Below are 57,671 nucleotides of genomic sequence, written 5' to 3'. Positions count from 1 at the left end.
CCATGCACTCTCCTGGGACAGCCCGGCCTCCTGCGAAGGCCAGGAGGATCGAGGAGAAGCCGCATTATCTCGGCCATCGCGACCGTTTGCGCGAACGCTTCGCCTCGGCAGGTCCGGACGCCCTGCCCGACTATGAGCTTCTGGAACTCCTGCTCTTCCGCTTGATCCCGCGCGCCGACACCAAGCCGGTCGCCAAGGCGCTGCTCTCCCGCTTCGGTACCCTGGCCGAGGTGCTTGGCGCGCCCGTCGGCCTCCTCCAGGAGGTCAAGGGCGTGGGCCCGGTGGTAGCGCTCGACCTGAAGGTCATTGCGGCGACGGCCCAGCGCATGGCGCGCAGCGAGGTCCATGGCCGCGAAATCCTCTCCTCTTGGCAGCAGCTTCTCGACTATTGCCGGTCAGCCATGGCCTTCGAGGCGCGCGAGCAGTTCCGCATCCTGTTCCTCGACAAGAAGAACACGCTGATTGCCGACGAGGTGCAGCAGACCGGCACTGTTGACCATACGCCCGTCTATCCGCGTGAGGTGGTCAAGCGCGCTCTCGAACTGTCGGCGACGGCAATCATCCTGGTGCACAACCATCCCACTCGTCTCTTTTCGATCACGCACGATCACGCATTATCACATTGATACATATCGTTATTTCGACTTGTCGTAGAGTCGGACATTGTGGCATACTGGGGTCGGTTTTAGGGGGATCGAAGCCCGTTTCGAACCCAACCGCAGACCCCTACTACCCGTCAGCCGATCCCACTCGAAAGCCTACGGGAGACCCCAGTGCCAAGCCTTGCCGATGGAGAAATTCGCCGCGCTTTGAAGCAGGTCGAGGAGACCGGAAAGCAGCAGAACCTTGTCGATGGCGAGGGCCACGGAACAGGCCGCCTCGTCCTCGTGATAAAGCCAATGCCGACCCGCGTAACGGCGGACTGGATGGCCCAGCAGTGGCGAGACCAAAAGCGTCTCAAGAAAAAGCTCGGCTCGTATCCGTCAATGGGCCTCAGCCAGGCCCGCGAGATTTTCAGACGCGACTTCGCCGACATGATCCAGAAGGGACGCAGCATCAAGATTGCGGGCGACACGCGACCCGGCACCGTCGCCGATCTGTTCGAGGCTTACGTCGCGTCGCTCAAGGCAGATGGAAAACCGTCCTGGAAGGAGACCGAAAAGGGATTGAACAAGATCGCCGATTCGCTCGGTCGCAACCGCCCTGCCCGCGACATCGAGCCTGATGAGATCAGGGACATCATTCGCCCGATCTATCAGCGAGGCAAACGGTCGATGGCCGATCATGTTCGCAGCTATATTCGATCGGCCTACAGTTGGGGGCTGAAATCCGAGCACGACTACCGCTCGACCTCGGTCCGTCGCTTTCGTCTCATCTACAATCCGGCGGCTGGTATTCCGACCGAACCGAAGAAGGTTGGAACGCGTTGGTTGGACGAGGAGGAATTTATCCGTCTCTATCGCTGGCTCGAATCTCCCGATGCGCCGGTCCATCCACCTTACACGCGTGCCGTCAGAATTCTCATGCTGACCGGCCAGCGGGTCGAGGAGATCGCTCGGCTTCACGTCGATCAATGGGATGCGGCCGAGCGCATCATCGATTGGTCCAAGACTAAGAATGGAAAGCCTCACGCCATCCCCGTGCCCAAGATCGCGGCCGAGCTTATCGGGTCGATCAGGCCGAATGAATTTGGCTGGTTTTTCCCATCCGCAACCGACCCTTCCAAGCCAGTCAGTCATGGAACGCTCTATTCGTTCATGTGGCGCCAACGCGATCGCGACGTCATCCCCGTAGTGACAAACCGCGATCTCCGCCGAACCTGGAAGACGCTTGCCGGCAAGGCAGGGCTCTCGAAAGAGATCCGAGACCGATTGCAAAACCACACTCTGCAGGACGTTAGTTCCAAGAGCTACGATCGCTGGAATTACATGCCGGAAAAGCGTGCTGCCATGGCGCGGTGGGACAAGTTTGTCCGCGAGCTCCTGATGAAGAAGAAGCGCAAAGCCGGACTCATGGAAGCTGCATGACCATCTGTGACCGCCGGCAGGGTAGAGCTTCACCTAGGGAACAGACTACGATTCTGGGGGCAGGAGTTCGAATCTCTTTGGGCGCGCCATCCTATCCAATTGAAATTCTGAGCGTTTTGGACGCTACCAACGCCACCGCAGCGGCTTGGATTTCAGAGTTCAGCCGGCTTTTCAGCCGGTTTTGGAAGAATGGACATTGCTTCATATCGCAGCTCGGCGAATGGCGGCTTCCTGTTTTCCTCTTGGTCGACACACGGCTCGATCGGATTCGCACGAACCGGGCTGGTGGTCGTCTCGGCTGTCAGGTGTAGGTTTGAGGCTGCAGGTGTTGATGTCGTCGGCTCCCTGACGCAAAACCTAGGGAATGACAGTCCTAAAAAGGCAAACCGTCTCCAACTGCCGCCGCTTGTTGCGGGCGAATGGCGTGGTGAGATCGTTGGCTCAGCCAAAAATACATCTAAAGCCCGAGATGCTTCATACTATCCACACTACGAAGGCTGTATAGTTGACGTGCGAGGGCGGCAGCATTAGCTGGGCGAAGCAATGTTCGCGCAACCACGGCAGGGCTTCGAGGGAGCCGCGGTTTTGGAGACCGAATAGCCTTTCCACATCATCTTGTTTACACAGCGATATTTGGCATTTTTTGGGTTGATGTGCAAGGATTTGTGTAACAAATAGAAGCCCCTTCCGCGACTTTTTCGGCGCACATCTGACCTCCATAGGGTCGAGCGTGCCTTGCGTCGCCCTCTCGAGTATGACCGGGAGGCAACGCCACTGGTACCCAACAGCGTTAACCGGAAGAAGAGTTGCGGCGGTCATATTGACAGCTGTGATAGAGTAAACCGACATGACCAAAAGCACCCTCGCCTATATCAATCCGGCCATCCTGCGATGGGCTCGGGATCAGGCCCGCCTCAGCCCCGAAGCGGCGGCCGAGGGTATTGGCATATCTGCTGACAAGTTGCAGGCCTGCGAGGCTGGCGACAAGCAACTGACATTCCCGCAGTTCCTGGCCGCGGCGAATTTCTACAAGCGCGCGCCCGCAATCTTCTACCTGAACGAACCTCCGGCGGGGTTCCAGCCGATTCAGGATTTCCGCCGCCTTCGTGAGACGCCCGAGGATGCCTTCAAGTCTGGCTTGGAGTGGGCCATCCGCCAGGCTCGCGAACGCCGCGAACTCGCCTTGGAGCTTCGCAAGGATTTGGGTGAGCCGGTGCGGACATTCGAGTTGCGGGCCAGCGTTAAAGACCAAATTGAGACCGTAGGCGCGGCGATCCGCACTTATCTGGGAGTGACGCAAGCCGATCAGCAGACCTGGCGCGCCAAGGCTTTCGACAACTGGCGCACGGCGATCGAGGCTAAGGACGTATTGGTCTTCATGGTGCCGCGCCTGGCGCTAACTGAAATGCGCGGCGTGGCGATCGCGGAAACCAAACTGCCGATCATCCTCATCAATTCCAAGGACCGCACCAACGGGCGGACGTTCACCTTGCTGCATGAGTTCTGCCATCTGGTCGTCAGGGCCAGCGGTATCAGCGGTCTCGACTTCGTCGCACCCGAACCGGCCAGCGCCGTGGTGGAGCAATTCTGTAATGCCGTCGCCGGCGCGGCCCTGGCTCCGAGCGATTGGTTGCTCAGCGAGCATCTGGTGCGCGCCAAGGGCCAAGTGAAAACATGGCACGACGACGAGCTCGCCGCTTTGGCCGGGCGCTTTGGGGTCAGCCGCGAAGTCATCCTGCGCCGGTTGCTGACTCTCGGCCGCACGACACAGGCATTCTATGAAAGCCGGCGCGCGAGCTTTCAGGCCGAGTATGACGCTCTTGGCGAGAAGAAGAGCAGCGGCGGCCCCGAGCGACACCTGGTGGTGCTCAGCCAACTTGGCCGGGGTTTCACCCGTCTGGTGTTCCAGGGCTACTATGATCGTCAGCTGACGCTGCGCGATGTTGCAAGCCACCTCAATATGCAGGTGACTGCCGTTCCGAACATCGAACGCGCCGCCTTCGGCCTGACAGGGTAGCGCTGCGTGGCAACCATCTATTGCATTGACACATCGGCCCTAATTTCGGCTTGGTACGAACGCTACAAGCCTAAACGCTTCCCGAAACTGTGGGACGAACTCGACAAGCTGATCGGACAGGGTCGCCTGGTGTCATCCCTCCTGGTGCAGGCTGAATGCGAGAAGCGCTCGCCGGAATTACACGAGTGGCTGAAAGAACGCGAGGCCATGTTCATTGCGCCTGACCAGGCAATCCAGCAGCGTGTCCAGCACGTGCTGAACACCTACAAGGGCTTGGTCGCTGCCGGCAAAGAGAAGTTTGCGGCCGACAGCTTCGTTATCGCCACGGCCGAGGTCCTACGCCACACCCTCATCACCGAGGAAACCGGAGCCGACAGCTTGCGGAAGATCCCTGGCGTTTGCAATGCCATGAAAATCCCTTGCATCAACCTGATGCAACTGTTCGACGCGGAAGACTGGACGATCGGCTAGGCGGTAAGTCCAGAGAGGACCTCGATCTTGTGGGCTTCAACGCTCTCTACCGAGCGGTTAGCACGGCCTTGCGCACCATTTGATGCTCATCTGGAAGATTTCGCCCGAGAATGAACTCATTGAGCACCTCTCTCGATATCCCTGAATGCAGCCGCCCAAAAGAATGATCCTGCCATTCCGGCGCGAACATGGCAGGGCGCAAACCGACTGCCACTTGTCGGTCCCGGTTGCCTACGACGAGGGGCACCGTAACGCCTTGAATGGTTCCTGGGCTCTCGCAGTGAAAGCCTTCTAGTTCGAGCAACCGTCGCAGGTTGCGCAGCAAACGGGCCTGCGCTTCCGGTGTCTTCTCCTTCGGCAACGTGCCATCGAGTGCATAGCGCAACAGTTCTGCGCCGAGATTCCGGTCAAGACGGTCCTTGATGTACTGGTTGTGGTAATGCCGCAGGCAGCTCTCGCACGATGCCTCGCAGTGCGAAGGGCAGTCCTCCAAGAGCAAAAGAGTCTGTTGGAGGATTTCCTCGATATTCCGTGCGGCGAGGTCGGCATAGCCGGCTCCGCCAGACAAAGTGTCATACAGGTAAACGTCGAGTAGTAGGGTTTGGTCGCCCCGGTTCGGTACGATGCGGAACCCCGCGCCGAACTCGGAAGGATCTAGGTCGATGTCACGGTGGCGGCTGGCCGCCAGCCGCAAGCCTTCAGCCACCGAGTACAGTGAATCTTCGAGTATTCTCAACTGCAACGGATCGCTCGTATCGGTGATGAGCGGCGGCTTCAAGCTGATGCGCAGCAGCAACAAATCCGTAGAGAAGACGTGCCCTAGAAACACATTCTCATACGTGCCCGAGCACGTCGGCCCTGGCTTGGGCTTTCCGTACGAATACTCAATCTTGTACGGCCGGGTATGTGACGTATGGGGTGGTTCATCGACGGACGCGCGGCCGCACTGATTGCAGATCCAGAAACCGCCGCGACCGTCCGAAGTCTCTTGACCTTTGTTGACGGTCACCAACTGGCGATCCGTGGTGACCACACAAGCCAGGTTAAGGCCGATCGTCCTTAGGCTGGGTAGGTCGTCCTTACCGACCGGGACGGGAAATTGTGCGGCCGTGGCGTAGGTGATGTCCTGCTCGCGATCATCCTCCTTAAGCGCCTTGCCCTCCTCTGGCAGAAAGACCTGCGGTACCACCATGCGGGTATGTCTCAGGTCGCCGCCGCAAACCGGACAGTGAGCCCCGCCTTGAGAAGGATCATCCAAGTCTGCGACAAAGCTGCAGTTTTCGCAGTGAACCAGCGTACGGCGCTTGTCGAAGATCGCTGCTGCACGATTTTCGACGTCCGGCAACGTATTCGCAACGACACCGCCCGAGCGATAGGTCTCCTTGTTGATGACAATCAGTCGGCCAGGCGCATATTCACTTAGTGCCTTGCCGATCGACTGCTGAGGCCGCTCTACGACCTCCATCTTCCACTCATTGTTGCGTTGGATCAAACGCTCCACGAGGAAACTCGATAGGTCGGTCGGGAAGGCATAGCTGGGAAGCAAACCCTTGGCGAACAAGAACTCAAGCAGTTCCTGGTCAGCGATGGCCTCGCGTTCGGAGCGTTCATCCTCGTCCTCGCTGCCTTCGGCAGTGTTCTCACCACCTTCACCGAGGCCTTTGCCGCTCCCAATTGCTGCCGCCAATTCAGCACGAAACTGAGCGAGCGTTGCCAATAGGTCTTCTGCCTCGTCTCCGATCCAGGCATCAATCGTCCGAGGGGCAACACGAAGGTCATCCGGCAACCAATTTCGGATGAGAGGGCGCAGTCGACCTGTTGGCGCAAGAAGATCCTGGCGGACCCAGGCGTCAAAACTGGCTAGGTCGAGCCCGGTCATGGGTTCGCCGAGGAAGAAATCCGTGGCCTTGCCTAGCGCGCGGAACAGGGCAGAAGACCCGGCGCCCACGCTAACCTTGTGGTGATCCATGTAGTTATGAAAAAAGGTCTGAAAGAGGTAGGCGGCAATGTGGCGGCGTGCGATCTTTGGGTTATCGATCTTGACGTCCGGCTTGCGGGGATCGCCTGCCACGATTTTTTGGGGGTGGTTGTAGTAGTAGCCGTCGTGAGGACCATTTTGCGCGTAGGTTAGCACGGTCGAAAGCGATGAGCCGCGCCGGCCTGCTCTGCCGGCTCGCTGCTGATAGTTTTCTCGCTGCGGCGGCACGTTTCGCAGACCAACGGCGACCAAGGAGCCAATATCCACGCCCACTTCCATAGTGGTGGTGCAGCTCAATACATCGATGGGCCGGTCAGTCTTGGCAATGCGGACATCCTTGAATCGCAGTTCAAACTGCTCTGTAGTCGCATGCACACGTGCATTGTCGCGGTTCGACAGCTGGGCTGTGTGCTCCTCAACAGAAATGCTGCGTAGCCGCGCGCTACCTGCCAGCACGCGTTCCACCGGCGCACGCCAAAAGCCCTTTCTGGCGCGTACATACTCGCTCTGAGAAGGCGTAACAGGCTCACAGGACCCTGAACCGCAGGCAGCGCAGTGGCCATGAACGGTCATGGGTAAAAGGGCGGTACAGGCCGTGCACTGATACCATGTCATGTTCAAATCGATGTTAACGACGACCTTTGCGGGATCGATGAAAATTGCCCCGGTAGAATCAGACAACCCGAGTTGGTCTGCGAGCTCTTTCTCGACCAGCCCGAGAGTGACCAGGTTGGTCTGCAGCGCAGCTGCGAGCGCAGGCCGAACTGCCTTTGGAAATGCGCCGTTGCTGCCCCAGGAACCTCTCCACCGGCCTGCTGCCTTTCCGCGCACATTGGGTTCGACGTTAGGATCAAAGGCATAGCTGTCCGCCACGCGCATCAACCAGGCGGCGGCCAGACCAGATATGTCTGCGTGCGGGAGGACCGGCAACAACGGAGAGATTGAAGCGACAAGCTTCGCCAGAGCACGCTGGGACGGAACAAGATAGCCGACCGTTGTACCGGACAGCGAATAGTAGCGGCCGCACAGCTGCTTGAGGAGAGCGATCGTGTAGCGGCTAGGCGGGGATCCAGGATCAAATTCCGTCAGCAATTCCTCGATCGGCTGATCGGCGTAGTCCTTCTGAAGGCGCCTTACCTGAGCTTCGATTGCTTGAGCGTCCTTACCGTCAAATATCGGCAGATTGCTCTCGCTTAACACTTTAAGCACCGCGATATAGAGACCGCGCTCCGGGCGTGGTTCACGACCAGCCTCGCGCAGCATCCTTGCCGCCAGCGCCAACACCTGACGGAAAATATCTTGCTCCACCTCGCGAGGAATATCGCGAGCCAACCGGGCCGCCTTCTGCCGACCGTCGGAAAACAGCAGTACCTTGCGGCCACCATTTGGATAGTCTGGCGTTTCCGGGCGCGACGCCGGCTGACCATCCAATTGGGTCTTTACCAGATTGGCAAATGGCGCCTCGCCTTTGGTGGCGTGGTCCATAATCGTAGAGGTTTCGCTGCGCAAAGTCGGTTCACCACAGGCGCAGCAATTAGTAAACTTGACGCCATTCTTGGTCCAATCGTGGCTCGGCGTCGGCAGATAGACCCGGGTAAAGCCTTGGGCTGGTTGGTCGACGCTGTAATCAAGACGGCCACTCCGCATGTCGAGCCATGCTTCAACACAATCGCCGAAGTGGGGGTTCGGCGGCTCCATCAGCATTTCTATCTCGACCAACGGCGGCTCATTGCCTTCGCGGAACGGTCCTGACGGAGTGCTCCAAAGAAAGTCGGGCTGGGGTCTATCGGCATAGCCCCGCAGATAGGCCGTGCCGCACTCGCGGTGCGTCAGAAGTTCGAAAATCCGTGCACCGCAGTCGCACTGCCGACGTTGGTGCGTATGGAGCCTGCCAAGAATTCGACCGGGGCCCTGATAGCGTGCCGCAGAACAGTTCGGATCGACGCACGCGTAAAGCCCCGGGAGGCCGCGGAAGAACATATGCAGACGGGTGGGCAACAGGACCCGGTCATCCACCTTGCGCCGGGCAAATGGAGCCAAGGCCAGGAGTGCTGCCAACGCCCGTGCCCCGCCCGGATGGTTTTCAAATAATTGCTGCTGGAGGTCGCCCAGTGCGATGGCCTTACCCGATACCAGTTCCACGAGCTTTTCGAAAACGGGAAAGCCGGTAAGGTTCACGAACAAATAGTCTGGCAGGTCTTCCGTCAACAGAGGTTCTGGCCAGCCCAACCCGGCGCCTAATGCCGCCACCGCCTTAAGCGCAGCTTCAGGATGAGTTGCGTGCTCATCGAAGGCTGCCAAATCAAATACCGCGAGGGCGTCGGTCGCGCGGCCGCTCGGAAGCCCGCTCCCATGCCGCGTCTCTCGCGTGCCGGTAATAACCGAGAAATTCCGGCTCGATGATTGCGCCAACCCCGTGAGATTGCGGGCGAACAGCTCAATAGCCGATTCCGCTGCAGCACCTTGACCCAAGCTGGCGCTGGTCAGGATAAAACGCACGCGCTCCCGAGGAACATCAAGGCGCGCAAGTAGGCGTCTGATCAGAAGAGCGACTTCCGCACCACCAGCCCCACGGTACATGTGCGCCTCATCTAAGACGAGGATCATTTGGTTGGCGCTGTCGCTATGCAGCCAATCTCTGGTCTGCTGAAAGATGGACCGTTCAATCGGCCGCATCAGCATATATTCCAGCATTGAGTAGTTTGTGATCAGAATGTCAGGGCAGGCCCGCTGTGTTTCATCGCGGGTCATCATTTCCCGGTCACCGGGCTGGGTGATGAGACGACGGTTCCAATGATGATAGTGCCGTGGGACCCCGGTTTTGGGATTCGGCCTCAGCTCTTCATGGTGTTTGCCGTAGAACTCGACCAAATCTTTTGATGGCCATTGGCCGATTTTCACAAGGCCTGAAACTGTCTCCGGCTGTCCCATGAGGGGCAAGTAAAACTCTTCGAAAAGCGGCTCTATGCGCTCACCGTCGCGTTTCGCTGACCGCAATCCCGGATAGGGTGATCGGCCGGTATAGCTACCAAATCGCACCGGCCGCCCTCGCCCGGCCGAAACGATTTCCGAGGCAGCTTCGTCACCAAACAACCGGCGAATGCGGCCCAACTGGTCGTTGACCAGGGCATTCATCGGATAGAGCAAGAGAGCACGGCAGCCAGGCAACGACGCGGTGGTCGGCCGATCCTGAGCCTCTTGGACCAGTTGGCCGATGATGGGCATCAAAAAGCTCTCGGTCTTGCCCGAACCGGTGCCTGTCGCGACGATAAGGTCGGAGCCGCCGAAATACCTCTCTAGTGCCTGAGCCTGATGCACATAAGGCTGGGGAAACAAGCCGACCTTTGCTGCTGCAAGATTCCGCAACGCAGCCGCCACAACCGGCGGAAGGTCAAGTTCGTCATAAGGCGCCCCGAGTTCATAAACAGGGGTGGACTCGACAAAAGGCAGTTGGGCGACGGTACCTGCCTCGTCTAACAAAAGGCGCCGTTCTTGGATTAGTGCCGGATTGCGCACATGGTACTGCGCTTCGATATAGGCTCGCAGGCTTTCGCCGAGCCGCCCAACCGTGGCGTGTACGCCGTGTTCCTGCTGCTCCGGCCCGTTGCTCATGACGTCGCCCCTTTCAGTGAAATCCCAAGCCGTCCCAGGGCATGCGCTACGAATGGTACTGCTTGGACCGGAAAAACCATGCGATAAACTGACGGCGGGCTAACGCCTTCATGCTGCCAACCCAGTGCTAGAACGCGCCCCTCCTCAACCGGCAGATCCCTGGCCAGAGTAACCTGCACCATGTCATCGGCATGCTTAAACTCCAGCGTCCGCGAAGCACCCAAGGCTTCGTCATAGGCGAAACGGAATCGGCGGGCATGTTCATGCTCGACGGCAACCGCCCGCCGCAGCGATAACTCGTTGCCTGTGCGCTCAAACTCCCCGAGATAATAGGGGCGGTCGTAAAGCGATGTTGGCTTCGCTTGAGCACGGCACAGCCTCAAAGCGACGCCACTTAACTCGAGCTCCTGAGGATTTATCCAGCGCGATCGAAACTGCCGTGAAGCTTGGTCCGGAGCGTATATTTCGAGGTGATCTGCTGAGATACCCGCGGGCTGAAGACCGGGACGATATTTCTTGAGCGCCTTGGCCATCCAGGCGCCAATCGGTTCGGTGCGTCCAAGCCAATCGTCAAAACCGTGGACGACGGTCTGATTCAGCCGGCCTGTCGCATATCGGAAGGCCCCCGCCGCAACAAAGCCGCCATGTGGAATCACGCCAAGCAGAAAAGACAACCCACCTGGCAGCGACACAGCGCGCGCGGGTGTCGAATGCCAGTAACCTCCGGGCGAGCGCCAAAGGTCACCGGCTTTCTCAAGCGCCTCTAACACCTGCTTGGCCAGCGGGCGTGCCTCGGCAGATCCCAACAAACCTCCGAGGTCTCCTTCAATCATATCCGTGAGGCGTCCAGTAAAAACACCTTGGCCGTTTCGCGTTCCCTCTCCTTCGCACGCAGCCCGCAGGTGAGCAGCAATCAACGCGCGACGAACCGACGCGGAGGATCCCAGTATTGCCAAGCTGGCGGTCACATCGGCCAGTACCTCAGAAGTGGAAAGAGCGTGGAGTGAGAGGGGCATCTCGGTGCTACTCTCTCCTGATGCCGGCTAGGTCGAGGAGAAGTCGCAGCCGTGAGTCGACATGGCTTTCGCTATCAACCCGCCCACCGTCCAGTTCCCCCTCGATGTCCTCAGACGCAAGGCCCGTCATTCGCCATAGCGGCCACAACCAGCCGAAGGCCGCGGATTGGAGTGAGGTCGGTGCATCTGAAGTACGGAATCCCTCAAGGGCATTCATGAATGCTGTGGCGGTTCGTTCGACGTGCGGATTTCGAAATGAACCCCCGAGCCGCAAAAGCCGCACCAATTCTTCGCTTTGTGCTTTGCCGTTGGAGAGCTGCATCGACAACGCTTTGAGATCAAGCGCTGTCAGTGCTCCGGTAGATACAGCCGTATTGGCTTTCGGAAAAACGCTCCAATCCAAAACGTCCGTGTCGAACACAGGCCCTAATTGGAGATAGAGCAACTGCTCTGGGAACGTGGTGACTCCGTCTGCGAGCGTTGCCACCACCATGACGTTTCCGATCCGGACTACGTCCGCGATTGCGTCTGCCAAAAGTTCGAACGGAACGTTGTTGACCCGCTCCACAACCAGTGCTCCGACTGCTCCCTTCCGATCGCCCAGTGCCTCCGCCACTTCGGTGTCCAGTGCAATCGCGTCGACGAAGCCCACCGGTACCCGCGCCCGCAAGACGTGCTTTCCTGCCAGAGCTACTGCCGTCACGCGCGCCAGGTCTGTCGAAAATGAACCTTTTAAAAACAGAACCTTACAGGTGACAGCGGCGGTGAGCACTTCCTCGACAAAGGTTGACACACCAGGCGACTTGAGCCCCAGCGTGGCATAGTTGGACTTAAGTAGATCTGCAGCTTCCAAGCCCGTATTCAGCGCTTTGATCGAACCGGCATCTGCCCCCAGCGGGACGACGCGCAGGGACGGAGTCGACGCCACAATCGGTATGCCGCTTTGCGAGCTCCCCGAACCACCAGGTTGGCCCAATTGCGCGACACGCTGGGCGATGTCAGCAAGCTGTTCTTGAAGCTCAGAAACGTGCTTGCCTATTCGGTCTTCGGTGTCGCTCCAAAGCCCCTCAAGGTCAACGACCCCTTGCTCAACCACCTTAAAGCGAGCCTCGGTTGCAGCGATGACGCGCGTTGCAGTCTGGCCTTGGTGTTCCAGGTCTTTCCGCAGACCCGCCATATCGGCAAGTACGGTCTCCAAAGCGCGTGTTGATGCGCTTTCGTCGACCACCGGCGCTGGTCGGGCGGCAATCGTGGCTATGGTGTCTGCTATGCGCGCCACCTCACGCGCCAAGCCCTGAACGTCTCCCTGCAGACTACGCAGCCGTTCCTCTTGGCCCTGAATGCGGTTTGGTAAGATCGATAGCTCCCGGTCCTTCTCTACTGCCACCTTGGGTTTTGCGCTGCTCGCCAAGAGTTGAAGGGAATCCGTGATCTCAAACGGACTAAACTGAAGCAGTCGCCCGATCGTCTCAGCGTCACAACGGTTGAGAAAGGACTGCTCTTGCAAGCTGCGGAACAGCGCTTCGATCTCCGCATCCGGCTGAACCGCAGCCGCTTGGGGATGCTCTTTTGCGACGGCGCTTTCAATCCCGTCCAACAGCGCGGCAAGGCCTTCAACGTGCTCTAGATGCTGCTCCGCCCATGCCCGCCAGAGATAATAATAAGCGCTTTCGGCACGCGCCTTGTTGGCTTTGGCACCGCCCTTCTTGAACAAGTGATGGAGGAGCGCCTGCTTACGTTTCGGCAGGCTCGCGACACTGTCCGCGCGGAATCCGTCAACGCTTGGCAGTACCTTCAGCAGCGACCGATTGGTCTTCGTGGTGACTTCGTTAAAAAAGGCCAGAAGCTCGCGGTCACCGATCGCGCGCAGCCGTTCAACAGCCTGGGGAGTGGGCGCCGGCTGTGTCATTTCGCGTCCCCAATACCACATGCAATTCGGGTCAGAGCCAGACGGCGGTGGGACTCGAGCCAACGTGGTGCATTTAAAGCGCGCAATGCTGCCGATAGGTCGTAGTCTGAGCGAGATCTAGAAGGAATGCCTACGCCCGCAAGAACCCATTCGGCGTGCGCGCGAGTGGCGGGAGCCATCACCTTGGCCGGCATTTTCGTGGCCACGCTTCCTGTAAACCACCATCCCCCGAATGGACCCAGGTCCAAATGAATGTCGCACGCAGCGTCTCGTAGCAGATCTTGTAACTTTGCCACGGCTTCCACCGTCACTGTTTCATTTGACGAGGAATCGGCGCGGGCAGTCGCCAATGTATGCTCATCCCAATCGATTGCGTCCGCTGGGCGCGACCGAACTCGTGGCACGAGACCACCGGGAACCTGAAGACCGGTAACGGTGAGCAGGCACGCCCGCACCTGGTCCAGTAGTGGCCCCACCTCCGCCGAGCTTGCCGAGATCGAGCGTGTGCCCAAGGTCAGTAGGGCCGCCCGCGCGATCCGCGCGACAGGCCTTGCAACGAGTTCTGGTAGTAGCCGGCCGTCGATATCGAGGACTGGCGGCTGTGCCACCGAAAAGCCACTGACTCGTACAAACTGCCATTCCCCGTATGCCAGTTGCAGGCTGGCAATGTCGTCACCACTGCGGCCATTCAAAACTGGCTCATCTTCACCATCGCCGGCATGCATCCCCAGAATGAGTTCGCTCTTGGCGTCCAGCACCACTCGTGCTGACACATCAACAAAGTGCATCGCTGGCGCCACGACGCCCCAGCGGCGCTTCGCAGGCTGCACTTGCAAGCCGGTCGCCTGACGGATCCACTCGGCTAACTGCTCGTCGGCCACCTGCGGTAGCGTAACCAGCAAACAGCCCCATTGCTTAAGGTCGGCGAGGCGGGTGACGGCGAGTTGCGACGGCACACTCGAAATCAGATCCGCACGCTGGACGAAATAGTAGGTTGCGCCCCAGTCAAGCGCGGCTGCTAACGATTGACGGCCGCCTCTACCCGCTGAAAAGACCGTGGTTCGATCGGCGTCCAAACCGGGAATCCGCTCCTGCACGGCATCGCCATAAGCAGGATCGACATCCGGGCTAACCCACGCAACACGGAATGCTGGGGAGTCGGGGTTCACGACGTATGTCTGCGTTCCACCGTACAGGCGGTTGCAAGCCACCTGGACCCGGAACCCGTTGCCGCCGCCATCGAAGGTCAGCATGCCCTTTGGCGTCGGTGCGCGCGGAATCTGGACTTCCACACCCCAAAAGGCAGGCGCCTTGCCGGCCGGCGGCTGGACATGCAGGTGAAGCGAAAGTGGAGCATGTGAGACCGCAGGCTGTGGCCGCTGTTGCAGGTCCGATTCTGCGGACGGGCCCTGCCATCCATCAGACGAGTGATAAAGATAGCATTCCGGTCGGGCTGCGCCCGAGACATGAGCGAAATGCGCTTCGCGATAGGTGCCCTGCCGCGGGCTAACAGGCGCACCACACACCGGACAAATGTAGCGGCGGTACCGCTGCGCCAGCGAGGCCTCTACCCGCTGTCCGCTCGCAACGTCGATGGCGAAATACATCCCCTCAGCCCGTTCGACTGGCAGGTTGCGCAGACTGTTCTTTCAACTCGGCAAGGCTGCCGGCAACGGCGCCGCTAACCAACTGCGGCACGCGGTCTTTACGCCAATTGCGATAAGCCGGCTCACGGACGCCGCGCGGCGCCATCCAGCGGCTTACGGCCAGCGCCGATACCTCGGCGACGTTCAATAGGTTGCTGTAGTCAGGATCGGCCGCGCTCCCGCCGAGGATGTCGACCGCGTTGGTTGCCAGGCTGCACAGGAACACTTGCCTCTGAATGCCGTGTTTTAGAAGCGAGTCTTTGAAGCCCAACCGCGTCAGCGCCGCCTTGATGGTGCGCAGCCGCCAGTTCGGTCCCTTGCCATACGCGTGGTGGTCGGCATAATCGTGGCTGAGTTCCCGGAGATAGGCCCTCAGTTTCTCGAACAGGGCGTCTGTAATATGGAAGTGCCCCCATCCGATGGTATAGCCCACCGGCTGGAAGTACCGCGTGCCGCCAAGGGCCAATCGATTATAGACCGACGAACGGCCCATCGATGAGCTAGTTGTGACCATCAGCAGGCTGGCGTGCTTGGCGGCTCCCGAAATGATGCCGATGGACTCACCGTAGGTGTCCTTGAAATCCCGCACTACTTCCTGCGTCCGCACCAGCGCAGCCACAGCTTTGCCGCCCAGCAGGAACGAGTACGGCGGTACCGCACCCAGCACATAAGCGTCCAACAGGTGTACCAGCCGCAAAGAACGGTCAGCCGAGTTCCAGCCGATCAACTTGTCGCGTACCGACAGATTGAAAACAGGGTCGCCCAAAGCGATGATCCCCGCCAGACGGTCGTGACCCTCGTCCCACACCAGGTAGCGCAAGCGGCGGCCAAACCCCGCTGATACGGGTACGGACCAGGTCAGCGTGGCCAATCGGAAAAGGTCGGCGTCTTTGGTATCGCTGCGCACTCGCCGAAGCGCCAACCTGATGTTGGCAGGCTCAATCTCGTCGCCGTCCGCAAAATGCGGGAGAAGTTCCTCTCCACATCGGGAAAGGAAGGCTGTATTAGCCTCAAGCTTGTCCCTACGTTGCTCGCCATGGAGCAGCCGCACCGCCTGCTTGTCTTGCCCTGGCGGCAATAGCAAGCCGTTCTTACCCTTTTTGAACCCAAGGCGCTTGAGATGCTGGCGGACCGCGCGTTTCAGTTGCGCTTCCGGAGTCGGAAACTTAACTAATACGCCCCTGGCCATTGCCACTTTCCCCCAATCCCTCTGGTTATTCCAGATTGTTGTTTGCATTCGACAATCAATCAACAGTCTAAGCACAACAGCTGCCTAGAAGGCAGGCAGTCGCATAAGGCTGGGATTCGCGAGCGCTGTCGACCCTTCAATCCCAATCGCCCTCGACAACACCCCGGATTCTTCACAAAGAACATTCGCGAGGCTTTGGGTGGCGTGGATTGGCGTTCCGGATGTTGATAACGACGAAATACGGGCAGCATGAGACTGTGGCTATGGATGCGGTCGCTTAAAGTCTTGAGGCCGATCGCCTTCTCCAAAACCGGCGCCAATTGACCTATCGTACCTCCGACCAAGGCAAACGCTCGACGCGAGAGCCGCCGCTTCCCTTGGAGACCCTATATCGGCTCCATCCGTACCACGGTTCCAAAGTTTTTGGCTCCCAGTTGTCGCCAACTGTCAGCAATACCTGGCAGGGTTGCTGTGAGAGAAAGGCGCCGCACGCATCCATATTCCGATGATCGAATGGCCATTCGGTCCCCTCTAACATCAGTACGGTCGGGCCGCGCCTGGCTCTTTCCCTCGCCAAGGCGCATGCAAACTCAAGCAGAACGCGGACCTTCTCGCTTCCGGATAAGGCTCCTAACGCCACTCCATTTGGCCCGCCCAGCCGGAGAGTTACCTCGGTTTCACTGTCAGAATGCAAATCCTCACCTTCTTCGTCTTCACCAAGATATTTCGGTTCGTCGTAGAAGGCCAAATCGCGTCCCCACGTGGTGCCATTCCGTTGAATATCCGGGACAAGGCCTCTCAAAACCGCGCGGGAGAGGCCGAGGTTGGCGGCAATTCTCTCATCATCTTCACCGCCGCGCCTATGGAGCAACGCCCCGGCACTTTCTCGAAGATAAACCACTGAAATCATTTTCGGGACTTCGACGACAGGAACGCCGTCGATAACCAACTTCGTCACGCCATGATCGAATGTCCCGTCGAGCCGCCTCTTCTCGGGTACGAAGGCAACAACCGATGTAAGGATTGGAGAGGAAGGGATTGCCCAACGGTGCGGGAGTTCTTCGCCCAAGACGGCAGAGAGCCAATCACAAATCGCTGTCTTTCCGTAGGATGCTCCTTCGAGCAGCGTAAACTGCCCGAGTTCGAGTCTGGTATCCTTCTCGAATAGGAAGCTCTTTTGGACAACGATTTCACCCAGCCATCCGACAGTGGTAAGCTGGCCGTCCTGCTCCCGCCGTAGTTGGGCCTCCTGCAACTGCTTCCAGCCTTTGAGGAGATCAGCCGGATAAGCGGCGCCGGCGTTGGTGTCGATTAGGCGACCGTGCGTCGCACACGCCCAAACTCCATTCTCAGGACAGGACAGCTGTTCAACTGATAGACCGCCGCGGCCCCGGGGGCCAGCAACTCCGGCGCTGTAGATATGGCAGGCCGTCCCAGTCAGGGCGACTTGTTGCGGAGTGGCGCCAGGGCCAGAAGTCGGAGTTGGACAACCTGGCACGACACAGCGGAGGTTCGCACGTTCAGCGATCGTCCGCACGGTCGATGGTTTGAAGTCCGCGCCTTTGCGCCCGCTGATAACTGCCATTCTATGGTCTCTTTGACACTAGATCGTTAGTCGCATTGATGGGCAAACGTCGCAAGGTTGGCCCTCTAATAGTTTGTTCCGGTGCGAGGGGTTCGGGATGTGCCCGCTGCCGGTTACACGAAAGTTACATAAACATGCTTGGCATGGCTTAGTCTCATGCAAATAGTTGAAAAACATGGTGCCGGCGGAGAGGATTGAACTCCCGACCTTCGGTTTACAAACCCGCTTACATTCGGCCGAGTTATGAAGAGAGCGGCTCAAGTGGCCGGCGATTTGCCCTGCATTCTGCTACAGCAGAGATGCCCCGTCCGGGCATCGATCAAATCGGGCCGTTCGTTCGAGATTGCTTCGTGAATCGCGCACCGGCACGAAATAGATCGGCCTAGCTTTACGTCTTAAGCCGGCGTTCAGTGACGCACAGCCGCCTTCAACGCATGAGTTTATTCTGGTCCATGTTGTCCCAACGCAGGCCCCTGCCCCAAACGCAGGTTAGCGCCCTGCATTTGCAGACCGACGAAGTCGGCCGCCATCGCCTGATAATGCCTGCAGTCCGCGTGAACGACAGATCGCTGAGGCTGTTCGAATGGCAAGCTCCCGGCTATTTCCTTCAGGTCATCAAGGACCGACGCAATATGCGGCCAGGGAAAGTCTGTGGGGTCGTCGATGTCGCGATCTGCGCCGGCAATGATTTCAAGCTTGGCGACGATGCCAAAAAGCGACCGCGCCCGTATTTGCGGTAGCTTGTCTTGAAGCTTCAAAGCTGCGGTTGTGGCCTCGACCTCCGCCTGGCAGGCGATCGAATAGTCGACCTGCTTATCCACCGCTTCTGAGCCTCCAGCGTTGAGAAGACGCCGCTCTAGACGCTGTTGAAGTCGGCAAAGGACCTGAGAAACTTGCTGCGCCCGCGACCAATCTCGCAGCAGTAGAATTACGGGGTCTGCATCCCGCAACCGGTTCAACGCATTGGCAGTCTTGCCATTCGTGACGGGAGGCATAGTCGTGCTATGGTCGGAATCAGCCATGATCCGAGCTCCGCAAAGTTTAGGCGTGGTTAGGCTGTTGGAAGCGGACGCACCACTTCCAACGGCTGGTTCCTAAAACAAGCATATTTGCACTTTTTGTGCAACAGGGCATTTGAACAATGAAGGTAAGTGCGGCCCAAGTTCGCGCGGCCCGTGGGCTTCTCGACATTTCTCAACAGGATCTGGCGGATTTATCCAAGGTAAGTGTGAGGACAATCGTGCAGTTCGAACGTGGTTCGAAATCCGCGTCGGAATCCATCCTGCAGGCGCTGAAGCTATCACTCGAAGCCGCGGGGATAGAGTTCATTCCAGAAAATGGCGGCGGCCGTGGCGTTCGTTTGTCTCGCAATCAGACCTGACGCTCTGCTCGCCATGCAACTGGATCGTCGACCCACCGACTGACATCGGATTCCCGCCAACCCGCCCCGTTTATGCTAATCTTGATCTGAGCTGGGAACGTCCCTTCGGCAATCTTGCGATAGAGGGTCGAGCGGGACAGGCCGGTCCGGTCAAGGACCGTTCTGAGACGTATAATGCGATCCGGCTCTTGCATAGCTCGCCCGCTTCTCACTGGTTGTTGCCGGTATCTGCTGGGACTACAGGGCGAACCAATGCTGGACGCAATCAAACTTCCCCCTGACCCGCCTGTGGCGTGGAAACGGCGGCAAATCGGCATGCCTTAGATCCCAATGCCCCGCCCCTTGCCGATGCCATGGCTGAAGGCGAGTTCCGCGCCCAAGCGACGACCCGAATCCACGTTGATGCCAAGCTCGCGTTTGCGGTTTGCCAGTAGGGATTCAAGCTGCGGATCGCGTTCGAGGCTCTTGGCCATGTCGGACATGGCCGAGCGCGTTGACTTGTAACCGGACATGTCGCCGGCCTGGTATTGGTCCTGGCTTGTCCGGTGTAGCTTCTGCCAGCGTTCCACGAAACGGTCCGCCCGACGAATTGGATCGGCGTCCAGTCCGGTGCGGAGTTCCGTCTCAAGCTGGAGAGCAAGCACGATGCGGTTTACGCGGCCGGCCCCCGCCTCGCGGACAAGCTCGGGATTCTTGACATAGGCCGCTTCGGCATCGCGCCAGCCATACGGCCGCACCTTCTCGAAAGCGCTGCGGGCATCCCTCAATTCGCGCATCTGGCCGGGACTGCCCTGGCCATCCGCATTTCCAGTAGTGAGGATCGCGTCGATCGCGCGCGCGTGACGCACAAGCGCGTCGGTCCGATCCCTGCGCAACGCCGCTTCCACGTCAACGGGCACAGTCGTGTCGCGCGACACTCCCGTGGTGGGAGTTTTCCTTTCGGGCGTGGAGCCAGCATCTCCGAGCCGCACCCCAACACCTTCCCTTCCCGGCCCAGGTCCACCCTCTTGCGTGGGCTCGCCGTCTCCGGGCGAGCGCAACCCATCGACCAATCCGCCGAGCCTGTCGCGCAGCTTCTCCGGAACGATCCGGCGCACGATCTCGACCACGCGCTCCCGGAACGTGATGCCGCGCCGCTCGGCATAGTGTTGCGCCGGGTCGACCTGCTCGTAATCCGACGCCATGTCCTTGGCGCGGTCGCGTGACAGCGTTCGGACCAGCCGCTCGCGCGTACTGAAGTCGTCGCCACCATAATGCAACTCCATCCCGTATCGATGTCGCGACAGTGCGACGTAGCTGCCATGTGCATCCATGCCCGGCGTTGCCAGGACATGCGTCTGGTCGACGGTCATGCCCTGAGCCTTGTGAATGGTCGCGGCATAGCCGTGGTCGATGTGGGCGTAGTCTTTCAGGTCGAAGCGCACCGACCTGTCGTCATCGGTGCGAACCGTCATGCTCTGTGCGCTGAGTTCCTCTACAATGCCCAGCGTGCCGTTCTTGACGCCAAGCCCGCGCTCGTTGCGCAAGAACATGACCCGGTCGCCGCTGGCGAAGGCCCTTGCACCGCGTTCCACATCCACGTGAACATCGTCGCCGAGATCGCCGGCAGCGCGCATGCGCTCGCGCGCTGCCTGGTTCAAGGCATGCACCTCGTCGTTTGTGTGGGTGAGCATTATCCGGCTTGCCTCTGGATGCGCCTGCCTGTCGCGATCCCAGCGCTCGACGAGTTCACCTCGCGCTTCTTCGCGCGTTGCAGCCTGATGCACCATGCCTTGCGCGTCATAGGCGCTGATTGCGGCGCCGATCCTGCCGGTTGCCAGATCGCGCGTGGCATCACGCTGCCAGTCCTCGCGCTGCCGGCGCACCTGGCCGATTTCGACGCCGCCATGACGTTCGTGGATGGAACGGAACGCGGCGCCGGCCTCGATTGCCTGCAACTGCTGCGCATCGCCGACGAGGACGACTTTCGCGCCGGCGTCCGCGGCATGGGAAAGCACGCGCTCCAACTGGCGCGTGCCGACCATGCCCGCTTCGTCGATCACCAGGACATCGCGTGTGGTGAGCAGATCCCTGCCCTGTCCCCAGCTATGCTCCATACTGGCGATGGTGCGTGACGGGATGCCTGAACCGCCTTCAAGACTTTCGGCGGCAATGCCAGAGAGTGCGGCACCTCGAACCTTGTAGCCCGCCTCTGCCCATGCCTGGCGCGCGACGCCCAGCATGGCGCTCTTGCCCGTTCCGGCAAAGCCGACCACAACACCAAGGCCGCGACCATCGGTGATATGCGCCAGCGCATCGGTCTGCTCGCCTGACAGGATAAGCCCGCGTTGCGCAGCCTGCGCCAGCGCTGCCTCGCGATGTGCGTCACTGACCGCGTGTCGCTCGTCCAGATCGATACGCTCCGCAGCGTGCTGAAGGCGCTGTTCGGTATCGATCATCTGCCGAGTGGTGAAACGGTCTTGGCCGCGCCGGTCCTTGCCGAGTTCGACCAGATCGGGTGCATTGCTGATGGCTCCCACCACCTCGTTGAACTGCTCCATTCCGTCGCTGTGTCGGTGCGAAAACTTCGCGATGTCTTTTCGGGTGAAGGTCGACTGCTGATGCGTAATGGCATCGAGCGCCACGGATGGTTCCGCAATGATGCGCGCGCCATTGTTGCGCGCGATCTCGCGATGCAGTTCGGCGCGATCCGCTTCAGTGTCGCCAGCAGCAAGGCCACTGCCCTCGATGCGTTGAGCCGGTGCACCAATCTGGGTTTGCGGCTCCAATGAAATGCCCTGCGCTTCCAGACTGCGATGATCGATGCGGGCGTCGATGTCGAGTTCGGCCAGGCGTTCATTGGCAAGCTCGGCCCATCGCTCGCGCCAGCGCTCGACCAGCTGGGTAGCATTCCACTCTCGAACCTTGCCACCAAAACCATTCTCGTCCACCGACCGCATGGTCAGCATGACATGAGCATGCGGCTTGGGGCTGCCATCCTCTGCCCTGTCCCAATGCACATTGAGATCGGCGACCATGCCCTTGCTGACAAACTCGACTTGTACAAAGTCGCGCGCCAGTTCGATGCCTTGCGCCTGGCTGAGTTCACGTGGCAGCGCAAACTCGACCTCGCGGGCGAGCTGGGCGTCCTTGCGCACCTCGAACGCCTCGACATCGTTCCACAGCCGCTCGCGGTCGCGCCAGGCCTCGGGCGCATCCTCCGGCAGCATCACCTCGGAATGAACGACACCGCGCTTGGCCGAGAAGTCATGAGCTCGCTCGATGCGCTCGTCGCGCAGCCTCGAAGCCGAGCGGTAGGCGGCCGACGCCACAGCGCTCGAGCCTGCCTTGCGGCCAATGACCTTGACGTGAAGATGATAGATCGCCATCGCGACCAGATCATTTGCACGTCAAAGCGCACGTCGGCACGACGTATAAGCGCGCCCTCCCTCGAAAAATTCTCGGGATGGACCAGCCCGTCCCGGGCTGTCTCGGCAAGCCTGAAGCCTTCTGGCAGCCGCTCCCCTATCATCCTTCGATCGACAACCATTGGAGACAGCCATGCGTAAACCACGGGACTTCGACGCCGAACTGAAGGCACTGGAAGACAAAGCGCGAGAACTCAAAACTCGAAAGGTGCAGCAACTTGGCGAACTGGTGATCGCCACCGGCGCCGATCAGATCAGTACCGACGAACTGGCCGGCGCACTGGTCGCAATCACCGAGACAAAAGACACCTCAAAGCGTGAAGCATGGGCCAAGCGTGGGGTGATGTTTTTCGAGAGCGGGTCACGGCGAACTGCTCGGGAATCTCAGCGCAACCCTCGCAGCGCTCCAGCGCAACCGGGCAGCCCACAATCGCCGGCAGGCGGCACGGGCTCGGCATGATATGCGCACGTGGCAGGTCGAGCGTCGCCAGCGTACCCGACATCTGATCGAACTCGGCGGTCTCGTATTCAAGGCAGGCATCGTCGAACTAACCAATGACGATCGCGCTACCGTCTACGGAGCCCTACTCTGGATCGCCGAGAAGCTTCAGAGCCACGAAGGCGAGAATGCCCGGCATCTATGGGCCGCGAAGGGAAAACAGGCGTTCGACGCAGAACGGCATGAAGAGCAAAAGGGCAGCGAACGTAGAGATGGTGGGTGAGACTGGCGGCGCGAAGCTCCCGAATAGCGTAGGTCCGCCACGCCGCGGTGATGCTCCCGCATGTAGCGCTTGGCCGGAAACGGTTGCGGAACCAGTTGCCACGAACCCTTTAAAAATCCTACGAACGGTCTCGGCCTCGTTTCCTCGACCAGCAGGTTTGGCTTCAACGACGGCCCGGATCGGACACACGCTTGATTGCGTACCGATGCGTTGCCCCAGGCCATTCATGGCAACTCCAAGCGTCTCGATGATGGCCTCAGTTTGAGATTGTTTTCCACCTATTTTCTTAGGCCGCCTGCCAGACTTGGTTCAATATCCGCGCAGCAAGTGCGGCTTTGTCTTGCGGCAGAAAACGACCGTAGTGGTGCGCCACCATGTCGGGCGTGTCCTGGATCGCATAGCTTGCCTGCTCATATGAACCGGTCTGTTTCAGTATGTGGGTCGCCAGAACGTCACGCACATTGTGCGGCCCGTGAGGGAGAAGGCCGGCGATCACGCCGCGCTGTGTATATGGATTGTAGATGCCATATCGCTGGATGACCAAGCGCCATGCCTCATAGAACGTATTTCGATCGTATGAGGCGTCCTTGCTGGTCGCCTTCACCGTTTTGATAAAGAAGGTGCCGGGGTCCTCCGTTCCTCCAAGCAGTACTCGGCGGTGCCGTTCGATATACGCTTCGATGTGCTCGTATAAACCACCCAGGTTTGGCAGGACGAGCCGAAATGGCTTACTCCCGAAAAAGGATGAGTCCGCGTTCTTGAAAGCGACCGAAGGAATTAACACCTCCCACCCGCTTTCGCGTTCGCTCCAGCGGAGTTCACCGCGCTTCATGTCGGCTAGCTGACGCTCAGATCTCGGTAGTCTCCCACGTTCACTGACCATCAGCTGGCGCAGGTTCTTCTGCCGCAACCCAAGATGCAGCCCGAACCGAAGCATCAGGAACGAGCGCACTGCTTCGGCGGCAGGACGGCGATGGATGCGTTCATCAGGCATAAGCCGAAGAATCTCTTCCGTGATCTTTCGATACTCGCCGACTGGGCTATCGGCCTCAAGCACAGGCATGATCGGTTCAAAGGGATCACGATGCACACGCGCGATGCGCTGAATCTCCTTCACGCGGGAGGAGGCGTGCTTGAAGTAGACATCGCAGGCGTCGTCCCAATCCCCGCGGGCGCGATCAATGTCGGTCTGTGAAACTAGCCCGTCGATCGGGCGGATTCGCGACGACAGGTTAGGATGCTGCCTCAGCCAGCCCGTGTCTTTGCGGGTGAGTGCGAGCGAAATTCGCAGCATGTCCACCTCCCATGCAGTGTAGAACCCGCGCCGCCTCTCTCGCCATTGCACATACCAGTCCCAGACAGAGGGGAAGACGAGCAGGCCAAAAGTCACATGCTGCGCCGGAACGCCATAGCCACGCACGGGTCCGCGCGGATGCGCGGCCAACGCACCGAACATCAAACCGAGATGCTCAACTTTCTGCGATGCCGTCTCCTCGCCCCAAACACCGTTGCGCTGCAAACCGAACGCAGTGAGCGTCGCAGTCTTGAAGCGGATCAAATCCGCCATTTCCATGCTAAGGCTAGGTGGCGCGTCTATGACGCCGGACATCAAGTCGGGGTCAGTGAACTGTGCACCATCATCGTCCTGTTGCTCGCGCTGAACTCGATAGCCGTCATTTGCAGCATCCGACTGACCATAGGTGATACCCGGAAAACGGATGGCGTAACGCTGTTTCAGCGCGGCCGCCTGGAATTTCCGATAATCAGTTGACCCGCTGATAATCACCCGCCGAACCCATTCCAAGATTTCTTCCTGCTCCTCAGAACGACGCGTGTTGAAGTCGTCGGGCAAGTGCCACGCAAGCCGACGGCGTTCAGCCGAGCCGATATCTTCGAGAATGTGGCCGGAGGCGGAGCGCGTCTGAAGCGGGAGTCTCGCTTTAAAATACCCTGCTGAAAGACGATAACGACGCTCGATCCGAGCTAGTACTTCCATGCTCGCCACGCTGCGCGGCGATTTTGATCCCTGCAGCCAGTGACGAATTGTCGAGCGGTCAAGACTCTCGTCGTCTCGGACAACAGCACGATGAAGATGCCAATAGCTGTCGCTATGGCGGCGCATCTGGAAATCCAGCGCCGCCTGGAAGCTCAGATGATCAGATATGTCCTCAAAGAGAGGTTGTGGGAACTCCTCGATAGCACGCGGATTTATGCCGGGCTTCTGCCGGTCTACAGCAGCTTCCTGCTCCAATCGCTCGAGCTTTTTGTAGCGACTTGGAGGAGGCGCCTTCCCTGCCGGCGGTTGTGGACGTTCCCGCTCATGGCACTGCGGTTTAGTATTGCGACGGCCCGCGATGGTCGCGCGCTTCGGTGCAGCTTTCGTATTTCGAGCGATCGCGTCCAATGCTGGTTCGATTGCAGTTCGGGCAGATCGAAGCGCTTCACCGTCGAGGTCGCTAAGAATGCAGATTTCTTGCCAATCATAGCCCCGCAGTTTTCGCGGCGGTGTTTTAGAACAGGAGATCAGGTTAAGCAGAAACGCTCTGATGCGCGCGCTTTCTTGAGGGGGGAACAGAGGGTCGAGACGGAGGCGGCAGTAGTCAGAGATCTTGCGGGAGAGCAGTCTGGTATGGGAAGTTTCAGTCATGTGGGCAAGCGATGCGGTTCGTCAGCCGTGTGGGGGGTTAAGGAGAGCGCGCACATACCCGATTCGTCTCCCTTGGGAGGGGCAAAGCGCAAAGGTCTGAAAAGAATGTCGCAACAGTTAGACATGGGCCGGCGGTCTAAGGCGCGCTAGCTCGCTCCAGCGCGATCGGTATCTTCACGGTCGCGGACTGACAGTTTTCGGATGAATGAACGCAAAAAGCTCACCATCGTTCGGCTAGCTGCAACAGCCAGGAGACCCATACCTGGACGTGCAGAAAGGGTTCGCCGCTCCCAAAAAGCGGACGTTCGTTCATCCTGAGCGCTTCATGACTCATGATGCGACTCCGCACAACGCGATAAATTCCGGCGCAAAGGCCACCTGTCGTTTGCCGTCGAAGTCTTCGCACGAATAGCGATAGACCCTGATATCGAGCGCCTCAACCGCGGCGCGGAGGCGCAGTGGCAGCTCGACATCGATTAGAAGCACCGCCCGATGATTATCCAGATGAGGGAAAAGCTTCCGGTAAAGCATCAACTGGCCGACACCTGTATGGACGTCGGGAGTGCCGCAACCGGTCTTGATCTCGACCAGCAGTGGTGCCGGCCCGGGTGCGTCGATCTCCATATCGATCTCATAGCCCGGGCTGCGCGACCATTTGCGATATCCCACCGAGCTGTCGCCGAGGATCGTGGCGAGGCTTTTCCAGACCAGCCCGTGCAATTTTTCGACGATCTTTGCGTCTGCCGCCGGTCGCGCCGGCAAGAGAAAATCTCCACTGCGCTCCTCGCCCCCAGCGACCGGGCCGCCGTTGACCCCTGCGCCATTGCCGTCAAGCGCACCCGCGCCCATCGTGCCGATCGGGGTACGCGCAGCCCAACATAATTCGACGAACCTCGCAGTTCTCCTCTGGATGCGTTCGGGGGGATCGTCGAGGCTTGCGACCCGGAACCACCGACGGAGCGCTGCGCGGCCGGTTCCGCTGACAAGCTCCGGCCATAGCCCGGTTAACGCCATGAACTCTTCCTCGCGGATGTCTGGCGCGGGCCGCCGTCCGCGCAGCCAGCCCTGCCGCAGGAGATAAAGCCCTCCGGTCTCATCCTCAGCGATGGCCGAGAGTCGGTTATGATCGCCAGGGATCGGCGGCGCGTTGATCTCGACGCCCCATTCGCGCCCTCGCGGATCGAGGCCCAATTTTACTTCGGCGCCCCCGTCCCCGTCGCGCGCAGCGAACCAGACCTCATGTCCATCAATCGAGTGGACTGCGCCTTCTAGCTTGTCAGACAAGATAGAGCGCCAGCGGGAGAAGGCGTTGCGGGACACGTCCGTGTCCGTGACGAGACGCATTTCCGGCTGAATGAGACCGATCGCGAGAGCAAGCTCGTCGTAGCCTGGATCGAAACGGCTGATTTGCTCGACCGACCAGTCGACAAGCGCTTCGAACGACATAGCCAGACCCTGCTCGGACGCCAGGACAGCCGCAAAAGGCGATAGGTCATTGTCGTAGCGTCGAAGAACCTCGTACAGAAGGCGCTCCGGGCCGCTGCCGAGATCGACGGTGTCCAGCTTCACGCAGAACTCCCCGACGGCGTCGATCCCGACGGTATATGCGAGGCCCCTGGGTGCCTGAGGCCGGGGATAAATCCGCGACCAAGTATAAGCTTTGAACCTCTGGCCCTGATCGAATGGGTCGGACTTCTTGCGGACGAAGCCGGTTGGGAATAGCCGCAAATTGATCGCCCGCGCCCAGCGCGCGGTCGCTTCATAAGCGTCGACGACTGCGCTGCTCGCAGCGTCTTGCGCTGGATCGCCGGTCTGTCGCGAGATGCCCGCCCAGGCTTTGAGCAGCGCGAAATGCTCGGCCGTGAAACCGTGATCCATGGTTTGCTCCTGTCAGAGTTCTCGCCCAACCGTCGCACCAGCCAAGAAGGCACCTGCGAAGCGGAAAGCCAAGGCATAGTTCGCACCCACCTGACGCAACGGAAAGACTCAGCTATGTATGGAGAGCGGCGGACCTGAAAAGGACCGTCTGGCCGGCGCCATTCGGGCAACCTCCCAGCGAGGGTGCCGGCCTTTTTCTCAGCGGGGCGGCAACTGATACTGTCATCGGGCCACTTGGCGATGATCGACGGCGGCCTCGGCTCCCAACTCGTGCCGTGGTCACCGAACGGTCGTCTTCTGACTATCCCGTCATTTCTAGATTGCGACCTGGAGATGAGATTTCGAGAGTAGTTCGCCTCGTGTTTCTTGCGCTCGCGCGGCTCAGTCTTCTTGGGTCGCTCAAACTCGCCGAAAGACGTCGCTTCATGCAATTCGTCTCCGACATCAACCCAAACACTAACGGGTCGCGGCGATGGGACCGGAGATAGCACTCCTCATTTTCCGGTTGGCCCGGGTCGACCGACCTTGCGCACTCCGTTGGCAGCTGATCCGATTTCTATCCAGACATATCCCCTGCTTCTACTCCCTCACTCAGCGGCTTTTATTTCCGATGCACGTACGTGCTCATGGCCGCGCAACTGCATGACCAAGGGTTTGGGAGCGTGCTTGAGCCTGCTCCCATGTTCCCGACGAACATTTGGGGAGCTTGATGGACAACAGGAAGTTTTTGACAGCTGAGGAAGTCGCGGAACGCTATCGCGGCACCATCTCTCTTGGAACGCTGCGAAATTGGCGAGCCAAGAGGATTGGACCGGCGTACGTCAAGGTTGGCAAAGCCGTGTTGTACCCAATTGAGGAACTGGAGACGTGGGATCAGAAGAATACAGTGGCGTGCCGTGCGTCAAAGCGATCCAGCATGGACGGCCGTGAGTGAGCGTGGTTAGTGACGGAGGACCATCCACTACCGCCCCCAGAAGCCGCTCCTCACGTTCTCAGATATAGGGATTTTCGCAATACCTTTCAACAAGTTAGCTACGGCGAGAGGAAGTTGCACAATGATCCTGCTCCATACCCGTCGGGCATACTGGATCACGCTGTGTCACGCTATAATCAAAAATTCCCTTTGAAAGGCGTGGCGTGAGCCCTCTCTGTCACGCGTGCCAAACTGGCGCGCGACGGGTGCTAGAATGCAAAAGGAGCCAGTTGCGCTGCGAGGGCGCCGTTGGGAACGAAATGCGCCCTTCCCTGCACCCAAAATTCAACGCGGATTTCACGCCCTGCCTGCGATCGCGACGATTGAAATGAGGCCGCTTCCGTACGGTGTGGTTTCGTGCGCCGAGGTTCAGGTTGCTGCCGTTAAGCGACAGGTGACTTCAACCGCCGCTTCCGACGCTGCCGAGCCGCTTAGCGCCGGATCGACCCAAAAGCTTATTCATTCAAGTTGCTGCGTGCTGCTAGGCAACAGCGGCCCACGATTTTCAATGAAGACGCGCCGTTGTCTTACGGAAAGCTCACATCCTGTCCAAAACCGGAGGCAATTGCCTGGACGCGAATGTCCCCCGCGTGCAAAGGCGGTCGCCGAGTTGCTCGACCATGTGCCCCCTCGTCAGAGCTGAAGCATGCGTCACCGGCAGCCAGGCGATGATATCCAGCGGCTGAGGCGCTGGATTGCATCGGCCGCTCGATCCATGGCCTGAGCGGCGCCCCCGTCGGCTCATATGACCGTTATGCAACACCATCATGCGAGGCGGCAAGCATTTTTGCCGCGGACAGCCAGGGCCGTGCGCGGCAAGAATGCCCCCCGCTACGCCGCCGCGATCCGTTGAACAAAATCCAGAAAAGCCCGCACTTTTGCCGGCGGCATGTGGCGGGACGGATGATAGGCGTAAAGCGGAAACTGTTCGTCGGACTATTCCGCCAGGATCGTCGTGAGCGCCCCGCTCTCAAGCCACTCGTCGAGGCCGATGGCAAGGCTCTGGAATATGCCTTGCCCGGCGAGACCGGCCGCGACGGCAGCGGAGGGATCGTCCATGACCAACCGCCCCGACGCCTTGATCTCGATGGCCCCGTTATCCCCTCGGAATTCCCAGGTGAACGGCCGCCCGGTCTGTGGGTCGCGAAATAGGATGCAATCGTGGTGCATCAGGTCGTGGGGCGTGGCTGGAATGCCGTGACGGTCGAGATAGCTTGGGGCGGCACAGGTCAGGACTGGTACGTCCAGCAGTTTGCGCGCGATCAGCGAGGATTCGTCCGGCGGACCGAAGCGCACGGCGACATCCGCGCCGCTCATCATCTCTTCGCGATAGTTGCTGGTGGTCAGATCGAGCGACAGTGCGGGGTAGCGTGCCAGGAATTCACCGATCCTCGGCGCCAGCACCATTCGCGCGAACCAGGGATCGATCGAAACCCTGAGCCGTCCGCCGACAAATGCCGCCGAACCGGCGGCTTCGGAGGCCGCCTCCTCCAGTCCGGCCAGCAGCGGCATTATCCGGGCATGGAAGCGCGCGCCCTCCCCCGTCAGAGTGACCTCGCGCGGATTGCGGTCGAAAAGCCTGACACCGACGCGTTGTTCGAGCCTCGCCACGGCACGGCTGACCCCCGATGGCGTGAGACCAAGAACATCCGCGGCCCGCACGAAATTGCCCGCTTCCATCACCGCCCCGAAAACGCCGACCCCGGTCAGCAACCGCGTGTCGAAACTCATGCCCTTTCTCCTTTGCAAGGTCGGTGATCAACCGTCCCATCATGATGATTTTGAGTCATCTTATCTTTGATATTATTGCGCGTGAATCATCGCATTGCTTCCCATAGATGATTTTTGAGCGCCCGGGCGGCGCAGCGGCACACCGGACCGCGGAAATCTCCGGCCTTGCGAGAAGGAATTCATCCATGAATGCGATCTCACGCAGAAGCCTGTTGGCGCGTGGCGGCCTTTTGCTCGCGGCGGGCGCCGCCGCCGTGAACTCGCCGGTCAACGCACTGGCGGCCAACCCGCAAGCGCGGTCCGGCAACTTCAAGTCCATCGACATGGCAATGGAACAAGCGGTGCGGGACGGTACCGTCGCCGGCGTCGTTGCCACCGCGGCAGGACCAGACAGCGTGATCTACGAAGGAACTTTCGGAAAGGCCAATACCGTCACCGGAGCAATGATGCGCCCCGATACGGTATTCTGGCTGTTGTCCATGACGAAGGCCTTCACCGCTACGGCCTGCATGCAGCTAATCGAGCAGGGCAGGATCGACCCCGAGGACGATGCGGCGAAATATCTACCACAACTCGCCAATCCGATGGTGTTGGAGGGTTTCGACGGCGACGGCCAGCCGCGCCTGCGTCCGGCCAAGCGGGCCATCAAGGTGCGTCACCTGCTCACACACACCTCCGGCTATACCTATTCGATCTGGAGCGATGCACTAACCCGCTACGAGAACGTCACCGGCATGCCGGACATCGCCACGTGCAAGAACGGCGCCTTCCTGGCCCCGCTCGAATTCGACCCCGGCGAACACTGGCAATACGGCATCAGCATGGACTGGGTCGGAAAGCTGGTGGAAGCGGTCAGCGACCAGTCACTGGAAGTCTATTTCCGCGAGAATATCTTCGCCCCGCTCGGCATGACCGATTCAGGCTTCCTGATCGGAAGCAAGCAGAAGGCCAGGGTCGCCACCTTCCATAACCGTCGCGAAGACGGCGGCCTGACGCCCGCGCCCTTCGAAATGCCCCAGCGGCCGGAATTCTTCATGGGCGGCGGCGGCGGCTTCAGTACGCCGCGCGACTACATGGCCTTCCTGCGGATGCTGCTGAACGGAGGCACTCATAAAGGCGTACGGGTGCTGAAGCCGGAAACGGTCGCGTCGATGATGCGCAACCAGATCGGCGACCTCGACGTCCATGCCATGAGGACCGCCCAGCCTGCCTATTCGCAGAGCTTCGACCAGTTTCCCGGCGAGCCCCACAAGTGGGGATATTCGTTCGACATCAACACGCTGCCCGGTCCGAACGGTCGGTCGGCAGGCAGCATTTCCTGGGCCGGCCTGCTCAACTGCTATTTCTGGCTCGACCCGGTCAGGAAGGTGACCGGCGCCATCTTCACCCAGCTTCTGCCCTTCTACGACCAGAAGGTCGTGAAGCTCTACGGCACATTCGAGCGCGGCCTCTACGACAGCCTCGCCTGATCAATTCCCGACCTCAACACCAGGAGACATATCATGTATGCGATTACAGGAATTACTGGCAAGGTCGGCGGCGCGCTGGCGAAAGCCCTGATCGATGCCGGAGAACCGGTCCGTGCGGTGCTGCGCGACCCCGCCAAGGCGGAAATCTGGCGCAAGCGAGGTTGCGAAATCGCCTTTGCCGAGATGGACGCCGCCGCGCAGCTTGCTGCCGCCTTCAAGGGAGCCACTGGCGTGTTTATCCTGCCGCCGTCGGAATTCGACCCGGCGCCCGGCTATCCGGAAGCGGCGAAGCAGAATGAGGTGCTGACGACCGCTCTCCTTGCTGCCCGCCCGGAAAGGGTCGTCTGCCTCTCCACCATCGGCGCCGACGCGGAAGTGGACAATCTGTTGAGCCAGCGGACGATGCTGGAACGAGCCCTCGGCGAGCTCGATCTTCCCGTTACCTTCCTGCGGCCCGGCTGGTTCATGGAAAATGCGGCCTGGGACGTCGCGCCGGCCCGCGATGAAGGCGTGCTGCATAGCTTCCTCCAGCCTGCCGACAAGACCTTCGCCATGGTGGCGACGCAGGATATCGGCCGGCTTGCCGCAGATCTGATCTGCGAGCAATGGATCGGCAAGCGGGTCGTAGAAATGGAAGGCCCCGCACGGGTCTCGCCCAACGATCTCGCCAATGCCTTCGCGTCGGCACTCGGGCATCCGGTGCGGGTGGAGATCGTCCCGCGGGAAAGCTGGGAGGGCCTGTTTCGTGCCCAGGGTACGCGTAACCCACAGCCGCGCATGCGCATGCTCGACGGCTTCAACGAAGGCTGGATCGACTTCAAAACAGCCGGCGAAAACCGTGCCATGGGCACGACATCACTTGAGCAGGTGATCGAAACGCTGGTCCGGCAGGCGGCCGCGAGCGAGACCGCCTGAGCCCGCCGGGAGAACGGGCGGCGGACGGCTTCTGCCTCTGCCGCCGCGTCCCTCGCAACTTGAGAGGAATGATCATGGAAACGGTTGAAACTCAAGGCGTCGCCATCCCCCGTCTGGGGCTTGGTACATTCCGGATGCCGGGAGATGCCGCCCGATCCGTGGTCGAAAGCGGGCTTGCCCTCGGGTTCCGACATCTCGATACGGCAGCCATGTACGACAACGAAGCCGCCGTCGGGACCGCACTCGCCACTTCCGGCTTGAAGCGTGCGGATCTCTTCGTCACCACCAAGGTCTGGCACGACAAGCTCGCCCCCGACGCCCTGCGCCGATCGTTCGATGCCAGCCTCGGCAAGCTTCGTCTCGACCATGTTGATCTCTTTCTGATCCATTGGCCGTCGGCGAACATGAAGATGGACGCCACGTTGGAAGCGATCACCAAACTGAAGGAAGAAGGGCTGGCCCGCGCCATAGGCGTCTGCAACTTCAACATGCCCATGATCCGGCGCGCTGTTGAGGATATCGGCGCCCCCATCGCCGTTCATCAGGTGGAATATCATCCGTTCCTGTCGCAGACGCCGATGCTGGATTATCTTCGCGGCAAGGGTATTCCGATGATCGCCTATGCGCCGCTTGCGCAGGGCCGGGCCGCAAGGGATCCCGTCCTCGCCGGGATCGGTGAAAAGCACAGAGCCACCGCCCAGATCGCCATCGCTTGGCTTCTGGACCAGGAACGAGTCATCGCGATTCCCAAAGCCGCTCACCCCTCGAGTCAGCGAGCCAATCTCGATGCGCTCAATATTCGCCTCGACGATCAGGACCGCGCGGCCATCGCGGCTTTGCCGAAGAACCTACGTTACGTGGACCCGCCTTTTGCTCCAAACTGGGAGGCTGCAACGTCCTGAAACGCAGGTTCGTCAATCCACGGGCTAACCTCAAAGGACACCCTCGATTTAACCGTACAATCCGTTTGTTGGAACCACGGCTATTGGAGGCGTCGGTCCTCATCCTCCGAGGCGAATGTCCTTAGCTCAGCGGCGTCCATCTAACTGCTGACGCCATGCGCCTCATCGACGCGTACCGAGAAGCGGCCCGTCCGCCGGATTGCCAACGTACAGTGTACTGTCGCTTCAGATCGCGCGCGGGCCGCAGGTCCGCGTCCCCCGACGATACTTAAAAGACTGAGCGAATTTGTTCGCGCCCGTCGCCCTCGCCACAGCCTCCATCTTGTCGAATCCGTCCACCCTTAGTGGGAAAGTTCGTTCTTGTAGAAAACCCCACCCTTCATGATCGCCTGGAAGGATTTGCCCTCGTCGCCGAGCAGCGAGATGTCCTTCAGCGGATCGCCGTCTATCACAATCATGTCAGCATAGGCCCCCGCGGCGATGGTGCCGATCTTGCCAGGCATCAAGCACAGTTCGGCCGCGTTGAGGGTGGTCGAGCGGATCACCTCGATGGGCGGCAGCGCCTCGGCGCGGATATTGAATTCCAGGTTCTGGTGTGGATGTAGAAAGCCGAGATGATCCGAACCATGGCAAATCTTTACACCGGCCTTGTACATGATCTCGAGCGATTCCGGGCCACGATCACGCACCCACTGCAGGCGCTCAACGGCGGCAGCGTCGAGTCCGAGCCTTTCAGCCTCGATGATTTGTCCCTCGTATGCGCTGATTGTCGGCGTTGAATAGGCGCCCTTCTCGGCCATGATCGCGGCCGTCGCGGGGGTGATCAGCGTACAGTGCTCGATCGACTTGATCCCGCAGGCCAGCGCCCGCGCGATTGACTCGTCCGAATGTGCGTGCACGCAGACGTAGGTCTTGGCGTTCTCCGCTTCTTCCTGGAAGGCGCGAAGCTCATCCATCGAATAGGCATTCCATGAGCGTGGCATCCGCAGCTGCGCCGCGCCGCCGCCGGCCATCACCTTGATGAACTGAGCGCCTTTGCGTATCTCCTCGCGCGCCGCGCGGCGACACTCATCAACGCCGTCGACGATCTTCGACACGTTGCCGAGTTGATTGTTGAAGGTCTCAGCCGAGATCAGTTCGCCGCGCTCGCGCGGATCGGTATGGCCGCCGGACTGGACAAAAGCCTTGCCGCACATGGTCAACCTGGGTCCGTCGATCAGACCGCTTTCAAGCGCGTATTTGAAGCCCAGCGTCGCCCCACCGACGTCGCGGACTGTCGTGAAGCCGCGCAACAGCATGCCCTTGACGATCTTGGCCGCGTGCAGCGCCACCAGTTCGTTGGGCATACGTGAGCTGGCGGACGGATCTTCAGCGGCCGAATAAACGTGGACGTGGCAATCGATCAAGCCGGGCATCAGCGTCTTGCCCTTCAGGTCGATCATGATCGCGTTGGCGTCCTTAATCGGCTTGTCGGAAACTTCGTCAATCATGCCTTCCGACACCCGTATATGACGGTCATACTCCCCGTCGTCCGAGGAACCATCAAGCACGCGCGCGTTCTCGAAGACAAATGAAGGCATGGGAATCTCCTCTTCAATCATTCCTGTTAATAGGTCGCACGTCCGCCCGACAGGTCGAAGACCGCTCCGGTGGTGAAGGAATTCTCCTGCGTCGCCAGCCAGCAGATCATGGACGCGGCCTCCTCCAGTTCGAGCATGCGGCCGCGTGGGATCTTGCCAAGGATATAGGCTATATGTTCGGGCGCCTGGGCCATCGCGCCCGGTGTCTTGGCGACGGCCGGCGTCACGCAGTTGACGGCGATGTTGCGATCGGCCAACTCCTTACCAAGCGACTTGGTTAGCGCGATCACGCCGGCTTTCATTGACGAATAGGCAACCGCATTGGGATTGCCTTCCTTGCCGGCGACAGAGCTGATGTTGACGATGCGTCCGTAACCCTTCTCCATCATGTGCGGCACGACCGTGCGGCAGCAGTGGAAAGTTCCGTTGAGGCCGACCTGGACCACCTCTGCGAAGGCTTCCGGCGGGTACTCCCAAGTCGGCATGTTAGGGCCGACAAGGGCGGCATTGTTAATCAGGATGTCGACCTTGCCGTAGCGCCCGAGCGTCGCCTTTGTCGCCGCTTCCACTGAAGCGAGCACGCCGATATCGGCCGTCCGGCAGTATACGCGGTCGGCGTCCGCGAGCTTGTCGGCGCAGGCCCTTAGAACTGTTTCGTCGCGGTCCCAGATGGCAACGCTAGCGCCCGATTCGAGCATACGCTTGACCACCGCAAACCCGATACCTTGAGCGCCGCCCGTGATGACCGCGGTGCGGCCTTCGAGATCATATTGATTCATGTATGGACGGATCCTGACCTTGCCGTTGGTGCCCGCTTCGCCGCACGTGGGCAATTTCATTTTGTGTTTTCTGCCAAACGGGAATACGACCTTATTGGAGACATGGTGGGCAGCGCGAAGACTTGATTGGGAACGCGTGCGTCGTGATCCGCGATGCGCCCCAGCGCGACCGAACCATTCGCGATTGTCGGTCCATCCTTGGATCGTGGTCGGGCAACCTAAGCATGGAGCTTTGTAACGAGTGCGTTTCGACCTGTTGTCACTGGAATTGTTCGTCGCAGTCTGTGAGGAGCAAAGCATTGCCAAGGCCGCCGACCGCGAGCACATAGCTGCATCTGCAATCAGCAAGCGCATTTCCGATCTCGAGGCCAGGCTCAAGACACCGCTGTTCTTGCGTGGTTCCAAGGGGTTGGAACTCACCGCGGCCGCCAATTCCCTGCTGTACCACGCCCGCGTGGTCATGCGCGACCTGCGCCAGATGGAATCCGAGCTGTCCAATCATGCCAGCGGCGTGCGCGGCCACGTCCGCGTCTATGCCAGCGTTTCCACCATCATCCAACACCTTCCGCGTGACCTGCGCGAGTTCCTCGCCCTACACGACGCCGTGCGCATTGACCTGCAGGAAGGGACCAGCCAGCAGGCGCTCGAGGCGGTGGCGGAGAACGCCGCCGATATCGGCGTCTTCGGCGGCGTTGTGCCGCGCCAAGGCTTGAAGATCATCCCCTACCGTGTCGACCGCATTGTCGCACTCGTTCACAAGGACCACCCGCTGGCGGACCGCACGATCGTCAAGTTTGCTGAATTCACCGATTTCGATCTAATCGGGCCGATGAAGGGATCCTTCCTCGACTCGCTTGTGCTACGCGCTGCTTCCGACCTCGCCCGCTCGTTGCGGATGCCGGTCCGCGTGAACGGTTTCGAGACGGTATTCAGCATGGTTGAAGCCGGACTGGGGATCGGCTTGGTGCCGGAGAAGTGCGCCGAGCGCTATGTGACCAGCGGCAACACTGTCGCCATCGTCCTTGACGAAGCCTGGGCCGAGCGCCAGTGGAATCTTTGCGTGCAGGCAAGCCAGACCATGCCGCCGCCGGTGCGGTTGCTGCTTAACCATCTCACCAACAGCGAAACCCGATAAGGCCGCTTGATTTCGCCAGCCGTCCTCGTCGGTGCGGTCCGCCCGCGACCGCCGAGGCGCGTTCGCCTATGGCGATGGGCTGTTTCCGAAGGACGACTTCGAGGATGCACGCGACACTCCTATAAGACACCCGAAAGGGCGCGCGCCGTGGTGGTTTGCGCTCCTGTGAAATCCATCTGGAGGAATAGGACGTGAAAATCGCGGTACTTCCCGGCGACGGCATCGGCAAGGAGGTGACCGCTGAGGCGGTCAAAGTGTTGCGCGCACTTGCCGGCGCTGGACTCGCCTTCGAGATGACCGAAGCCATCATCGGCGACGAAGGCATTCAGACCGTCGGCGATGCGTTGCCGGCGAAAACGCTTGAGCTCTGCCGTGCGGTTGACGCTATCCTGCTTGGCGGTACCGGTGTGCCCGCCGACGAGCACCGCCCACCATCCGAGGGCGCTGGAAACGGGCTGTTGCGGCTTCGCCGGGCGCTGTCGCTCTATGCCAATTTTCGTCCGGTGCTACTCTATCCCGAATTGCTCGACGCCTCGACGCTGAAGCCGGAGGTGGTCGAAGGCGTCGATATGCTGATCCTGCGGGAGTTGAATGGTGACCTGTATTTCGGCGAGCCCCGCGGCATCTCTGTCAACGCGGCCGGCGAGCGCGAAGGCATCAACACAATGCGCTACACCGAGAGCGAGATAGAGCGTATCGCCCATGTAGGCTTCAAGGCGGCGCAAAAACGCGGCAGGAAGCTGTGCTCTGTCGACAAGTCGAACGTGCTGGAGACAATGATGTTGTGGCGCGAGGTGGTGACCCGCGTCGGCAAGGACTATACGGATGTGGAACTGACCCATCTCTATGTCGATGCAGCCTCCATGGCGCTGATCCGCAATCCCAGGCAGTTTGACGTCATCGTCACCGGAAATGTCTTCGGTGACATCCTCTCCGATGCCGCAGCGATGCTTGCTGGTTCAATCGGCATGCTGCCGTCGGCCTCGTTGGGTGTCGGAAACAAGGGACTCTACGAACCTGTCCACGGCACCGCACCCGACATTGCGGGCCGCAATATTGCCAATCCGCTGGCAGCGATTCTGTCGGTAGCGCTGATGCTGCGCTATTCTTTCTCGCTGGAACATGAGGCCGCGCGCATCGAGGCTGCGGTCCGCTCGGCGCTTGCCGCCGGCTACCGCACCCCCGACATTATGCGGCCCGGCTGCCGCAGGGTCTCCACAAGCGAGATGGGTGACGCCGTTGTAGAGGTTCTCGTCGCCGGAACCAGCAGGCAGGTGGTCGGCTGATCCGTCCGATGCGCCGCAAGCTCCCGGGAAGGAGAGGCCGTCTCCTGCCCGGGGCGTCTTCAATCCAGGTATGACGCTCGACTGAAATTCCAGGTGGGCGCAAAATGAGTACGACACGCGATGAAATTGCTGCGCTATGGCGAGCCGGGTGCTGAAAAGCCTGGCATTCTCGACCGCAAGGGCCTCATTCGTAACCTGTCCGGCCATGTCTCCGATATTGCCGGCGAGACGCTGTGTCCCAGCGGTCTCGACGCGCTCCGTGCGATCGATATCGCCAGTCTCCCGGTCGTCGAGGGCAATCCACGCATCGGCCCTTGCGTCGCCGGGACCGGCAAGTTCGTCTGCATCGGGCTGAATTATTCCGACCATGCCGAGGAAACCGGCGCCACGGTGCCGTCCGAGCCGATTATCTTCATGAAAGCAACTTCGGCGATCACCGGTCCATACGACCGGGTCGAGATCCCACGCGGTTCCGAAAAGACGGACTGGGAGGTCGAACTCGGCGTTGTTATTGGCAAGACCGCGAAATACGTCTCGGAGGACGAGGCGATGGACCATGTCGCTGGCTATTGTGTCGTCAACGACTTATCCGAGCGCGCCTTCCAAGCCGAACGACAAGGTCAGTGGACCAAGGGCAAGTCGGCCGACACCTTCGGCCCGCTCGGCCCCTGGCTGGTCACCGCGGACGAGGTGTCCGATCCACAGGCGCTGAAGATGCACCTCGAGGTCAACGGCAAAGCCTTCCAGAACGGCTCGACAGCGACCATGGTCTACGGCGTGCGGCACTTGGTATCCTATCTGTCGCAATTCATGAGCCTGCGCCCCGGCGATATCATTTCCACCGGCACTCCGCCCGGCGTCGGCCTCGGTCAGAAGCCGAATATCTTTCTCAAGGCTGGCGATGTCATTACCTTGGGCATCGAGGGTCTTGGCGAACAGCGCCAGCAATGCATTCAGGCGTAGCGATCGGATGCTCCATGACCGTCGACCCGACGCCTTTGACGTGGGTGGCAGCGATTAAATCCTCGAAGGCTGACGATTTCCGTTCGCCATCCCGGTTAGGGGCCTTCCCATCGCCGATCAATGTTGGCATCTGACATCTCTAGACCCGCCGGAGCAGGCATGCATTTCAATTTTTCCGACCTCAAGCCCATTGAGCGATACAAGCTCCTGTCCTCCACCATCACGCCCCGCCCTATAGCCTGGGTTTCCACCATCAGCGAAGCCGGTCAGCGCAACGCCGCGCCGTTCTCCTTCTTCAATGTTTTCGGCGAGGATCCGCCGGTTGTCGGATTCTCGATCAACGACCGCAGTCCCGGCGACCGGAAGGACACAGGCCGTAACATCCGCGCCACCGGCGAGTTCGTCGTCAACCTGGTCGACGAGGATCGGCTGAAGGTGATGAACGTCACGGCCACCGAATACGTCCCGGCCGTCGACGAGTTCACCGTCTCCGGGCTGAGCTCGCAGGCCTCGCTTTCGATCGGCGCGCCGCGCATCGCAGAAAGCCCGGTGTCCTTCGAGTGCAAGCTGATGCAAATCGTCGAGCTGGGGTCAAACCGTTCGCTTATCCTCGGCCTTGTGCAAGTCATGCATATCCGCAACGACCTGCTCATCAATCCGGAACGCTTCCATGTCGATACGGCGAAGATGCGCGTCGTCGGGCGGATGCAGGGTAACAGCTACATTGTCTGCGACGACATTTTCGAGATGGCACGGCTTCAGCCATGAGCCGGATTGCGGGAAATGGAAGCGGCGCTTCCTTCACGGCGTTCGGCGCTCGTCGAGCGGGTGTCAGGGCGGCGGAGCGAGAGCGACCATATGGAGTTTTGGCGTATAACCGAGGCAAGTCGTTCGAGCCATGGATGACCCTGCGTGGTCTCAAAGCGCAGCCGACAATAACGCCATTTGGCCCTTTCGTGTCATTCGGCGACTGCCCCGAGACTGAGCCATGGCGTCGCTTGCGCCGACGCTTTCTCATGATCTTTGATTGCCGGCAGTTCCGCCAGAGTGTCGTCGATGAAATCATTGCCCTTCAGCAGCCGCTCCCGGTCGGAATCGACAATCAAGAACGGCACTGTGCCAAGCCGCAGGTGGCTGAGCTCGCGCCTTTCCAGGTCCACCGTGAAGCGCGCTTCCTGCGGATTCGCCGCCGCGCGCAGGCACTCTGCTAGCACGTCCTCGCTGACGGTCGCAGGAATGATGCCGTTGTTGATGCAGTTCGCCTTGAATATATCGGCGAACATGGAGGAGATCAGGCAGCGTATGCCGAATGATTTCAGTGCCCAGGGCGCGTGCTCGCGGGACGAACCGGAGCCGAAATTACGCCCCGCGATGATGATCGTCGCCTCGTCATAGGGCTGCTTGTTGAGGATAAAGTCCGGATCTGGTGTGCCGTCTGGTCTGTAGCGCAGGCTATGAAACAGGAACGGTGCCATCGCGTTGCGATCCGGCTTGCGCAGGAACTGCTGGGGATAGATCAGGTCTGTGTTGATGTCGGACATCGGAAAGGGCGCGGCGATGCCGCTGTGTCCAGAGATCGGTTCCATATTCGCCTCAGATCAGTTCGCGCACGTCTGTCAAATGGCCGGTGATCGCCGCTGCCGCGGCCATGGCGGGGCTCATCAGATGCGTACGCGCACCGCGCCCCTGTCGCCCTTCGAAATTCCGGTTCGAGGTCGATGCGCATCGTTCGCCAGGTTTCAGCCGCTCGCCATTCATCGCCAGGCACATCGAGCAGCCAGGCTCACGCCAGTCGAAGCCAGCCTCGATGAAGATCTGGTCGAGTCCCTCCTGCTCAGCCTGGTCCTTGACCGGCCCCGAACCAGGCACAATCCAGGCGGTCGTACCGTCGGCGACCTTGCGCCCCCGCACCACTGCGGCCGCGGCCCGCAAATCCTCGATGCGGCCATTGGTGCACGAGCCGATGAAGACGTGATCAACGTGGATGTCGGTCAGCGCCTGTCCGGGCTGCAGGCCCATGTAGTCGAGTGCGCCTTGGATACTGGTGCGCTCGCTCTCGTTGTCGCAGGATGAAGGGTTTGGCACCCTGCCTACGATCGGCAGCGATTGGCCGGGATTGGTGCCCCAGGTGACGAAGGGCACTACGTCGGATCCGGCGATTTCGACATCCGCGTCGAAGAACGCATCCGGATCTGACTTCAGCGAGCGCCACGAATCCGCTGCCCGGCCCCACATTTCGTCCTTCGGCGAGTATTTGCGTCCTTCCAGATAGGCGATGGTCTTCTCGTCGGGCGCCACCATGCCGGCGCGCGCGCCGCCCTCGATCGACATGTTGCACAGCGTCATGCGCTGTTCCATGGTCAGCGCCCGAACCGCCTCTCCCTGGTATTCGATGACGTGGCCGGTACCACCTGCCACGCCGATCGTATGCAGAATCGAAAGGATTAGGTCTTTCGCCGTTGCGCCGGAGGGCAGTTCGCCCTTCACGTTGACACGCATCGACTTGGACTTGCGCTGCACGATGGTCTGCGTCGCCAGCACGTGCTCGACCTCGGAGATGCCGATGCCAAAGGCGAGTGCCCCGAATGCGCCATGGGTGGAGGTGTGGCTGTCGCCGCACACCAGCAGCGCTCCGGGCAGCACAAAGCCGAGTTCAGGCCCGATCACGTGGACGATACCCTGCCGGCGGTTGCCGACCGAATAGACGTCGATACCGGCCTGCCGGCAGTAGGCCTCAATGTCCTGGACCATCTTGCGGGCGTCCTCGTCCTCATAGGCGATCCCGTTGACGCGGGGCGTCGTGGGAACGACGTGGTCGGCCACGCCGATCGTCAGATCGGGACGGTGCACCTTGCGCCCGCGCGCACTTAGCCCCGAAAATGCGTAAGTCGCGACACCTTCATGAACCAGATGTCGGTCGACAAAGAGAATGGCCCTGTTGTCGCCCAGTGGCTTGACGACATGGGCATCCCAGATTTTTTCATACAGCGTCTTCGCCATGGTGACCTCTTCGCGGCGCCGCCTGATTGCATCTGCCGAGGACACTCGCTGAACGGCGCATGCGACTGGACACCAGGCGCTCGTCGTCGGCGAAATCCCCGGAGGTATCAGGCCGCCTGCAATCTAGGAGTTAGCCCACATGCCTTGAAGGCTCATTTCGACATGGCTCCGTCGCGAACGACGATGCGGATCACGCCACCGTCCAGTTGCTTCTGCCAGCCGCATCTTCAAAATCAGCGGAGCGGCTGGACAGTTCTGCCTCCCAGCCCTGTCAGGCGTTGGTCGGCATTCCAAGCCGACGCCTAAAACGGTCGGTCATGAAGGCTCCGATCCCGGCACGCCTTCCTACACGCAACGAGAAGTACGGAGAATTGTCAGACACCAAGATAGTCGAGTAGACTTTGTTCCTCATCAGCCATCTGGAGATTCGTCAATTCCTTTACGATCTTCCCGTTCTCGATCATGTAGTATTTGTCCGTAACCTCAGCCGCAAACTGAAGATTCTGTTCGACCAATAGAATTGTCAGACCGGTCGACTTGATATCATTAATGATCGCACCGATTGCATCGACAACTACAGGAGCCAAGCCCTCGGTTGGCTCATCTAGCAGGAGGAACGACGCTCCCATATAGAGCGGACGCGCGATCGCCAGCATCTGCTTCTCTCCGCCAGACAGAGACGCTGCCTTTTGCAGGCGCCGTGCCTTGAGAATCGGGAAATGCTGGTAGATCCGTTCAAGTGGCCATCCTGTGGTTTTGTTCGGCCGACCGATGGTCAGATTTTCATGGACGTTCAATGTCGAAAATATGCCGCGGTCCTCAGGGGCAAAGCCCACTCCCATCCTGCAAATGCGCTCGGGCGAAAGGTCGATGATTTCCGAGCTGCCAAAACGGATGCTTCCCGTCCGGCGCGGTATGTCACCAATGATGGATTTAAGCAGCGTGGTCTTGCCGGCGCCGTTGCGCCCCACCAGCGTCACGACCTCGCCTGCGTCGACTGACAGGCCGACGCTCTGCAATATATGGCTTTCACCATAATAGGCATCGAGATTTCTTATCTCCAACATACTCAATGGCGTTTTCCCAGATAGGCTTCGATTACGCGAGGGTCCTTTCGTACGTCGTCATAGCGACCGCAAGCGAGCAGAGCACCCTGCTGCATGACGATGATTTCGTCGGCGACATCGGCGATGACTCCAAGATTGTGCTCCACAACGATGATCGTGCGCTCGCGGGACAATTGGGCGATTAGGTCAGTCGTGCGTGACACGTCCGCACTCGTCATCCCTGCGGTCGGTTCGTCGAGAAGAAGGAGCGCCGGGTGCGCCGCCAAGGAGATCGCGAGTTCCAAGGCCCGTTTGCGGCCATAGGAAAGATCATTGGCCGGCCGCTCGCGCAAAGATGGCGGAATGCCGACCTGATCCAGCAAAGCGTTGGCTTCAGGTCTGTGGTTCTCGTGCCAGCCTGACTTCGCCAGCACTTTGGCGCCCCCATCCGCTCGCCGTTGCACCGACAGGACAACATTGTCCATGACCGACAGATTGGGAAATATGCTGGTGATTTGAAAACTTCGCACGATCCCGCGCCGGGCAAACTGTTCGGTGCGCAGCGAAGTCATGTCTTCACCGTTAAACAGCAGACGACCACGCTTGGGCCGATAAAAACCGCTCAAGATATTGAACAGAGTGGTCTTGCCGGCGCCGTTCGGTCCGATGATCCCGTAAACCGGCTTTTTCTCGAACTTCAAGCTGATGTTGTTGATGGCCGTGAAACCGCCAAAGCTCATTGTGACCGACTGCAGTTCAAGGAGCGGCACGGCTGTCGAACCCGCCCCGTAGACGGAGTTACTAACGCCAGGATCAGGCATCGGCCACCTCTCCGGTTGTTGCAATCTGGTTCGGGTTTGCAGCGTAAAGCTCACCCTTTGCCGGCATATCGGGCGACGTGGCGCGATCAACCGAATGATGCACGATCTCGCCGAGTATTCCGCGTCGGAACAACAGTACGACGGCCACGAACAGAAGGCCGAGGAACAGGCTGCCATTGTCCGTGATTGACGACAACGTATTGCGCATGAGCAAAACGATGCCACTGCCTAGAAATGGGCCGAAGATGGTACCGGCGCCGCCAAGCAGCGTCATCATGATAGGCTCTCCAGAAGCGCGCCATGAGACCATTTCAAGGGTAACGAACTGATGGTTAAGGGCATAGAGAGCGCCGCCGATCGAGCACACCGCCGCCGAAAATACATACGCCTTCACACGCAAGCCGTAGACGCTGTACCCAAGGCTCATCATGCGTTGCTCGTTCTCGCGGGCGCCGAGAAGCGCAAGGCCGTACGGCGACTTGAGAAGTCGAATTACCGTGAAAATCACCAAGGCAGCGGCAGCGAGGCAAACATAATAGAAGATCCGGTCGTCCTTGAGGTCCAAGCCCCGGAGCGTTGGTCGAACCAATCCGTGCAACCCGTCCTCACCGCCCGTGTAGTCGGGAAACTGATTGACGACGAAATAAACGATCGACGCGAATGCAAAGGTGATCATGGAGAAATAGATCCCTTTCTTTCTTGCGACGATGAAGCCAAAAAGAAGACTTACAATGGTGCTCAGGGCGACGCCGCCAAGCAACGAAAGGAACATCGGAGCCCCGAACTTAACCATCAGGATCCCGGTGACGTAGGCCGACATGCCCCAATAGGCGGCCTGGCCGAACGAGAGGAGTCCGCCGATCGCGAACAACAGATCGAAACCAACCGCAAACAGCCCCCAAAGGATAATGTCGGTCGCAAGGACCGGATAGACCAGCCACGGAAGCAAAAGCGCTGCCGCCAGCGCAATGAGAGCGGTGGGTCGGCTCAAGAACACCCGCCGCGCACGCTCGGTCATCGGTGTATAATGCAGCGCGAAATGCGAAATATCGATGCCTTGGAAAATCCCGCCCGGGCGTACTAGAAGCACGACAAGCATCAGAATGTATATGACTGCGGAGGCCGCCGGCGCATAGAAGATGGCCGCGACAGCCGAGACGAGGCCTGACGCAAAGCCCATGATTGCCGATCCGGCGATCGAGCCCATGCCGCCGGCGACGACCACGGCGAAGACGAAATTGATCATTTCCTCTCCCATGAACGGCGACACGTTGCGCATCGGTGCGGAAAGCGCCCCTGCGAGCCCAGCCAGAGCGGAGGCGAAAAAGAACGTGCCGGACACGAGAAGGGGCACATTGCCGCCGAAGCATTTAAGCAGATCGGGCCGCTCCGATGCCGCCCGGATCAGCGCTCCCAGGCGCGTGCGCTCAAGCGCCAAATATGTGCCCAGGCATAGAAATACCGATACCACAACGACGAAGAGGCGATATTTCGGGTATGAGGCGAAGCCGAGGCTGACGGCACCCTTGAGAAGGTCAGGCACCAGGTATGGCGCCGACGTAACGCCGTAAAAAATTCGAACAACGTCTTCGATGATCAGCGAGAGGCCGAAGGTCAAAATCAGGATGTAGGCGAGATCCAAGCCATAAAGTCGGCGGATGAGCAGCCGCTCAATAATCACACCAAGCAGTCCGACCAGAACGGCGGAAATGAGAAAGCCCAGCCAAAGCGAAACACCGAGATGCGATCCCAGAATCACCGCGACGATTGCGCCCAGCATGAACATCGCGCCATGCATGAAATTGACCACGCGCATCATGCCGAAGATGATGCTCATGCCGAGACTCATCAACGCCAGGACACCTCCCGTCACAAGTCCGTTGAAGAGTAAAATTGCATAGTAAGACATTGGCCGGCCTCGGTTGCGTTGCGGATGAACGCCTCCCTCCGTCGGCGATTAGCCGATGGCGGGAGGCATGCTTCTTCCGCTACCAATCGTGCTTGCAGGTGCTTTCTGCTTCCGGGTAGTACGCCTCATCCCCTGGAACCGACCCGACGATGTTAAAAAAGTCGCTGTCGTTCTTGACCTCCGATGCGGGTTTGACCTGGCCAATAAAGGTACGCTTCACCACAAGATGGTCACGCTTGCGCATGAGCGCGTCCTTGGTGAACATGTCGCTGAAACGCCGACCTTCTAGGGCTTCCGTTACCTTGTCGGGATCGTCCGTCCCGATTTCTTGGACGGCCTTCAGTACTTGATAGACGGCAGAATAGTTGCCCGCGTGTATGTCACCAGGGTAGAAGCTCAGCTTCTCGCGGAAACGCTTTGTGAATTTCCGGGTTTCGTCGTCGAGATCCCAATACCAGATCAGCGCGGCGTTTACGCCGGCCCACGTGTCAGGCCCGAGAGCCTTCACATCAGAAAGATTCAACTGTCCGGGAACAATCTTTATTCCGGCATCCATCAAGCCGAATTCACGGGCCTGCTTAACCGCGTTGCGCAGATCCTGTCCGGATTCAAGGATGCCAATAGCCTCGGCGCCAGCCGCCTGCGCTTTGAGAAGATAGCTTGAGAAATCGTCGTTCGGGAACGGCACCATATCCACCCCGACGACCTCGCCACCGTTTTGCTTAACGGCACTCGAGAAAGAAGCCAGCAACGACTTTCCGAAGGCAAAGTCGGCTGTGATAAAATACCATTTTTTGGTGCCATCCTGGGTCATTTTCTTGACCGGCGCGGACATGGCTGAGGTATCGTATCCATAGTGCCAAGTGTATTTGCCGCAGGCTTCATTAGTAAGCGCCATGGTTCCCGGGCTAACGAAGGTCGTCAGAATGTGCCTTTCGTTGGCGAGCTTGGCTATGGCGATGGCTGCAGCGGAACTCGACACGTCGGTAATGAGGTTCACGCCCTGAGAGTCTATGATCTCGCGCGCCTTATTGACCGAGAGTGCAGGATCCAGCTTGTTGTCGACGACGATGACATTGATCGGTACGCCGTTGACCTTTCCACCGAAGTCATCAACAGCCATCTTGGCGAATTCAACGTCACCGGGACCCGATGTTTCTGAGTAAACCGAAGAAAGATCGGTCAACATCAGGATATTGAACTGTTTGGCTTTCATCTGGGCATACGCCGGGACGGTACCGGCAAAAGCGATAGCCGCCAGCAGGCCAGCGGCGGCCAATGATTTTATCCGCATTTCAACTCCTCCTCCTCGAAAACAGGCATCCCTAGCCGTGAGCCACTCCAGTGACCGCATCTTATTGTCATTCGGTTTTTAGCGGCAACGAAAGCAATGGGAGAAGTCTCATATGGGCAGCACGTCATCGCGTTTGGAGATGCACCACATCGCGCCCATCGCATCGCCATGGTAAACTCCAGAACATCCGCTGGCCAACCTCGAATGATTTCCGCGTGCGCCAAGGTTTTACCGCGTTTCACTGATCGCGGCGCCCCTCTGGTGACCGAGCGACACTAGTAGGCGGAACATTCCTGTATGTTCGCGACACTTCATCCTATGGGCGCTGCCGAGCTCCAGCGCCCTCAATTCAGTATCTTCTTCCTCACCTCGAAAGGGCTCATTACCGAACCTGTCCCGAGCGGCAAAACAGGTGAGAGGACGGTCTTAGTGTCCGCTTTGAAATTTCGGCCCTTGAGTTTCTGATTGACCGGATGTGAGGCGCAAAGCTGTCATCATCGCCTTAGCGCTCCAATGCAGCGCCGAGTTACGACGAGAAGCCACGGTGATCGCGGCGACACTCACTTTGCATAAACATCAGTCGTTCAGAGAGCGCTTGAACAGGTAAGCGCTCAGATCCGTTGATGATCGGTACGTCACAGTACCGAGCAAATGCGATTGTGACCAAGCGTGAAAGATCACTAATGGTCATTAGATACATGCCCCAATTGACGACGCCACCTCTCCCGCACTTAATCGCAAGCGATTGATAAATACCATGAATAGGGCCTCGGTAGTTTGGTGCACAACCACCCGTCGGGCGATCCGACGCCATCGCGTGCCGATATCGAGATGACCAAGGAGATCATCGACGCGGCCAAGCGGCTGGGCATTTCCGTGCATGACCACATCATCATCGGTCGCAAGGGCTATTCCAGCATGAAGGGCTTGCTGCTGATCTAGATCATCGGCTCGGCGAAGCTATCCGAATGAAAGCAGGCAATTCGCCGACGCAGTCTTTCGGCTTAAGAATTGAAAAACGTTCAATTCTGGAACGAATGACCCGCAATTGGGGCCACATCGCCATAGTTTTCCAAGTTTCTCTGCAAATTCCAGACCTTTTTAGAAGATAATTCCGTTGAGGGGCGGCATTTCCGTTGATACCGTTTGAAACGCTTCAATCGGAGCCAACCATTGCAACGCAAGCGCCCAACCATAGCGGATGTCGCACGCGCGGCCGGTGTCTCCATCGGAACGGTGTCGAACTTCATCAACGGGACTGCCGGCCTGAAGGAGGCCACGCGCGAACGCATCGAAAAGGCGATCGCCACGCTGATGTACCGGCCGAGTTCGTTTGCGCGCTCGCTGCCGGGCCGCGCGCCCCACAGGCCGAAGAATCTCGATCATCTGCCGAGGCTCCTGGTCGCGGGCCGGGTCAGTGTCGACTTTCTCTGCCGCGTCGACGTCCTGCCGCATCGCGACGACCGCATCACAGCCAGCCATATCGAGAAGGCGCTGGGCGGGCCCGCGGCCAATCTCGCGGTTGCCGCCGCCGGTGTTGGGGCGCCCTACGCTCTCGACGTGGAACTGGCGACGGCGGTCGGTGAAGACCCGGAGAGTGACTGGGCGCTCGGCGCGCTTTCCAAACTGGGCGTCCACGCATTGCCGATCCGCAACACGCCCAACAACCGCCTTTCGCAAGCCATCGTGATCATCGAGCGCAATGGTAGCCGCACGATCATCAGTGAACCGTTCGAACTCGGCGAGATCGATCTGACCGCCAATCTGGACATCCAGCCCGAGCCGCGCCCGGCCTGTCTTCACATCGAAGGCTTCCACTACGAAACGATGACCGCTTCCATCGCGCGCTTTCATCAGGCCGGCTGGAGGGTGAGCCTGCATTCGGCCGGCCTGCCCAAGAGCGCACGCACGCCTGAAACCTTCACGCAGATGGTCCGGCACATCGACCTGACCTTCATCAACGATGTGATGATGCGGGAGATTTTCGACTTTCGCTCCAGGATGGCGACGATGATCGAAGAGGTGCGGCTGATGCTGGCGCGCATCAAGCCGCGCGGAACGGTCGTGCTCACTCTCGGCGAGTTTGGCGCGGTCGTCTTTCCGGCGAATGGCGGACCGCAGATCGAGGTGCCGGCACTGCCTGTCGACCGCGTGGATGCGACGGGCGCCGGCGACAGCTTCGCCGGCATATTCCTAAGCCTCTGGCTGCATGGTGCGTCGCTGGACGACGCCGCCCGCCATGCGGCGATCGGCGCGAGCCTGACGACCACGGTCGAAGGCGCACAGGGCTACATCGCGGATTTCGCGACTTTGAAGGCTGCCGCTTTGGCGAACAACGCCATGTTGGCAAGCTGAACCAACAACTTACGGGAACCCAGGAGAGTATTGGTCATGGCGAAAACAAGAGTGCTTCTGGTCGGCGAGAGCTGGATGAGTTCGGCGACCCACTACAAGGGGTTCGATCAGTTCGGCAGCGTCACCTTTCACCTGGGCGCGACGCCGCTGGTCGATGCCTTGAAGAGCAGCGAATTCGACCTCGACTACATGCCGGCCCATGAAGCCGTCGAAAAGCTGCCTTTCACCACGGAGGGCCTGTCGCAATACAAGGCCATCATCCTCTCCGACATCGGCGCGAACTCGCTGCTGCTTCACCCCGATGTCTGGCTGCACGGCAAGACAGTGCCCAACCGGCTCAAGCTTCTGCGCGACTGGACGCAGGCCGGTGGTGGCATGGTCATGATCGGCGGCTATTTCTCTTTCCAGGGCATCGACGGCAAGGCGCGCTGGCACCGCACGGCCGTCGAGGAGGCGCTGCCGGTAACCTGCCTCCCCTATGACGACCGGCTCGAGATTCCCGAAGGGTTCCGGCCTGAAATCACCGGTCCCAAGGATCACCCGATCTTTGCCGGCATCGAAGGCGAATGGCCGCTGCTGCTCGGCGCCAACGAGGTCGTCGCTCGCGATCGCGATGACGTCGAAATCCTCGCACGGTTGCCGCAGGATCACGGCGGTCATCCGCTGCTGGTCACCGGCCGCCATGGCCAGGGCCGCACGCTGGCCTGGACGTCGGATATCGGCCCGCATTGGCTGCCCAACAGCTTCGTGGAATGGCCGGGCTATGCGCGTCTTTGGACCAACGTGCTGCGCTGGGTCAGCAAGGCCGTCTAGCCGACCAGCAACCGCCGGGGAACCGCCATGACAGAACCGTTTCTTGTCGCCAGAAATATCGCAAAGCGCTTCGGCGCTCTGACTGCGCTTGCCGATGTCGACCTGGAAATCCGCTCCGGCGAGGTGCTGGCGCTTCTCGGCGACAACGGCGCCGGCAAATCCACCTTCATCAAGATCCTGGCGGGCGCCCATCCGCCCAGCGATGGAAAGCTTCTCATCGAGGGCAATCCGGTGGCTTTCTCCTCGCCCAAGGATGCGGCGTCGTCGGGGATCGCGACGATCTTTCAGGAACTGGCGCTCTCGGAAAACCTGTCGATTGCCGAAAACGTCTTTCTCGGCCGCGAATTGAAACGCTCCATTTTGGGTATTCCCTTCCTGAAGCGCAAGGAAATGCGCCAGCGCGTCGACGGCCTGCTGAAAGAGCTCGACGCGCATATTTCCGATCCGGAAGCACCCGTCGGCAGCCTGTCCGGCGGTCAGCGCCAGGCCGTGGCCATCTGCCGGGCCCTCAATCTGAATGCCAGGCTGGTCATCATGGACGAGCCGACGGCGGCCCTTGCCGTCGCCGAAACCCGCAAGGTCCTGGCACTGACGCGGCGGCTTGCCGCGCGCGGTTGTGCCGTCGTCCTCATCAGCCACAACATTTCCGAAGTGTTCGAGGTTGCCGACCGCATCGTGGTGTTCCGGCGCGGCCGCAAGGTGGCCGAACGGCTGGCGGCCGAGACCAATCACGAGGAAGTCGTTTCGCTCATAACAGGCGCTCATCCCGACGTGCGGGCGCTTGAAAAATCAAACTGAAATGCACGTCCATTCCAGAGAGGATAAACCAATGCTTTCTCAACTCAAAAAAGCGCTCGCCGTTTCCGTGCTGTCACTCGTGGTCGCCACGGCGGCGGATGCCGCCGACAAGCCCAAGGTCGCCTTCGTCCCGCAATTGATCGGCATACCCTATTTCAATGCCATGGAAGCCGGCGGGAATCGCGCCGCGAAGGACCTGGGCGTCGATTTCATCTATTCCGGCCCCGTCGACACCAACCCGGTCGATCAGTTGCAGATCGTGCAGAACCTGATCGACCAGGGTGTCCAGGCGATCTCGGTCAGCGTGCTGGATGCGTCCAGCATCGCGCCCGTCGTCGAGAGCGCCAAGGCCAAGGGCATCAAGCTTTTCACCAGCGACAGCGATGCACCCGACAGCGGCCGTGCCGTCTATGTGGCGCAGGCGACCGACGAAGGGCTCGGCACGACGATCATCGATGAGTTGGTGAAGCGCGTCGGCGAGGACGCCACGATCGGCATCGTCTCCGGCGAGGCGACGGCGTCCAATCTCAACGCCTGGATCGGCTTCATGCAGAAAGAGGCCACCGCCAAATATCCGAAGCTGAAACTGCTGGCTCCGCAATTCGCCGGCGGCACGGCCGAGCGCGCCGCGCAGATATCAGGCGATCTCATGGCCGCCAATCCCGACATCAAGGCCATCATCGCCGTCGCATCCTCGACCTGCCCGGGCGTCGCCCAGGCCATCGAAACCGCCGGCAAGATCGGCTCCGTCATCGGCACGGGCTATTGCAGCCCGAACACGGCGCGATCCTACCTGAAGAGCGGCGCCTTCGGCTTCACCGTGCTGTGGGATCCCGAACAGCTGGGCTATCTCACGGTCTGGGCCGGCAAGCAGTTGATCGACGGCAAGAGCTTCGAAGCGGAAAACAAGATCGCCGGCCTCGAAAAGCCCGCCACCTATGATGCCGCCAAGGGCATCCTGCTGCTCGGACCGCCGGCGGTCTTCACGAAGGACAATGTCGACAAGTTCAACTTCTGAGCCTTGGGATGAACAGGGTGCGACAGTTTGGAAACGGCGTTTTGGCCATGAACGGGCGGGAGTGGTCCTTGCTTGCCGCCTGTCTCCTGGCGATCGTCATCTTTTCTGTCGCATCGCCCCACTACGCGACGCCAGGCAATGCGGCGACCGTCCTGCGCAACAGCGTCGAACTGCTGCTGATCGGCCTTGGCATGACATTGCTGCTTGCCATGGGCGGCATCGACGTGTCGATCGGCATCATCATGGGCCTCGCGGCCATTGCCATCGGCCGCGTGCTCAGCGCCGACGGCAGTCCGCTGCTGGCGCTCATCGCTGGCCCGGCGGTCGGTGCGCTGCTCGGCTGCGTGACGGCCACCGTCGTCGTCCTCGGTCGCGTTCCGGCAATCGTGGGAACGCTCGGCCTGCTTGGCGTCTACCGCACCGCCGTCTTTGTCCTTCTCGGCGGGCAGTGGCTCTCGGGCCTGCCCTCGAGCCTTACCAATGTTCTGGCAACCACCGTACTCGGCATTCCAGTCCCAGCCATCGTCATTGCCATCGCCTATCTGGTCGTCTGGCTGGCGTTGCGGCGAACCCCCTACGGGCCGCATCTGCTCGCGATCGGCAATTCCGAGGAAAAGGCCCGGCTGTCCGGAATCCCCGTGGTCAAGGTACGCTTCATGACCTTCGTCATCAGTGGCGTCCTGACTGGCATTGCCGCCACGTTTTACGTCGCCACCTACCGCAATGTGGAGATGACGATCGGCAGCACGCTGGCGCTCGATGCGATCGCCGCGGTCATTCTCGGCGGCACGAGCATATTGGGCGGCAGATGCAGCTTGATCGGCACGGTCTTCGGCGTACTGCTTCTGAGAATTCTCCAGAATGGATTGCTCCTGATCGGCGTCCCCTCGCTTTGGCAGCCTGTGGTTACCGGCGTTCTCATCATCGGCGTGCTTGGCTTCGAAGCCGTCTCCAACCGGCTGCCGCTTGCCCAATTCCTGCGAGCCCGCGCATGAACAGGATCCGGAACCTGCAGGGCCCCGCCCTCACTTTGGCTCTGCTGTGCGGCCTTTGGCTGGTCGTTATTGTCGGCCTGCTGGCGCTCAAGCCTTCGGTCTTCAATCTCGGCACCGTCACCACGATTTTGCAATTTTCGACGATCCTGGCCCTGGTCGGCCTTGGACAGGCGCTGGTCGTCCTGGCCGGGGGCGCGGGCATCGACCTGTCCGTTGGCGGCGCCGTTTCGCTCTCGGCGATCGTTGCCATGCTTTCCCTGAAGCTGGGGTTGCCACCCCTTCTGTTGCCGGTCGTCTGCATCCTGGCTGGCGCTATGCTCGGCGCCTTGAACGGATGGCTGGTGAACGGGCTCGCCCTTCTCCCCTTCATCGCGACGCTGGGAACATTTTTCGTGTATTCCGGCCTGGCGCTTGCGGTCACCGGCGGCGCGGCCCAGTCCGGCGTGCCTGCCTGGCTGCTCGTTTGGGGGCGCGGTGCGATCATGGGCATCCCCGTGCCTTTCCTTACGCTCGCCATCCCCTGCTTCGCGCTTGCCGGTCTCGTGCTGCTCTCGACAGCCTGGGGACGCTGGATCTACGCCATGGGCTTCAATGAACGCTCGGCCAAACTGGTCGGCATTCCGGTCGATCGCGTGCGCTTCATCCTTTATGTGCTGAGCGGCGCGCTTGCCGGTGCGGCCGGCCTCGTCTCTCTCGCCTGGCTCGGCAGCGGCAGGCCCAATATCGGCCAGAACCTCGAACTGGAATCGCTGACCGCGGCCATGCTGGGAGGCATCGTCATCACTGGCGGGCGCGGTGGCGTCGGCGGCGTGTTCGCGGCCGTCCTGCTGCTGGTCACGCTGAAGACCGGCCTTCTGCAATTGAACATCAACACGGTCTGGCAGGTGGGGATTGTCGGCGCCCTTCTGGTTTTCGTCCTTCTCGCCGACCGACTTTCCCAACGTTGGAGATAACAATGCCTTCCATGGAAGAGACCATCGCCGCGCGCGTCGAGGCAGCCGCCGAGCGCATCGTCAAGACGCTGAGCGATCTCGTCGCCTTCCCCTCGATCGTGAAATCGAATCCGAAGGAGGCCGGCCCGGGCGAGCGCGATTGCCAGCTCTACCTGCAAAAGCGCCTTGAGGCGCTCGGCTTCTCGACCGATCTCTGGGATCCGGACGGACCGGCGCTCTACGAAAAATACAAGGGACGTGCCGGCGCCAACAAGGGCAGAACGTTCGAGGGCCGGCCTAATCTCGGCGGCGTTTTGAAAGGTACCGGCGGCGGGCGGTCCATCATGCTGACCGGCCATATCGACGTCGTGCCGCCGGGTGCCGCCGGGCACTGGACCACCGATCCCTTCCAGCCTGTCCTGAAGGATGGATTCCTGCACGGTCGCGGCACGGTCGACATGAAGGGCGGCGTCGCCTGCATGCTGATGGCGGTCGAAATCCTGAAGGAACTCGACGTTTCCCTCTCCGGCGACGTCGTCTTCACCACCGTCGTCGACGAGGAAATCGGCGGCATGGGGTCGCTCGCCATGGTTGATCGCGGCTTTCGCGCCGACGCCGGCATCATGACGGAACCGACGGCGAACAGGATCGCACCGCTTTGTCACGGCATTCTGTGGGGCAAGATCATCATCGACGGCATAGGCGGCCATGCCGAACTGACGCCGAACGCCTGGTATTCGAGCGGCCCGGTCGACGCCGTCCAGCTTTGCCGGCAGATCCTTGACGGCATCGACATCCTCAACCGGCGATGGATGTTCGATCCCAGGAAGAACCACCCGCTGATGGACCTGCCCAACCAGATCATCGTCACCCAGATCAATGCCGGCGAACATCCATCCTCCATGGCAGGACGCGGCGAGATCATCATCGACGCACAGTATCTGCCGAGCGAGCATGACGAGTTCAGGCTGGGCGGCAATGTCAAACGCGAAATCGAAGAGCACATCGCCAATGTCTGCCAGGCGGATCCTTATCTGCGAAAGCACCCTGCCCGTGTCGAATGGATCCTCGATGCCGATTGCGCCGAGATCCCGTCGGACAACCCCTTTGTCGGCCTGTTCCAGGAGGCCGTCAAAGCAGCCGACCTGTCGCCGGCCCTGAGCGGCTTCGGTGCACACAGCGACATCGGCCTGCCGACCGGCCTAGGCAACACCCCGACCGTCAACTTCGGTCCTGGCGATCCGGCGCAGGCGCATCAGCCGAACGAGCGCGTTTCGGTGCGCGATCTCGTCGACTGCACGAAGGCCATCGCCTTAGCGGTGGAGAAATGGTGCCGATAGTTTTTAGCTGATTGCGAGCGGCAGGAAGTTTGCGGAAGACGTCCGGGAGGAGCGGCGAGAGCAATTCCACGAAAAATGTGTACGGTTTTCCCGGGAAAAGCGCGTAGCGCTTTCCCTACGGAATTGCGCAAAAACAAAGAGATAGAGCGGTTCGCCGTTTCCATGAAACGGTGAACTGCTCTAAGCGGCCGCCCGTCAGCCACCAAACCTCGGCTCGGGAACTCCGGTCACGCCAAGGCCGGTGATGGCGAACAGGCTGCCGCGCAGCACGCCATCGCCGGGAAAACGCGGCAGCGGCGGCTTGGCCATCGAGGTGACGTAGAGCGTGTCGAGCTTCGGTCCGCCGAACATGGCGCTGGTGATCTTCTTCACCGGCATGTCGATGATACGGTCTATGCTGCCGTCCGGCGCGTAGCGCACCAGGCGGCCGTCATAGACCAGCGCATTCCACAGACAGCCTTCGGCATCGACGGTCGAGCCGTCGGCGGCACCACCGCGGCTGGTATCGACGCGAACGAAGGTGCGGCGGTTGCTGGCCGCACCGGTCTCGATGTCGTAATCATAGGCCCAGATCTCGCCGGTCCAGGTATCGGCGAAATAGAAGGTGCGGTCGTCGGGGCTCCAGCATGGACCGTTGGAGCAGATGATGCCGGAATCGATCCTGGTGACGGAGAAATCCGGATCAAGCCGATAGAGACCGCCGGAAGGCCCCTCCTCCATCGTGTCCATCGAGCCGGCGAAGAAGCGGCCGCGCCGGTCGACCTTGCCGTCGTTGAGACGGTTCATCGGCTTGTCCGGCTCCGGATCGTGGATCAGCGTCACCTCGCCGGTGGCGAAATCGAGCAGATGGAAACCGCGCTGCAACGAGACGACAGCGCCGCCGCCATCCTTGCGCAGCGCCATCGAGCCTATCTTCATCGGCACGTTCCAGGAGCGGATCTCGCGCCCGTCGGCGGTCGCGCGGAAGACGCGCCCGTCGAAACTGTCGATCCAGTAGAGACGCTCCTGCTCGACGTCCCAGAGCGGTCCCTCGCCCAGCGTCGTCTTCACGTCCACCACGACTTCGATCTTCATGCCGTCCTCCTCTTTGCTCGCGCGGCGATTGGCTGCGTCAGAAAGCGACCTTGTCGCCGCCCTTCAGCGACAGGATCTCGCGCGCTTCGTCCGGCGTCGCCACCTCCATGCCGAGCCCCTCGATGATCTTGCGCGCCAGCACGACCTGCTCGGCATTCGACTTGGCAAGCTTGCCCCTGCCGGCCCACAGGCTGTCCTCCAGCCCGACCCGGATGTTGCCGCCGAGTGCTGCCGATTGCGCGGCGATGCGTAACTGACTGGCGCCGGCGCCGAGCACCGACCAGCGGAACTGGTCCCCGAACAGCCGGTCCGCTGTGCGCTTCATATGCGCGACATCCTCCGGATGCGTGCCGATGCCGCCCAGCAGGCCGAACACCGACTGCACGAAGAAGGGCGGTTTCACCAGCCCACGGTCTGCGAAGTGGGAGAGATTGTAGAGATGCGCGATGTCATAGCACTCGAACTCGAACCGCGTGCCGTTGTCGTAGCAAGTCGCGAGAATGTACTCAATGTCCTTGAACGAGTTGCGGAAGACGAGGTCGCGCGTCGCTTCCAGATGCGGCTTTTCCCAGTCGAACTTGAAGGTCTCGTATTTGTCGGCGAGGTGATAGAGCCCGAAATTGATCGAGCCCATATTGAGCGAGGCTACCTCCGGCTTGAACTGGGCGGCCGGGCGCACCCGCTCCTCGACCTTCATGTAGGGGCTGCCGCCGGTGGTGATGTTGATGGCGGCGTTGGTGCCTTGCTTGACGCGCGGCAGGAAACGGGCAAAGGCCTCCGGCGTCTGGTCGGGCTTGCCGGTCTCCGGATCGCGGGCATGCAGATGCAGGATCGCGGCGCCGGCTTCCGCGGCGGCGATCGCCTCCGAGGCGATCTGGTCCGGCGTGATCGGCAAATAGGGCGACATGGTCGGCGTGTGGATCGCCCCCGTCACCGCGCAGGTGATGATGACCTTGCCCCTGGCCGCCGTGGCGCCGGGCTTGCGGCTGGTTTCTTTCATTGTCCGAACTCCTGATCCGATTTCTTCTTGTGCGCCGCCAGCGCCATCAGCCGGCGAT

At 60.3% G+C, this 57,671-nt stretch carries 44 protein-coding genes and 2 pseudogenes (2 of these 46 only partly in view); 23 read left to right on the top strand and 23 right to left on the bottom strand.

What is annotated here, in order from left to right; all coding sequences use genetic code 11:
* The 4 genes from radC to FJ942_RS17600 all read left to right on the top strand — a co-directional run.
* Positions 1 to 626 carry the 3' portion of a DNA repair protein RadC gene (gene radC, locus FJ942_RS17615; RefSeq protein ID WP_140898406.1) on the top strand. The gene continues 61 nt to the left of window position 1, outside the view, so only the last 626 of its 687 coding nucleotides appear in the window; the start codon falls outside the window, past its left edge; the stop codon is at positions 624 to 626.
* Between the two features lie 147 nt (positions 627 to 773).
* Positions 774 to 2,027 carry a tyrosine-type recombinase/integrase gene (locus FJ942_RS17610; RefSeq protein WP_140898404.1) on the top strand — a complete coding sequence of 418 codons (1,254 nt, stop codon included), beginning with the start codon at positions 774 to 776 and terminating at the stop codon, positions 2,025 to 2,027.
* Positions 2,028 to 2,874: 847 nt separating this feature from the next.
* Positions 2,875 to 4,044 carry an XRE family transcriptional regulator gene (locus FJ942_RS17605; RefSeq protein ID WP_140898401.1) on the top strand — a complete coding sequence of 390 codons (1,170 nt, stop codon included), beginning with the start codon at positions 2,875 to 2,877 and terminating at the stop codon, positions 4,042 to 4,044.
* Between the two features lie 6 nt (positions 4,045 to 4,050).
* Positions 4,051 to 4,515 carry a DUF4411 family protein gene (locus tag FJ942_RS17600; protein ID WP_140898399.1) on the top strand — a complete coding sequence of 155 codons (465 nt, stop codon included), beginning with the start codon at positions 4,051 to 4,053 and terminating at the stop codon, positions 4,513 to 4,515.
* A 46-nt stretch (positions 4,516 to 4,561) separates the two neighbouring features.
* Here the strand turns inward: FJ942_RS17600 and FJ942_RS17595 are convergent, their stop codons facing one another.
* The 7 genes from FJ942_RS17595 to FJ942_RS17560 form a co-directional block, all read right to left on the bottom strand.
* Positions 4,562 to 10,105: a DEAD/DEAH box helicase gene (locus FJ942_RS17595; protein WP_140898397.1), complete on the bottom strand. Its 5,544-nt coding sequence runs from the start codon at positions 10,103 to 10,105 to the stop codon at positions 4,562 to 4,564.
* A complete protein-coding gene (locus FJ942_RS17590; protein WP_140898394.1) occupies positions 10,102 to 11,121 on the bottom strand; it encodes a hypothetical protein in 1,020 nt (339 codons plus the stop codon). Before FJ942_RS17590 ends, FJ942_RS17595 begins: the two co-directional genes overlap by 4 nt.
* A 7-nt stretch (positions 11,122 to 11,128) precedes the next feature.
* Entirely contained in the window at positions 11,129 to 13,030 is a 1,902-nt protein-coding gene (locus FJ942_RS17585) for a hypothetical protein (RefSeq protein ID WP_140898391.1), read from the bottom strand.
* Positions 13,027 to 14,637 (bottom strand): hypothetical protein, encoded by a 1,611-nt coding sequence (locus FJ942_RS17580; protein ID WP_140898389.1) that lies wholly within the window; start codon positions 14,635 to 14,637, stop codon positions 13,027 to 13,029. Before FJ942_RS17580 ends, FJ942_RS17585 begins: the two co-directional genes overlap by 4 nt.
* A gap of 4 nt (positions 14,638 to 14,641) precedes the next feature.
* Positions 14,642 to 15,865, bottom strand: a complete 1,224-nt coding sequence (locus FJ942_RS17575; RefSeq protein ID WP_140898387.1) for a Druantia anti-phage system protein DruA — start codon at positions 15,863 to 15,865, stop codon at positions 14,642 to 14,644.
* Positions 15,866 to 16,190: 325 nt separating this feature from the next.
* A complete protein-coding gene (locus FJ942_RS17570) occupies positions 16,191 to 17,450 on the bottom strand; it encodes a hypothetical protein (RefSeq protein WP_140898385.1) in 1,260 nt (419 codons plus the stop codon).
* A gap of 440 nt (positions 17,451 to 17,890) precedes the next feature.
* Positions 17,891 to 18,472, bottom strand: a complete 582-nt coding sequence (locus tag FJ942_RS17560; RefSeq protein WP_140898383.1) for a hypothetical protein — start codon at positions 18,470 to 18,472, stop codon at positions 17,891 to 17,893.
* 119 nt (positions 18,473 to 18,591) lie between these two features.
* Between FJ942_RS17560 and FJ942_RS17555 the strand changes: the two genes are divergently transcribed.
* Positions 18,592 to 18,831 (top strand): helix-turn-helix transcriptional regulator, encoded by a 240-nt coding sequence (locus tag FJ942_RS17555; protein ID WP_140898381.1) that lies wholly within the window; start codon positions 18,592 to 18,594, stop codon positions 18,829 to 18,831.
* On the opposite strand, the gene FJ942_RS17550 is transcribed toward FJ942_RS17555, so the two are convergent.
* Both FJ942_RS17550 and traA read right to left on the bottom strand, forming a co-directional pair.
* Positions 18,822 to 19,025 (bottom strand): AlpA family phage regulatory protein, encoded by a 204-nt coding sequence (locus FJ942_RS17550; RefSeq protein WP_140898379.1) that lies wholly within the window; start codon positions 19,023 to 19,025, stop codon positions 18,822 to 18,824. The two genes, FJ942_RS17555 and FJ942_RS17550, sit on opposite strands and share 10 nt — an antisense overlap.
* Positions 19,026 to 19,151: 126 nt before the next feature.
* Complete coding sequence (traA, locus tag FJ942_RS17545; protein ID WP_140898377.1) at positions 19,152 to 22,199, bottom strand: Ti-type conjugative transfer relaxase TraA; 3,048 nt, start codon at positions 22,197 to 22,199, stop codon at positions 19,152 to 19,154.
* Between the two features lie 172 nt (positions 22,200 to 22,371).
* Here traA and FJ942_RS17540 point away from each other — a divergent pair, with 172 nt between their 5' ends.
* Together FJ942_RS17540 and FJ942_RS17535 are read left to right on the top strand one after the other, a co-directional pair.
* Positions 22,372 to 22,698: a conjugal transfer protein TraD gene (locus FJ942_RS17540; protein ID WP_140898375.1), complete on the top strand. Its 327-nt coding sequence runs from the start codon at positions 22,372 to 22,374 to the stop codon at positions 22,696 to 22,698.
* Between the two features lies 1 nt (position 22,699).
* Positions 22,700 to 22,960 carry a conjugal transfer protein TraD gene (locus FJ942_RS17535; protein WP_140898373.1) on the top strand — a complete coding sequence of 87 codons (261 nt, stop codon included), beginning with the start codon at positions 22,700 to 22,702 and terminating at the stop codon, positions 22,958 to 22,960.
* A gap of 286 nt (positions 22,961 to 23,246) precedes the next feature.
* On the opposite strand, the gene FJ942_RS17530 is transcribed toward FJ942_RS17535, so the two are convergent.
* Positions 23,247 to 25,607, bottom strand: a complete 2,361-nt coding sequence (locus tag FJ942_RS17530) for a hypothetical protein (protein WP_140898371.1) — start codon at positions 25,605 to 25,607, stop codon at positions 23,247 to 23,249.
* A 330-nt stretch (positions 25,608 to 25,937) separates the two neighbouring features.
* Complete coding sequence (locus FJ942_RS17525) at positions 25,938 to 27,485, bottom strand: hypothetical protein (protein WP_140898369.1); 1,548 nt, start codon at positions 27,483 to 27,485, stop codon at positions 25,938 to 25,940.
* Positions 27,486 to 28,194: 709 nt separating this feature from the next.
* Here FJ942_RS17525 and FJ942_RS17520 point away from each other — a divergent pair.
* Complete coding sequence (locus FJ942_RS17520; protein WP_140898367.1) at positions 28,195 to 28,419, top strand: helix-turn-helix domain-containing protein; 225 nt, start codon at positions 28,195 to 28,197, stop codon at positions 28,417 to 28,419.
* An 870-nt stretch (positions 28,420 to 29,289) separates the two neighbouring features.
* Here the strand turns inward: FJ942_RS17520 and FJ942_RS17515 are convergent.
* Positions 29,290 to 30,189: pseudogene (locus FJ942_RS17515) on the bottom strand (LysR family transcriptional regulator).
* Between the two features lie 185 nt (positions 30,190 to 30,374).
* Here FJ942_RS17515 and FJ942_RS17510 point away from each other — a divergent pair.
* From FJ942_RS17510 to FJ942_RS17500, 3 genes are all read left to right on the top strand, one after another.
* A complete protein-coding gene (locus FJ942_RS17510; RefSeq protein ID WP_140898365.1) occupies positions 30,375 to 31,658 on the top strand; it encodes a serine hydrolase domain-containing protein in 1,284 nt (427 codons plus the stop codon).
* 33 nt (positions 31,659 to 31,691) lie between these two features.
* The gene (locus tag FJ942_RS17505; protein WP_140898363.1) at positions 31,692 to 32,573 is read left to right on the top strand and encodes an NmrA family NAD(P)-binding protein; all 882 of its coding nucleotides are present in this window, start codon (positions 31,692 to 31,694) and stop codon (positions 32,571 to 32,573) included.
* Positions 32,574 to 32,647: 74 nt separating this feature from the next.
* A complete protein-coding gene (locus FJ942_RS17500) occupies positions 32,648 to 33,475 on the top strand; it encodes an aldo/keto reductase (RefSeq protein ID WP_140898361.1) in 828 nt (275 codons plus the stop codon).
* Between the two features lie 341 nt (positions 33,476 to 33,816).
* Here FJ942_RS17500 and FJ942_RS17495 read toward each other — a convergent pair whose 3' ends face one another.
* Both FJ942_RS17495 and FJ942_RS17490 read right to left on the bottom strand, forming a co-directional pair.
* Entirely contained in the window at positions 33,817 to 35,076 is a 1,260-nt protein-coding gene (locus FJ942_RS17495; protein ID WP_246679819.1) for an amidohydrolase family protein, read from the bottom strand.
* Between the two features lie 5 nt (positions 35,077 to 35,081).
* Entirely contained in the window at positions 35,082 to 35,894 is an 813-nt protein-coding gene (locus tag FJ942_RS17490; protein WP_348642143.1) for an SDR family NAD(P)-dependent oxidoreductase, read from the bottom strand.
* Between the two features lie 181 nt (positions 35,895 to 36,075).
* Between FJ942_RS17490 and FJ942_RS17485 the strand changes: the two genes are divergently transcribed.
* The 4 genes from FJ942_RS17485 (at position 36,076) to FJ942_RS17470 (ending at position 39,986) form a co-directional block, all read left to right on the top strand.
* The gene (locus tag FJ942_RS17485) at positions 36,076 to 36,969 is read left to right on the top strand and encodes a LysR family transcriptional regulator (RefSeq protein WP_140685912.1); all 894 of its coding nucleotides are present in this window, start codon (positions 36,076 to 36,078) and stop codon (positions 36,967 to 36,969) included.
* Positions 36,970 to 37,160: 191 nt separating this feature from the next.
* Positions 37,161 to 38,255, top strand: a complete 1,095-nt coding sequence (gene leuB / locus FJ942_RS17480; protein WP_140898359.1) for a 3-isopropylmalate dehydrogenase — start codon at positions 37,161 to 37,163, stop codon at positions 38,253 to 38,255.
* A gap of 120 nt (positions 38,256 to 38,375) precedes the next feature.
* Positions 38,376 to 39,218, top strand: a complete 843-nt coding sequence (locus FJ942_RS17475) for a fumarylacetoacetate hydrolase family protein (RefSeq protein WP_140670410.1) — start codon at positions 38,376 to 38,378, stop codon at positions 39,216 to 39,218.
* A 159-nt stretch (positions 39,219 to 39,377) separates the two neighbouring features.
* Complete coding sequence (locus tag FJ942_RS17470; protein ID WP_140670408.1) at positions 39,378 to 39,986, top strand: flavin reductase family protein; 609 nt, start codon at positions 39,378 to 39,380, stop codon at positions 39,984 to 39,986.
* Positions 39,987 to 40,177: 191 nt separating this feature from the next.
* Here the strand turns inward: FJ942_RS17470 and leuD are convergent, their stop codons facing one another.
* From leuD to FJ942_RS17440, 6 genes are all read right to left on the bottom strand, one after another.
* Complete coding sequence (leuD, locus tag FJ942_RS17465) at positions 40,178 to 40,804, bottom strand: 3-isopropylmalate dehydratase small subunit (RefSeq protein WP_140670406.1); 627 nt, start codon at positions 40,802 to 40,804, stop codon at positions 40,178 to 40,180.
* Between the two features lie 7 nt (positions 40,805 to 40,811).
* On the bottom strand, positions 40,812 to 42,218 hold the full coding sequence (gene leuC, locus FJ942_RS17460) for a 3-isopropylmalate dehydratase large subunit (RefSeq protein WP_140670404.1): 1,407 nt from the start codon (positions 42,216 to 42,218) through the stop codon (positions 40,812 to 40,814).
* A gap of 374 nt (positions 42,219 to 42,592) precedes the next feature.
* On the bottom strand, positions 42,593 to 43,285 hold the full coding sequence (locus FJ942_RS17455) for an ABC transporter ATP-binding protein (protein WP_140898500.1): 693 nt from the start codon (positions 43,283 to 43,285) through the stop codon (positions 42,593 to 42,595).
* Between the two features lie 2 nt (positions 43,286 to 43,287).
* The gene (locus FJ942_RS17450) at positions 43,288 to 44,085 is read right to left on the bottom strand and encodes an ABC transporter ATP-binding protein (protein WP_181169939.1); all 798 of its coding nucleotides are present in this window, start codon (positions 44,083 to 44,085) and stop codon (positions 43,288 to 43,290) included.
* Complete coding sequence (locus FJ942_RS17445) at positions 44,078 to 45,994, bottom strand: ABC transporter permease (RefSeq protein ID WP_140898354.1); 1,917 nt, start codon at positions 45,992 to 45,994, stop codon at positions 44,078 to 44,080. The genes FJ942_RS17450 and FJ942_RS17445 overlap by 8 nt, the downstream gene beginning before the upstream one ends.
* Positions 45,995 to 46,073: 79 nt before the next feature.
* Positions 46,074 to 47,288 carry an ABC transporter substrate-binding protein gene (locus FJ942_RS17440; protein ID WP_181169937.1) on the bottom strand — a complete coding sequence of 405 codons (1,215 nt, stop codon included), beginning with the start codon at positions 47,286 to 47,288 and terminating at the stop codon, positions 46,074 to 46,076.
* A gap of 777 nt (positions 47,289 to 48,065) precedes the next feature.
* On the opposite strand from FJ942_RS17440, the pseudogene FJ942_RS17435 reads away from it, so the two are divergent.
* The 8 genes and pseudogenes from FJ942_RS17435 to FJ942_RS17400 form a co-directional block, all read left to right on the top strand.
* Positions 48,066 to 48,230 (top strand): annotated as a pseudogene (locus FJ942_RS17435) (JAB domain-containing protein); the annotation flags it as partial.
* Between the two features lie 231 nt (positions 48,231 to 48,461).
* Positions 48,462 to 49,643 (top strand): PfkB family carbohydrate kinase, encoded by a 1,182-nt coding sequence (locus FJ942_RS17430; RefSeq protein ID WP_140521013.1) that lies wholly within the window; start codon positions 48,462 to 48,464, stop codon positions 49,641 to 49,643.
* A 36-nt stretch (positions 49,644 to 49,679) separates the two neighbouring features.
* Positions 49,680 to 50,456, top strand: coding sequence for a glutamine amidotransferase (locus FJ942_RS17425; RefSeq protein ID WP_140495807.1), 777 nt, complete (start codon positions 49,680 to 49,682; stop codon positions 50,454 to 50,456).
* Positions 50,457 to 50,483: 27 nt separating this feature from the next.
* On the top strand, positions 50,484 to 51,254 hold the full coding sequence (locus tag FJ942_RS17420) for an ATP-binding cassette domain-containing protein (protein WP_140495806.1): 771 nt from the start codon (positions 50,484 to 50,486) through the stop codon (positions 51,252 to 51,254).
* A gap of 31 nt (positions 51,255 to 51,285) precedes the next feature.
* Positions 51,286 to 52,272, top strand: a complete 987-nt coding sequence (locus FJ942_RS17415; RefSeq protein WP_140817540.1) for an autoinducer 2 ABC transporter substrate-binding protein — start codon at positions 51,286 to 51,288, stop codon at positions 52,270 to 52,272.
* A 68-nt stretch (positions 52,273 to 52,340) separates the two neighbouring features.
* A complete protein-coding gene (locus tag FJ942_RS17410) occupies positions 52,341 to 53,267 on the top strand; it encodes an ABC transporter permease (RefSeq protein WP_224681046.1) in 927 nt (308 codons plus the stop codon).
* Positions 53,264 to 54,220 carry an ABC transporter permease gene (locus FJ942_RS17405; protein ID WP_140817538.1) on the top strand — a complete coding sequence of 319 codons (957 nt, stop codon included), beginning with the start codon at positions 53,264 to 53,266 and terminating at the stop codon, positions 54,218 to 54,220. Before FJ942_RS17410 ends, FJ942_RS17405 begins: the two co-directional genes overlap by 4 nt.
* Positions 54,221 to 54,222: 2 nt before the next feature.
* A complete protein-coding gene (locus FJ942_RS17400) occupies positions 54,223 to 55,539 on the top strand; it encodes an ArgE/DapE family deacylase (protein ID WP_140521014.1) in 1,317 nt (438 codons plus the stop codon).
* A gap of 195 nt (positions 55,540 to 55,734) precedes the next feature.
* Here FJ942_RS17400 and FJ942_RS17395 read toward each other — a convergent pair whose 3' ends face one another.
* The 3 genes in view from FJ942_RS17395 to FJ942_RS17385 are tightly spaced (at most 37 nt apart) and all read right to left on the bottom strand, a layout consistent with a single transcriptional unit that may run on beyond the window.
* On the bottom strand, positions 55,735 to 56,613 hold the full coding sequence (locus tag FJ942_RS17395; RefSeq protein WP_140817536.1) for an SMP-30/gluconolactonase/LRE family protein: 879 nt from the start codon (positions 56,611 to 56,613) through the stop codon (positions 55,735 to 55,737).
* Positions 56,614 to 56,650: 37 nt separating this feature from the next.
* Positions 56,651 to 57,613 carry a 3-keto-5-aminohexanoate cleavage protein gene (locus FJ942_RS17390; protein ID WP_140517090.1) on the bottom strand — a complete coding sequence of 321 codons (963 nt, stop codon included), beginning with the start codon at positions 57,611 to 57,613 and terminating at the stop codon, positions 56,651 to 56,653.
* Positions 57,610 to 57,671, bottom strand: the 3' end of a protein-coding gene (locus FJ942_RS17385; RefSeq protein ID WP_140898352.1) for a 3-hydroxyacyl-CoA dehydrogenase. 886 nt of this gene lie beyond the right edge of the window; only the last 62 of its 948 coding nucleotides appear in the window; the start codon falls outside the window, past its right edge; the stop codon is at positions 57,610 to 57,612. Before FJ942_RS17385 ends, FJ942_RS17390 begins: the two co-directional genes overlap by 4 nt.

Origin of the sequence: Mesorhizobium sp. B2-4-2 (genome assembly GCF_006442845.1) — a bacterium.
GTDB lineage: Bacteria > Pseudomonadota > Alphaproteobacteria > Rhizobiales > Rhizobiaceae > Mesorhizobium.
Note: the sequence above shows the minus strand (reverse complement) of the source record. Positions and strands in the feature narration are given on the sequence as shown.

Bases quoted from the DNA above. Each gene is read 5' to 3' on its own strand.
- FJ942_RS17445 (WP_140898354.1), bottom strand. From the start codon at position 45,994: ATGTCTTACTATGCAATTTTACTCTTCAACGGACTTGTGACGGGAGGT.
- FJ942_RS17555 (WP_140898381.1), top strand. From the start codon at position 18,592: ATGAAGGTAAGTGCGGCCCAAGTTCGCGCGGCCCGTGGGCTTCTCGAC.
- FJ942_RS17455 (WP_140898500.1), bottom strand. From the start codon at position 43,285: ATGTTGGAGATAAGAAATCTCGATGCCTATTATGGTGAAAGCCATATA.
- FJ942_RS17595 (WP_140898397.1), bottom strand. From the start codon at position 10,105: ATGAGCAACGGGCCGGAGCAGCAGGAACACGGCGTACACGCCACGGTT.
- FJ942_RS17500 (WP_140898361.1), top strand. From the start codon at position 32,648: ATGGAAACGGTTGAAACTCAAGGCGTCGCCATCCCCCGTCTGGGGCTT.
- FJ942_RS17530 (WP_140898371.1), bottom strand. From the start codon at position 25,607: ATGACTGAAACTTCCCATACCAGACTGCTCTCCCGCAAGATCTCTGAC.
- FJ942_RS17580 (WP_140898389.1), bottom strand. From the start codon at position 14,637: ATGTATTTCGCCATCGACGTTGCGAGCGGACAGCGGGTAGAGGCCTCG.
- FJ942_RS17450 (WP_181169939.1), bottom strand. From the start codon at position 44,085: ATGCCTGATCCTGGCGTTAGTAACTCCGTCTACGGGGCGGGTTCGACA.
- FJ942_RS17495 (WP_246679819.1), bottom strand. From the start codon at position 35,076: ATGATTGAAGAGGAGATTCCCATGCCTTCATTTGTCTTCGAGAACGCG.
- FJ942_RS17470 (WP_140670408.1), top strand. From the start codon at position 39,378: ATGCATTTCAATTTTTCCGACCTCAAGCCCATTGAGCGATACAAGCTC.
- leuD (WP_140670406.1), bottom strand. From the start codon at position 40,804: ATGGAACCGATCTCTGGACACAGCGGCATCGCCGCGCCCTTTCCGATG.
- FJ942_RS17520 (WP_140898367.1), top strand. From the start codon at position 28,195: ATGGACAACAGGAAGTTTTTGACAGCTGAGGAAGTCGCGGAACGCTAT.
- FJ942_RS17405 (WP_140817538.1), top strand. From the start codon at position 53,264: ATGAACAGGATCCGGAACCTGCAGGGCCCCGCCCTCACTTTGGCTCTG.
- leuC (WP_140670404.1), bottom strand. From the start codon at position 42,218: ATGGCGAAGACGCTGTATGAAAAAATCTGGGATGCCCATGTCGTCAAG.
- FJ942_RS17590 (WP_140898394.1), bottom strand. From the start codon at position 11,121: ATGCCCCTCTCACTCCACGCTCTTTCCACTTCTGAGGTACTGGCCGAT.
- FJ942_RS17560 (WP_140898383.1), bottom strand. From the start codon at position 18,472: ATGGCTGATTCCGACCATAGCACGACTATGCCTCCCGTCACGAATGGC.
- FJ942_RS17550 (WP_140898379.1), bottom strand. From the start codon at position 19,025: ATGCAAGAGCCGGATCGCATTATACGTCTCAGAACGGTCCTTGACCGG.
- FJ942_RS17395 (WP_140817536.1), bottom strand. From the start codon at position 56,613: ATGAAGATCGAAGTCGTGGTGGACGTGAAGACGACGCTGGGCGAGGGA.
- FJ942_RS17400 (WP_140521014.1), top strand. From the start codon at position 54,223: ATGCCTTCCATGGAAGAGACCATCGCCGCGCGCGTCGAGGCAGCCGCC.
- FJ942_RS17535 (WP_140898373.1), top strand. From the start codon at position 22,700: ATGCGCACGTGGCAGGTCGAGCGTCGCCAGCGTACCCGACATCTGATC.
- FJ942_RS17505 (WP_140898363.1), top strand. From the start codon at position 31,692: ATGTATGCGATTACAGGAATTACTGGCAAGGTCGGCGGCGCGCTGGCG.
- FJ942_RS17510 (WP_140898365.1), top strand. From the start codon at position 30,375: ATGAATGCGATCTCACGCAGAAGCCTGTTGGCGCGTGGCGGCCTTTTG.
- FJ942_RS17570 (WP_140898385.1), bottom strand. From the start codon at position 17,450: ATGGCAGTTATCAGCGGGCGCAAAGGCGCGGACTTCAAACCATCGACC.
- FJ942_RS17440 (WP_181169937.1), bottom strand. From the start codon at position 47,288: ATGCGGATAAAATCATTGGCCGCCGCTGGCCTGCTGGCGGCTATCGCT.
- FJ942_RS17420 (WP_140495806.1), top strand. From the start codon at position 50,484: ATGACAGAACCGTTTCTTGTCGCCAGAAATATCGCAAAGCGCTTCGGC.
- FJ942_RS17540 (WP_140898375.1), top strand. From the start codon at position 22,372: ATGCGTAAACCACGGGACTTCGACGCCGAACTGAAGGCACTGGAAGAC.
- FJ942_RS17415 (WP_140817540.1), top strand. From the start codon at position 51,286: ATGCTTTCTCAACTCAAAAAAGCGCTCGCCGTTTCCGTGCTGTCACTC.
- FJ942_RS17605 (WP_140898401.1), top strand. From the start codon at position 2,875: ATGACCAAAAGCACCCTCGCCTATATCAATCCGGCCATCCTGCGATGG.
- FJ942_RS17490 (WP_348642143.1), bottom strand. From the start codon at position 35,894: ATGAAATTGCCCACGTGCGGCGAAGCGGGCACCAACGGCAAGGTCAGG.
- FJ942_RS17475 (WP_140670410.1), top strand. From the start codon at position 38,376: ATGAAATTGCTGCGCTATGGCGAGCCGGGTGCTGAAAAGCCTGGCATT.
- FJ942_RS17525 (WP_140898369.1), bottom strand. From the start codon at position 27,485: ATGGATCACGGTTTCACGGCCGAGCATTTCGCGCTGCTCAAAGCCTGG.
- FJ942_RS17390 (WP_140517090.1), bottom strand. From the start codon at position 57,613: ATGAAAGAAACCAGCCGCAAGCCCGGCGCCACGGCGGCCAGGGGCAAG.
- FJ942_RS17585 (WP_140898391.1), bottom strand. From the start codon at position 13,030: ATGACACAGCCGGCGCCCACTCCCCAGGCTGTTGAACGGCTGCGCGCG.
- traA (WP_140898377.1), bottom strand. From the start codon at position 22,199: ATGGCGATCTATCATCTTCACGTCAAGGTCATTGGCCGCAAGGCAGGC.
- FJ942_RS17575 (WP_140898387.1), bottom strand. From the start codon at position 15,865: ATGGCCAGGGGCGTATTAGTTAAGTTTCCGACTCCGGAAGCGCAACTG.
- FJ942_RS17425 (WP_140495807.1), top strand. From the start codon at position 49,680: ATGGCGAAAACAAGAGTGCTTCTGGTCGGCGAGAGCTGGATGAGTTCG.